Source organism: Flavobacterium anhuiense (assembly GCF_050990855.1).
GTDB lineage: Bacteria > Bacteroidota > Bacteroidia > Flavobacteriales > Flavobacteriaceae > Flavobacterium > Flavobacterium anhuiense_C.
On the sequence record NZ_CP158861.1, the window covers coordinates 1,174,557 to 1,232,227 of the forward strand.

A 57,671-nucleotide genomic window follows, 5' to 3' on the forward strand; every position below is an offset into this window, starting at 1 on the left:
TGATAAAAACGGAGTTTCTTTAAAAAGCGGCGGAGGTACAACGGTTCTCGCTTCTCAGGGAGATTATATTGGTCCAGGACATTTGTCCAGAATCACGGGAACACAAAAAGGAGCCGTTCATTATTATAACAAGGCCGACAACGGAAATCCTAAACTCGAAATCGTATACTTTACATGGTCATCTGGATGGCCAACACTTTCTTATTAAAAAACTAAAATTCAGAGGAAAGTCTTCGGGCTTTCCTCTACAAACAAAAAACCACTATGAAAAAAGCACTTTTAATCTCATTTCTTATTACGTTTTGTAGTCAATTGAATTTCGCGCAGACGACCATAACCATTAAAAATTCTGCTGATGCGCCGACGATTGACAAAAATATTTACGGTCATTTTGCAGAGCATTTAGGCCGTTGTATTTACGGAGGATTTTTTGTGGGAGACACTTCTAAAATTCCAAATACAAAAGGAGTAAGAAATGATATTATTGCTGCTTTAAAAGATTTAAAAATTCCAAATTTAAGATGGCCAGGAGGCTGCTTTGCTGATACGTACCATTGGAAAGACGGAATCGGACCACAGGAACAGCGACCAACTATTGTAAACAAATGGTGGGGCGGAGTTACAGAAGATAACAGTTTTGGAACACACGATTTCTTGAATATGTGCGAGCTTCTAGGGGCAGAACCGTATTTATCTGGAAACGTAGGAAGCGGAACAGTTCAGGAATTGGCAGATTGGGTTCAGTACACGAATTTCAGCGGTAAAAGTCCGATGAGTGATTTGCGTGCAAAAAATGGAAGAAAAGAACCTTGGAAAGTAAAATACTGGGGAATTGGAAATGAAGCTTGGGGATGCGGAGGAAATATGACTGCAGAATACTATGCAGGAGAATACCGTAAATATGCGACTTTTATGTCGGATTGGGAAAATACTGGCGGAATTACAAGAATCGCTTCGGGATCAAACAGTGCAGATTACAATTGGACAGAAGTTTTAATGAAAGGTATTCCGTTGAATATGTTAGGTGGGGTTGGAGTTCACCATTATGCTGTGATTGATTGGGGTAAAAAAGGAAGCGATAGAGAATTTACAGAAGAAGGCTATTTCAAAACCATGAAATCGGCTTTAAAAATGGAAGAATTGGTGACCAAACATTCGGCTATTATGGATAAATACGATCCTGAGAAAAAAGTAGCGATGATTGTTGACGAATGGGGAGGCTGGTACGAAGTAGAAAAAGGAACCAATCCAGGTTTTTTATACCAACAGAATACAATGCGTGACGCCGTTTTGGCTGGAGCAACATTGAACATTTTCAATAACCATTCTGATCGTGTACGCATGGCAAACTTAGCGCAATGTGTGAATGTTCTGCAAGCTGTAATCCTTACAGATAAAGCTAAAATGATCGTAACGCCAACCTATTATGTAATGAAAATGTACGCTGTACACCAAGATGCAAAATTATTGCCAGTAAGTTTCGAATCACCATCATACACTTATGATGGAGAAAAACTTCCAGCAGTTTCAGCGTCGGCTTCAAAAGATAAAAATGGTGCGATTCATATTTCATTAGTGAATGTAGATGCAAAAAACAAAAATAAAATCGAAATTGATGTAAAAGATTTAGGAGTGAAAAACTTCACAGGAACAGTTATTACATCAGCTAAACTACAAGATTACAATTCATTCGAAAATCCAAATAAAATTGCTCCAATAGCTTTTAAAGGTTTCGAAAATAAAAAAGGAAAACTTGAAATCATTATTCCTCCTTTCTCAGTAGTTGTTTTAGAAGGAAAATAAAATAGAAGCAGATGAAAAAAGAAAACTTCATTTATAAAACCATTTCTCTTATTGGATTTTTTGTGGCAGCGATTTTAATGGCTAGCTGTTCAAAAGATGATCCGGCATTAGAACCAGAACCTCCTGTAGTGGTTGATCCACCGGTAGTTACGCCTACATTTAACGGACCAACTTATGCTGACAATTATACTCCATTTGCAAGCTGGTCAAATCGATCACAATGGAATTTGGCCAATGTACACGATCCGTCAGTAGAAAAATCGGGAGAATACTATTATATGTATCAAACCGATGCTTCGTACGGAAACGCGCATGATGGCAACGGACATTTTTTCTACAGAAGATCAAAAGATTTAATCAACTGGGAATTTATGGGTTCTTCAATGGCTCAGGCTCCTGCTTGGGTAAAAGATTCTTTAAATAGTAAAAGAGCCAGAATGAATCCAGCACTTCCTCCGATAGAAAATCCAAATTATGGGTTTTGGGCGCCATGTGTTCGAAAAGTAGGGAATGTTTTCAGAATGTATTACAGCATTGTGGTGACAAATCCAATTGTTGGAACAGATACCAATACTTCTTGGTCAGAACGCGCTTTTATTGGTTTGGCAGAAACTACAGATTTGGCTTCTAATAATTGGGTTGACAAAGGAATGGTCGTTTGCTCTGAACCTGATGGCGTAAAGAGTTATGTTAGAAATGGAGGGAATGATTGGGATGCTTATTTTAAATTCAATGCAATCGATCCGAGTTTTATTCAAACTCCCGAAGGCGAACAATATTTAATTTACGGTTCTTGGCATTCTGGAATCGCGGCTTTAAAACTAAATCCAACAACAGGAAAACCAGATAAATTAAAAACAATTGATGATTATGGAGTTCGAATTGCGGGTCGCGGGAACGTAAATACAAACCGTTGGCAAGCACTTGAAGGGCCAGAGATTATCTACAATCCTGATACACAATATTATTATTTGTTTTTGGCTTATGACGAATTATCGGTGGCTTACAATACTCGTGTAGCACGTTCGAAAAACATTCTTGGGCCTTATGTAACCAACACAGGAATGAGTATTACAAATGGAGCAGAATGTTTTCCTTTAGTAACGCATCCCTATCAATTTAAAAATCATACCGGTTGGGTTGGATTTGCGCATTGTGCTGTTTTTCAAAATCCAGATACCAAACAATGGTTTTATGCTTCGCAGGCGCGTTTGCCAGAAGGAGTTGGCGGAATTGCCGTTTCTAATGCCGTCATGATGGGACACGTTCACGGAATACAATGGACAGAAGATGGTTGGCCTGTTATAGAACCAGAACGTTATGCCGGAGTGCCAACAACGACTTTTGCAGAAGGAAATTTGGTAGGCACTTGGGAACAAATCACCTTGAATTACCAATACAAAACCATGCAGAAAGCAGTTACGATTTTTCTAACAGCCGATAAAAAAGTAAGCGGTGATATAACAGGAACGTGGTCGTACGACCCTGCTAAAAAAATAGCAACCATAAACGGAGTTAAGTGTAATGTTGTTGATGCTTGGGATTGGGAATCATCAACCAGAAAAGTGACTTTAACTTACACAGGAATCAATAGTGCTGGAATATCGGTTTGGGGTAAAAAAATAAATTAGAGAAAATGCCACAGATTACAAGATTAAAAAGGATTTTTTAAATCTGCTAGAAAATAAAAATTCAAACACATAGAAACATAGATTTTTTTGATCGGTAAAAGAGTAAAAAACAAATCTAGATTTGAACACATAGATAGGCTATGTGAATTCAAACAAATGAAATGCCTTTTTGAGAAAAAGTAATGCTATGATTCTATATGGCAAAAAATAAAGCCAAAGATTATAAAAATAAATCCTTTTAATCTGTGGCAAAAAGCAAATCAATTAAAAATGAAAAATCTATTTACAAACCTGTCTATTTTTCTTTTATCGATTGCAGCAACTGCACAATCGGTAAAATTCAACAATCCAATTATTACAGATAAATATACTGGAGATCCTGCCGCATTGGTTTACAAAGACAAAGTGTATTTGTATGCTGGTCACGACGAAGCGCCAAATGATTTTAATTTTTATAAAATGAATGAGTGGGTGGTGTATTCTTCTTCTGATATGAAAAAATGGGAATCGCATCCAGTACCCTTAAAGGTAACCGATTTTAAATGGGCAAAAAGTGATGCATGGGCTTCGCAGGTAATAGAAAAAAATGGAAAATTTTATTGGTATGTAACGGTTGAACACGGTACAATTCCAGGAAAATCAATAGGAGTTGCTGTAGCCGATAATCCACTTGGACCTTTTAAAGATGCGTTAGGAAAAGCATTAATTACCAATGATATGACCAAATTTAGCGATATAAGCTGGGACGATATCGATCCGACAGTTTTTATCGATACTGACGGACAAGCCTATTTATTTTGGGGAAATACCGCTTGCCATTATGCCAAATTAAAAGAAAACATGACGGAAATTGATGGAGAAATTCATCACATAAAACTGCCAAATTTCACTGAAGCACCGTGGATTCACAAACATAACGGCTGGTATTATTTGTCATACGCTTACGAATTTCCAGAGAAAATAGCTTACGCAATGAGTAAATCTATTACAGGACCTTGGGAGTTTAAAGGAATTTTGAATGAATTAGCAGGAAACAGTAACACAAACCATCAATCAATAATTGATTTTAAAGGACAATCGTATTTCATTTACCACAACGGAGCATCAAAACCAAATGGAGGAAGTTTTAGAAGATCAGTTTGTGTCGATAAATTATTTTACAACAAAGACGGAACAATGAAACGTGTTGTAATGACTTCTGAAGGAATACAGTAATTAGTGTTCTGTGTTCAGGTTTTAGTGTTCAGTGGCAGTCGCTCCCGATAGCTATCGGGATCATTTTGAACTGCTAATATGCCCTAAAAAAGTTTTCGTTGAGGTTTAAACTTAAATTTACTTACATCACTTATATGGTTTACAAAAACATAAAATATACAATTTCGGTTTTTCTAATGCTTGTAACTTCGATGGTTATGGCGCAGGAAATTGTTGTACACGATCCAGTTGTCATCAAACAAAAAGACACTTATTATTTGTTCTGCACCGGAAAAGGAATTAGTGTTTTCAGTTCCAAGGATTTAAAAAAATGGAATCCAGAACCACAGGTTTTCAAAGAAAAACCAGTTTGGGCAGATGGCGTTGCGGCCGATTTCAAAAACCATATTTGGGCACCAGATATTTCATTTCACAATAATATTTACTATTTGTATTATTCTGTTTCCGCTTTCGCTAAAAATACATCGGCGATTGGCGTGGCGACCAATACGACTTTAGATCCAAAAGACAAAAATTACAAATGGGTCGATCAAGGAATTGTCATTCAGTCACAACCAAATCGTGATATGTGGAATGCTATTGATCCGAATTTGGTTTTTGATGAAAACAATACGCCGTGGCTTTCATTTGGTTCTTTTTGGGAAGGATTGAAATTGGTAAAATTAAATCCTGATTTGAAATCAATAGCTCAGCCTCAAGAATGGCACACGATTTCAAAGCGCAAAAGAAGTTTCGAATTAGCCGATTCTGATCCAGGAGATGGCGCGCTTGAAGCTCCTTTTATCTTTAAGAAAAATGGTTACTATTATCAATTTCTTTCTTGGGATTTATGCTGTCGCGGAGAAAAAAGCACTTATAAAGTGGTGGTTGGAAGATCTAAAAATGTAACGGGACCTTATTTGGATAAAGAAGGAAAACAGCTCGATCAAGGCGGAGGAAGCTTAGTTGTTCAAGGCGATGAAAATTACTTTGGCGTAGGCCATAACAGCGCGTATACTTTCGACGGAAAAGATTATATGTTTTATCATGCATATGAAAAGAAAACCAACGGAATACCAAGATTAGTAGTTCGAGAAATGCAATGGGACGCTGATTTATGGCCAGTTTTAAAATAATAATAATGAAGAAATACAATTTACCAATTTTAACGATTTTCATGTCACTTCTGGTTTTGGCTTCTTGCAAAGAGACCAAAAATAATGTGGTGCAAAACAAAACATCAGTTTTAAAAGCAGGTTATGAAATCGAACCGGTTAACATTCAAAATGTAAAACTAACCGATTCTTTCTGGCTTCCAATTATCAAAAGAGTGCAGGAAGTAACGATCGAATATGCGATTAAAAAATGTGATGAAGAAGGTCGTTTTGAGAACTTTTTAATTGCCGGAAAACAAAAAACAGGAACAACAAGAGGAGATATGCCTTTTGATGATACCGACGTTTACAAAATTATCGAAGGAGCATCAAACACTTTAATCAGCGCTCCAAATCCGAAGTTAGAAAGAGTTTTGGATTCTATGATTGCAATTGTAAAAATCGGCCAAGAACCAGATGGATACATTACGACTTGGAGAACGATAAACCCAGCAAAACCGCCAGCGCCTTGGGTTCCTGTAATCGAAGGAAAACGTTGGGAATCTCTGCAAATCAGCCATGAATTGTACAATCCGGGACATTTAATTGAAGCCGCGATTGTACATTATGAAGCAACAGGAAAAACTAATTTTCTTGACATTGCTATAAAAGCAGCCGATATGTTGGTACGAACTTTTGGAGACAATCCAGGTCAGGTAAAAGGTGTTCCAGGACATCAGATTGTAGAAACAGGTTTAATAAAATTGTATCAGATTACAGGAAAAGAGGATTATCTGAAATTGGCAAAATACTATTTAGACAATCGCGGAAATCCGAACAACCATAAGTTATACGGAGAATACGCTCAAGATCACATGTCTGTGGTAGATCAAAAAGAAGCTGTTGGACATGCTGTTCGTGCCGTTTATATGTACGCAGGAATGACTGATATTGTCGCGATGACCAAAGATAAAGCCTATGAAAATGCCGTAAATACGATATGGAATAACATGGTCAATAAAAAAATGTACATCACTGGCGGAATAGGATCAAGACACGATGGTGAAGCGTTTGGAGTAAATTACGAATTGCCAAATCTAACCGCATACAACGAAACTTGTGCTGCAATTGGAGATGTATATTGGAATCACAGATTACATAATTTATACGGAAAATCACAATATTTTGATGTCATCGAAAGAACGATGTACAACGGATTAATTTCGGGTATTTCGCTTGACGGGAAACAATTTTTCTATCCAAATGCCTTAGAAGCTGATGGCGTTTACAAATCAAACAGAGGCTCTTGTACGCGTCAGGCTTGGTTTGACTGTTCTTGCTGTCCGACGAATTTGATTCGTTTTATTCCGTCAATTCCAGGATTGATTTATTCGAAAACTAAGAATGATTTATATGTGAATTTATATGCTTCAAACGACGCTTCTTTCACATTAGGAAAAACAGATTTGCAGATTTCGCAGCACACTTCTTATCCATGGAACGGAAAAGTTGGGATTTCAGTTAATCCTAAAAAAGAAGCCAATTTCACCATTAAACTTCGCGTTCCGGGTTGGGCTAGAAATGAAGTTTTGCCAGGAGATTTATATTCGTACAAAAAAGCTTCGACTCAAAAACCAACAATTTCTGTAAACGGAGAAACTTTAGCAATTCAACCTGAAAACGGTTATTTCAACGTGACTAGAAATTGGAAAAAAGGAGACAAAATCGCGCTTAATTTCCCAATGGAAGTTCAAGAAGTAGAAACAAATTCAAAAGTAGAAACGAACAAAAACAAAGTTTCTCTAGAATATGGTCCTCTGGTGTATGCAGTGGAAGAAATCGATAATAAAAACAATTTTCAGAAGATCGATATTTCAGCTTCAGATACTTTCAAAGTGAGAAAAGAAGCAAACTTATTACAAGGCGTAAATGTGATCGAAAATTCAAAATTCAAAGCCATTCCATATTATTCCTGGTCAAATCGAGGCATTGGAAAAATGAAAGTCTGGATTGATTATAAAAATTGAATTCCTTAAAAATAAACTAAATACAAACCAATATAACATGCAAATAAACGTATTAAAAAATTGGGCACTTTCAGCCGTAGTTTTTGTTAGTGTTTCTTCCTGTACGGATAAAAAAGCAGATAAAAAGCTGTCTAAAGAAGAAGTGATGACTAGCAAAACAACTTTAACGAACAAACCTATAGTATTACAAAGAGCAGATCCTTTTATCTACAAACATACAGATGGGTATTACTATTTTACAGGATCGGTACCAACCTATGATGCTGTAGAGTTAAGACGTGCAAAATCTATTGATGAACTTCAAAATGCTGAAACCTTTAGAGTATGGGAAAAACATAAAAGCGGACCAATGAGCCGTCATGTTTGGGCTCCTGAAATTCATTATTTAGATGGAAAATGGTACGTATATTTTGCGGCAAGCGAAGAAAACGATATTTGGAAATTAAGACCTTATGTTTTGCAGTGTACAGGTCAGGATCCTTTGCATGACAAGTGGATTGAATTGGGGCAAATGCAAGCCGCTGACGCAGATCCAAAAAGTTTTACCGATTTTTCTCTAGACGGGACGGTGTTTGAGCATAAAAACAAACGCTATTTCTGTTGGGCAGAAAAAACAGGCGGGCAGTTTGCCGCTTCTAATTTGTATTTAGCCGAAATGGAATCGCCCGTAAAACTAAAAACTGTTCAGTTCATGCTAACAACTCCAGATTACGATTGGGAACGCATAGGATTTTGGGTAAATGAAGGTCCTGCATTTCTTAAACACAATGGCAAAATTTACATTACTTTTTCAGCAAGTGCTACGGGTTCTTGTTACAGTATGGGAATGATGGAAGCAGATGAAAATGCGGATCTGCTGGATAGAAATTCTTGGAAAAAATCTAGATATCCAGTATTAAAAACCAATGCAGCCAAAAAAATCTATGGACCAGGGCATAACTCATTCACAGTAGATGAAAACGGAGAACCATTAGTAATTTATCATGCAAGGGATTACGAAAAAGCGGTTGGTGATCCAAAAGTGGTGCCTGCAACAGATAAAAGACCATTGAAAGAAATTATTGCAGATCCGTTATACGATCCTAATCGTCATGCGAGAATGATGAAATTAAAATTTGATAAAAACGGTACACCAGTATTCGAATTTAACTAAACTGATTAAAATTTTCAAGATTATTTTTTGACTGTTTTACAATTAAGATGAAATAATCGCAACATTATAAATGTAACATTGACATTTATTTTTTGTTTAAAGCTTAAATCTTTGTTTTGATGCATTTTTGGTAAAAATTAAAGTGCAGTATTTTATTAAGTGTTTTTTATACACTTATAAATTTTTTATAATTATATTTGTCAATATTTTAAAAATAAAATACGAATGAAAAATTATGTAATAGGATTGGACTACGGAACAGATTCTGTTCGTGCGGTGCTTATTGACACAGAAAATGGGCAGGAGCTGGCATCGAATGTTTCTCATTACAAAAGATGGAAAAACAAGCAATATTGCGACGCTTCTATAAACCAATTTCGCCAACATCCTTTGGATCATATCGAAGGATTGGAAACTACGATTCAAAATGTTGTAAAAGAAAGTAAAGTAGATCCGTCATTGGTTCGCGGAATCTGTATTGATACAACAGGATCTTCTCCAGTTCCAGTTACTGCTGACGGAACACCATTAGCATTGACAAAAGGTTTTGAAGAAAATCCAAATGCAATGATGGTTTTATGGAAAGATCATACTTCTATAAACGAAGCAAACGAAATCAACGAACTGGCAGTAAGCTGGGGCGGAGAAGACGTGACAAAATACGTGGGAGGAATTTACTCTTCTGAGTGGTTTTGGGCAAAAATTCTTCACATTGCAAGACAAGACGAAGCGGTTAGAAATGCGGCACATACTTGGATGGAGCACTGTGATTTGATGACCTATTTATTGATTGAAGATAAAGATTTAAAAACTTTCAAAAGAAGCCGTTGTGCAGCGGGTCACAAAGCGATGTGGCACGAAGACTGGAACGGATTGCCACCAGTTGAATTCTTAGAAAAATTACATCCGTATTTAGCACAACTTCGTGGTAATTTATACGATGAAACATACACATCCGATTTAGTTGCTGGAAAATTAAGCCAAGAATGGGCAGATCGTTTAGGCCTTTCTACAGAAACTGTTGTGGCTGTTGGAACTTTTGATGCGCATTCTGGTGCAGTTGGAGCTAAAATTGAAGAGAATACTTTGGTTCGTGTTATGGGAACTTCAACTTGTGATATTCTAGTTGGTTCGTATGATGAGGTAGGTACCAAAACCGTTCGCGGTATCTGTGGTCAAGTGGACGGATCTGTAATTCCTGGATTTATTGGTCTGGAAGCAGGACAATCGGCTTTTGGTGATTTATTGGCTTGGTATAAAGAATTGCTAATGTGGCCGACAGAACATTTATTAGCTTCTTCATCTCTTTTAAATGATGCTCAAAAAGAACAATTAAGAGAAGAATTCAGCGATAAATTAATTGTTGAATTAACGAAAGAAGCAGAAAAAATTCCAGTTTCAGAAAGTCTTCCAATTGCTTTAGATTGGATTAATGGTAGAAGAACTCCAGATGCGAATCAAGAAGTAAAAAGCGCGATTTCAAATTTATCATTAGGAACAAAAGCGCCACATATTTTCAAAGCTTTAGTAAACGCAATCTGTTTTGGAGCGAAGAAAATTGTAGACCGTTTTGAAGAAGAAGGTGTAAAAATCGACAGCGTTATCGGAATCGGTGGTGTGGCTCGTAAATCGCCTTTCATCATGCAGACTTTGGCAAACGTTTTAAACAAGCCAATTAAAGTAGCAGCTTCAGACCAAACTCCTGCTTTAGGTGCAGCAATTTATGCAGCCGTTGCAGCCGGAATTTATCCAAACGTAATCGAAGCAAGCCAAAAAATCGGAAGTGATTTTGATGGAGAATATTTCCCTCAATTAGATCAAGTAGCAGCTTATAACAAACTGCTTGTAGGCTACGAACAATTAAGTGCTTTTGCAGATCCAACTATTAAAATTTCTCAAAATGAGTTCTCTTTATAAAGATTTAAAACAAGAATGTTACGAAGCCAACATGCAGTTGAATGCATTGAATTTGGTGGTGTATACTTTCGGAAACGTAAGTGCTGTGGACAGAAAAAATGGTGTTTTTGCCATTAAGCCAAGCGGTGTTCCTTACGAAGATTTAAAACCCGAAGATATTGTAATTGTCGATTTTGACAACAATGTTATTGAAGGAACAATGCGTCCGTCTTCAGATACCAAAACGCATGCCTATTTATACAAAAATTGGCCAAACATTGGAGGAGTAGCGCATACACACGCAACGTACTCTGTAGCTTGGGCACAATCACAGCAGGATATTCCGATTTTCGGAACAACACATGCGGATCACTTAACGGCTGATATCCCGTGTGCGCCCCCGATGGCAGATCATTTAATTGAAGGAAACTACGAACACAATACCGGAATTCAGATTTTGGATTGCTTCAAAGAAAAAAATCTTTCTTATGAAGAAGTAGAAATGATTTTAATTGGAAATCACGGTCCGTTTGCATGGGGAAAAAATGCTGCAAAAGCGGTTTATAACAGTAAAGTTTTAGAAGTGGTAGCAGAAATGGCATACCTGACTTTGCAAATAAATCCAAACGCACCAAGATTAAAAGATTCACTAATAAAGAAACATTACAACCGTAAACACGGAAAAGATTCGTACTACGGACAATAGTGATTTTAGATTTTAGAGTGTAGATTTTAGATTTAAGATTGAAATCTGGAACATCACAAAACCAAGAATAAAATAGAAAACATAACAATTCAAGATTTTTAGATTCCAATCCCGATAGCTATCGGGATGGAACGTGAAACTTGAAACAAAAAATAACAAAATGATAGACATTTCTCAAAAAGAAGTATGGTTTGTAGTAGGAAGCCAGGAATTATATGGTGAAGAAACACTAAGAAAAGTAGCTGAGCATTCTCAGATAATGGCAAAAGGATTAGACGCTTCATCTTCAATTCCGGTAAAAGTAGTTTATAAAGATGTGGTGAAATCGCCTTCGCAAATTTTAGATGTTTGTTTGGCTGCGAATTCAGCTAAAAACTGTATCGGAATTATTGCTTGGATGCATACTTTCTCTCCAGCAAAAATGTGGATTGGAGGCTTAAATATCCTTAAAAAACCATTATGCCACTTGCATACACAATACAATGCTGAAATTCCATGGGGATCTATCGATATGGATTTCATGAACTTGAACCAATCAGCTCACGGAGATCGTGAATTTGGTTTCATGATGTCTAGATTACGTAAAAAACGTAAAGTTGTTGTTGGACACTGGGAAGACCAAAGAGTTCAAAAACAATTAGGAATCTGGTCAAGAGTTGTCTTAGGATGGGACGAACTTCAAAACTTGAAAGTAGCTCGTATTGGAGACAATATGCGTGAAGTTGCCGTTACAGAAGGTGACAAAGTGGAAGCGCAAATTCGTTTCGGAATGTCTGTAAACGGATACGATTCATCTGATGTTACGAAACATATTGAAAAAGTAACAGACCAACAATTAGCTGATTTATTAGCAGTATATGAGTCTTCTTATAACTTGACGGATTCTTTAAAAGAAGGTGGAGCGCAAAGAAGTTCATTAGTTGAAGCAGCAAAAATCGAATTAGGATTAAGAGCTTTCCTTGAAGAAGGAGGATTCGGCGCTTTCACAGATACATTTGAAAACCTTGGTGTTTGGAAACAATTACCAGGAATTGCAACACAAAGATTAATGGCCGATGGCTATGGTTTTGGTGGAGAAGGAGACTGGAAAACCGCTGCAATGGTAAGAGCTTTAAAAGTAATGTGTGTTGGTTTAGAAGGTGGGACTTCTTTCATGGAAGATTACACGTACCACTTTACACCACAAAAATCATATGTTTTAGGTTCTCACATGTTGGAAATCTGTCCATCTATTGCTGACGGAAAACCTTCTTGCGAAGTGCATCCATTAGGAATTGGAGGAAAAGAAGATCCAGCTCGTTTGGTATTCAACTCTCCTGCAGGTGACGCAATCAATGTTTCTTTGGTGGATATGGGAACTCGTTTCCGTTTGATCGTGAATGAAGTTGAAGCAGTAAAACCAATGGCAGAATTACCAAAACTTCCAGTCGCACGCGTTCTTTGGGATTGCAAACCAAATTTAGAAGTGGCCGCAACAGCTTGGATTTTAGCAGGTGGAGCACACCACACGGTTTACAGCCAATCTATCACAACAGAATATATGGAAGATTTCGCAGATATCGCAGGAATCGAATTATTGGTTATTGATGAAAAAACAACTGTAAGAGAGTTTAAGGATAAAATCAATGCTAACGAAGCATATTTCCATTTATTCCAACACGGACTTTAATTAGTCATAAAGTCGAAAGTCAAAAGTCGGAAAGTTTAGTTACTTTGAGGAAAAGACTTTACTAACTTTAGATTAGTCAAAAGTCTAATGTCATAAAGTCGGAAAGTTTTAGTTACTTTGAGGAAAAGACTTTAAGACTTTCGACTTTAAGACTTTACTAACTTAAAAAAAATATCATTTATGAATGCATTAAAACGTTGTGTTTTCGGTTTAAGCCTTTTAAGTTTGGCTGCAGTTTCAGTTCAGTGTAAAGGCGATAAAAAAGCCGATACAGAAAAAGTAGCAACTGATGAAAAAGCATTGGTTACAATCGCTAAATCAGAATACGGAACTACTGCCAAAGGCGAAAAAGTAGAGAGCTATAAATTGAAAAACCAAAATGGGATGGAAGTAGATATCATCACTTTTGGGGGAAGAATTACAGATTTGAAAGTGCCTAATAAAGCTGGAGTTTCAGAAAATGTAGTAATCGGATTCAGTAATTTGGCTCAGTACGAAAAAGAAAATCCATTTTTTGGAGCTTTAATCGGAAGGTACGGAAACAGAATTGCAAAAGGTAAATTTTCGCTTGACGAAAAAGAATATCAATTGGCAATTAACAACGCTCCAAATGCTTTACACGGTGGTCCGCAAGGATTTTTTAATGTAGTTTGGAAAGCCGATGAGGTTAAATCTGGCGAAACAGCTTCTTTAAAATTATCTTATTTAAGTAAAGATATGGAAGAAGGTTATCCAGGAAATCTAAAAGTAGTGGTAACGTATACATTGACAAATGACAATCAATTAGAAGTGCTTTACGAAGCAACTACAGACAAAAAAACAGTGGTTAACTTGACACAACATTCATACTTCAATTTATCTGGAGATTTTACAAAAACAATCTTAGATCACGAATTGACTTTAAATGCAGATAAATTAGTTCCGGTTGATGCTACTTTGATTCCGACAGGAAAATTAGATGATGTTGCCGGTACGCCTTTCGATTTCAGAACGCCAAAATTAATTGGAAAAGATATCAATGCTAAAAATGAGCAGTTGGAAAGAGGAAAAGGTTACGACCACTGCTGGGTGTTGAACAATCCTGAAAAAGGAAAAACAATCATTGCAAAAGTATACCACGCAGCAAGCGGAAGAATTATGGAAATGACAACAGACGAACCTGGAATTCAGTTCTATTCTGGAAATTTCCTTGACGGGACTCTGCCAATGCCAAATGGCGGAACTTTTGCACACAGAACAGGATTATGTCTAGAAACAGAACATTATCCAGATTCTCCAAACCAGAAAAATTTCCCAACAACGGTTCTAAACCCAGGGGAAAATTATAAAACTAAAACTACCTTCAAATTCTCGGTGAAGAAGTAGTTTTAGGATCTGTTAATTAGTTTAGTAATTCTCTAAAAACCTCGGAAGTTGTAGCTTTCGAGGTTTTTTTATTCGTGGATATTAAAATAAAATGCAATAAAAGTATTTGGTTGATTTATTCGAAACTTTCTTACATTTGATAAGTAACTATCCTAAAAAAAACTTACTTATGAAGAAACCAATTCAATTGCTAATGTTGGTATTAGCCTATTCTGTATGTGTAATAGCAAACGCTCAGGTTCAGATGAATTTTAAATTTGATACGCCTTATGGCAATAATGCCGCCGTTGGAAAATTTGTTGCAATTAATGGAGCTAAAATTTATTATGAAGAATATGGAAAAGGTGAACCTTTGTTGTTGATTCACGGAAACAGTGGAAGTATCAAATCAATGGGAAATCAGATTGATTATTTTAAAAGTAAATATAGAGTTATTGCTGTCGATAGTAGAGGGCAAGGCAAATCGGAGTTGAAAACGGATTCTCTAACTTATGTCCAAATCACAAAAGATATGGAAGCATTGGTTAATCACTTAAAGTTAGATTCGATTAGTATTATTGGTTGGAGTGACGGAGGAATCGTTGGTTTGCAAATGGGAATTTCAGGAAAGTCGAAAATAAAGAAAATTGTAACAATGGGTGCTAATTTAAGACCTGATTCTACAGCTGTTAATTCGTGGGCTATAAAAGAAGTTCTGAATATGAGAAAAGTAGTTTTTTCTAAAATTAAAGAAAAAGACACAAGTGAGAATTGGCTTCTGCTGAAACAACTTACTGGACTTGTAGTTGATCAGCCTAATATTCCAGCGAAAGATTTATCAAAAATTAAAGCAAAAGTGCTTGTGGTAGGAGGAGATAAAGACGTCATTAAAAATGAGCATACGGTTGAAATTTTTGAAAATTTATCTAAAGCACAGCTATGTATTTTGCCTGGAGAAACTCATTTCGCACCAGCTTCTAGCCCCGAAGTATTTAATGCAGTCGCAAATAAATTTTTATCAGAACCTTTTAAAAGACCAGATTCTGATTTTACAAAATGGGAAAAATAAAATTTAATAAACAGATCGTTTTTTTTTTTAGTAACGAATTTCAACTTGATATAATTCATAAGTTAAAAAAAAACGATTTTCAAACAATTGATTTTGAATCTCGCAAAGTCGCGAAGACGCCAAGTAAATAAAACTTTGCGACTCTGTGATTTTGCGAGATTCATTCCTTTACAGCTTAAAATCTTAACTTAGCAAAATGAAACATTTATTTAAAGCGCAACTAAACTGGACTTCCAAACAAAATCAAAAAGAATCGTCTAAAAGATTCTACAGTAAAAGCCATCAAATTCAAATTGAAGGAAAACCAATTATAGACGTTTCAGCTGCAAAAGCCTTCAAAGGCGACCCAGAATTATACAATCCAGAAGATCTATTGTTGAGTAGTTTGGTTTCCTGCCACATGATGTCATACTTATATGTTTGCTCCCAAAACGGAATAGAAGTAATCAATTATTCGGACAGCGCAGAAGCAACTTTAGAAGTAAATCCAGACGGAAGCGGGCGTTTTATAGAAGTTCGATTACATCCAAAAGTGACAATTACAGATTCAAGTAAAATAGAATTGGCTTTAGAACTTCATCACAAAGCAAATCAATTGTGTTTTATTGCTAATTCGTGCAATTTTCCGGTTTTGCATGAGGCGAGTTGTGAGGTTTAATGTGATTATACTTTAGAAATTTTCTTGATTTGTAGATTTCCAAAAGCAATACCTTTTATTTCGTATTTATACAATATTGAGCTGAAAAAAAATGTAATTGCTGTAACGAAAATGTATGATAAAAGAAATGTTAGATCGCTTTGTCTCTCAAATCCAGTATAAGAAAAGGCGATTGAAAATATTCTAAGAATAAAAAAATGAAGAAGATACATGCTAAAAGAGTATTTGCCAATCAAACAGAACAAATTACTTAAGCCATTGTTGAATTCGTAATTTTTAATTCCAATTATAAAAAAACAAAATGCAATTGAATACAGATAAGGAGATTGAAAAGTATAATACAGGTAATTTAATGACAAATGAATCTGGCTTAATAAAATAAAAATACAGATTGATAAGGTTAAAAATATTTTTCTGATTTCTTTTGAAAAATGTACCGAGTTAAAAATATAGAAAAGTAAAATACCACAGCAAAATACTGGTAATTGATTTGGAAGCCATTGATAAGTGTACAATCTCTTTGATAAATCATTATCAGAGATTTTTAATAAATAAACTATAGCTTGAACAATGTAATTAATGATATTTGATAATAAAATAGAAAAAAGGAGAAGATAGACGGCATGTTTGGTTGTTTTTATTTTTTTAAATAAAAAAGGAACCAAACAATAAAACAATACTTCTGTTCCAATGCTCCATCCTCCTGGTGGAATATAGTTAATAACAGGCACGAATATGCCATTTAAAAACATAACACACATTAGTATTTTCCAGTATTCGATAGTATGTATTCCTTTTAAAGCTATTTCTACTAATGTGTAAAAGAGGGCGAAAAAATAATACAATGGTGCTATTCTGAAAAATCTTCTAAGAAAAAATAATTTGATACGTTTTTCGCCATCTTTTTCATATCTCTGTTTAAAAGAATTGAATAAAGTAAATGCACTTAATATGAAAAATAATTGAACTCCCATTGCTCCTGCATTGGTAAAGTTTTTCAGAAAGTCAGAATTTGAAAAAGAGTGACTTGTATGAATCATAATTACTAATAAGACAGCAATCCCTCTTCCAAAATCGACCCAATTGTATCTTTTTAAATTTTCTGTTGAAGAGTTCATATGATTTCTGAAATTAATTTCTTATAAAAGAAAAAAACCTCTTCCGTTAAGAAGAGGTTTTTAAGTACCCGGAGCCGGAATAGAAACCCTTCAATTTTGCATTTTTTCATATGGTCAAAAAACTTTGTAAAAATAGACATAAATGTCAATAAATTCAGTGCTTAATGTCATTTATAATGGGACTAAAAAAATAGAATGAAATAGAATAAAATTTAATATAATAGTACAAATGTTTGGCAAATGTTTGGCAAACTTTGGAAACGTCCTACATATTAAATATCTTTGAATTGTTCAAACGTTCAAAGTTCAAAATATGGCATCAATAAATTTTAGATTAAGAAGTTCTGCAAATAAAAATGTTTCAATTAAAGTTTACACCTCTCTTGGACGTGGAAATATGATTGAAGTCAATACGGGTTTTTCAATCAATCCGAAAGACTGGAGCGAAACCACTGATCGTCCAAAACAAAATACTGCCGAGAACAAACTACTCTTTAACAATCTTAAAAAACTAGAATCATTTCTTTTTGATAGTATTAATGCTGATATGGCTAAAAGCGTTTTAATTGATGCTTTTTGGTTAGAATCAAAAATTAAAGAATGTTTCAATCGTGTAGAGAAAACGAATGAGGCATTAATCACAAATTACATTCAGGATTTAATTGATAATGCAGACACCCGAAAAGTAAAAGTTAAGGGAGGTTTTAAACACGGCATTTCATTAAGCAGAAAAAACAGTTTCATATCAACAAAACAGATGCTCGTTGAATACGAGAAAAAAACAAAAAAGAAAATTCATTTTATAGACATCACTCAGACGTTTATAGACGGATTTGAACGTTGGTTACTAAAAACTAAAGAGTATGCAATAAACACAGCTTCAAAACATATCGCGAATATTAAGACTGTTTGCAATGAAGCTGAAAAGAAAGGAATACAAGTTAATTCATTTGCAAAGCAAATTACTATCGTTTCAGAAAGTGACGATGATCGTTACATTCAAACATTGTCTTTTGATGAATTAGATCAAATTAGAAAAGCCGAAATAACAAGTGAAGCATATCAAAACGCACGAAAATGGCTTTTAATTGGGTGTGAGATTGGACAACGTGGCGGGGATTTACTAAACATTACCAAAGATAACATTCGTTATAAAGGAGGGAATATGTATTTAGATCTAATCCAACAGAAAACAAAGAAAGCTGTAACCATTGGCATAATCGCCCCGTACATTATTGATATACTTGAAAATAGTTTTCCTTATAAGATTTCAACTCAAAAACTAAATGACCACATTAAAAAGGTTTGCGAAATAGCCAAAATAAATACATTAACAGAGGGGAAAATATTTGATTCCGAAAGTGGACGTAAAAAATTCGATTTATACGAAAAACATAAACTAATTACTACACACAGTTTTCGCCGTTCCTTTTGTACGAATTACTATAAAAAGATACCTACGCCAGTTTTAATGGGTATTTCGGGTCACAGCAAAGAATCAATATTTCGGGTTTATATTAATGCTCCAGAGGATAAAGACGAAAACGCCGATTTGTTTATGAAATTTTATAATGATATTCATAAAGACAAACAAACTGAAATGAAAGTAATTCTTAATACTGGGACGGAATAATGGAGGATTATAATTTTGATGATTTCATGGCTAATTACGAACAAGATGCTTTAGAAATTGATTTAGCTATTGAACATCCCTTAGTTTATGATATACTGGAAAAACAGAAGTTAAAACTTCTTAGTGCAGATTTTGATGAAGTAATTGACGAAGTAATAGAGTTTTGTAAAAAAGCAGTAAAGACGACTAAGGAATCTTTAATAAATTCTTTTTCAAATAAGCATTATAAAGTTAACTACCGGAACTGTAATCCGCCATTTTTAGCTCAAATGAAAACTTATATTGAATATGGAAATCTTTATAAACAAGCGACTAACAAAAAGAACAGTGACCAACTATTTGAATTTGATAATGTATTAGAAAATAAAAAAATAAAAAATCATAATCAAAAAATGGATTACATAGATATTATATTAAGAGGATATTCAAATGAAAATGATAGAAAGTTTTTGAATAATTATTTTATACGTGAATATAGGAAAGCAGAAAAGGAACATTATAAATTTCCGGAGTTTTTTAATGGTTTAGTAAGTGGTGTGAATAAATTAAAAGATCAGTACAAAACCCGTTTTTACGAGCGTAAAAGAGAATTGTATTTTATGCTAGATGGAGCAAAAAATGGAACTCTTAAATATGGTGATTTAAAAGATGAAAGCTTAGAGCAACGACACAAGGAAACAATTAAATATTGTGACAGTGAATTATCAGAGTTAAGTTTTGAAAATTTTCCAATAAATCTATTCCTGTTTACAAATAATAGATACATAGGTTTTTTGAATTTTAGTGAAGTAGAGTTTATTGGCAATGAAATTGCACAAGCATTTAAAGAATTAGAATTAGAGTTTATTGGTAATGAAATAGCAAAAGGATTAAAAGATTTAGAAAAACCTCAGCAAAGTGAAGCCATCGACTCAACGGTTGAGGAAATGATATTTAGAAACAAATTTGACAACGTAACAGAAATCAAAGTGATTGAATATTTTACCAAAAATCTTGTCGAAAAGAGATACTTAACAAAAGAAACATTAGCTGAATATTTAAAACAAGCTTTTGAATTAAAAACTCCTCCTAAACAAAAATTCAGTTTTGAAAATTTACCAACACAAGCAAGAATTAGAAAAGTGTTTTATAATTATTTTAGCATTACTGCGGGAAAACCAAGTGGACGAAAATTGGAATATGTTAAACTTTTAGGAGAGTATTTTAATGGATTTAGCACTGACAAAATAAATACCAATTTTAGTAAATAAATTTAGTTTCATACTATTTGAATACTATTTTTACTAAAACGATACGTATGTTACTAATTGATTTTTAATATTTTATAACATAAGTACTATTGCGCAATATTAATTTTTAAGTAAAATTTTATGAGCGTAATTCAATTCGTGGCAACCTCGCCACAAGATTTAAAAAATGAAATTACTTCAGATGTAAAAGTAATTTTAGATGACTTTTTAAAACATTTTAAACCAATACAACCCGCTGAATATTTAACACGTCAACAAGTGGCGCAAATGTTCGACGTGGATTTGTCAACGGTACACAATTGGTCGAAATCAGGGAAACTTAAACCTTTAGGGATTGGTTCGAGAGTATATTTTTTAAGAGCTGATATAGAGGCGTCTTTAATTCCTCTAAATCAATAGGGCGATGGAAAGTAATAATACTAACAATCGCCCTGATAATGTTATTTTAAATAAGCAAAGCAAATATACATTGTCTTCAACACAACTCAAAACCATATTTGAGTACTTACAAAACCATACTGCTACCGCGTCAATGGTTTCAGAAGCAACGGGAATACCTCAAAAATCAATTTGTCGATATAAAAGGGATTTAGAAAAGCGTGGTTTACTTTGTGAATTACGGAAAGAATTTTGTAAGCTAACAAAATTTAGAGCATGGTATTTAACGACAAATCCTGATTTATTTCCTAAATCTAATCAAATGGAATTGTTTCCGTTATAGGAGCTTTTTATCTATACCTACACATTACTTCAAAATAATCATTCACGCTTATTAAACTTACTCAAAGAACAAAAAAAACCGAGAGTTGTTCAGGCTCTCGGTTATACCTTGTTCAAAAGTTTAGTTTCAACAGGCATCGCGGAAACCGCAGTAAAGATACTCAATTGATAGATTTTATTAAAATAATAGTTAAGAATCTGAATCCTTCAATTCTGGAAGCAAATCCTCTGTTAAATTTTTTTAATATTATTAACCTAGCTACTGGTGAAATTAAAACAATCAATAAGTATGGTAATAAAGTAACACCTTCAAAAGTTGCTTATTATCTGGGTTTGGAATTTAAAATTTATGATACCGGAACCATAACAGTTGCAGGAAGTTTGCATAAGTACTGGAATGCAGGATTACATAATTATAATGATTTCAATAATGAGGCTCTTAATGCTGTTTTAAAAGACTTAAAAGACAATTTTAATATTAATGCTGATCAATGTACTTTGAAGTGTTTAGAAATAGGAATTAATATCACACCGCCAATACCAACTAATGAGATTTTAGATAATTGTTTTTTGCATAAGACTAAACCTTTCGAATTTCAAAAAAATTCAGATGAAGGAAAATATAAACAAGTACAGCACTCTCAATACATAATCAAGATTTACAATAAGGCTCTACATTACAGATCAAAAGAAATTAAAATTGATAATGAAATACTGAGGTTTGAAATTAAATTTACAAAAATGGAAAAACTGAATAAAAAAGGAATTTACAGTTTGCAAGATTTGATTAATTATGGCTTGCATAACTTTAAAAGTGATTTATTAAATGATTGGAAAAATGTTTTGTTTTTTGATGAGACTATCCAAATTGACACTTTAGATACAAAATTAAAAAATAGAGTGCGTGAATATGCAAACCCTAATTATTGGACTGGGTTGCTCTCAAACAATCAAAAAAAGAATTTTACAAGCCATAGAGGGCAATTAGATAAAATTGTTGCAAGTCATTCTGAAGATGTGAAAAATCAGATCGCCGAAATTATGGCAAAAAAAATTGATTTTTTAAATTCTTAAGCTATCCAAATTGACAGTTTAATTATATTGTCAAAAAGGATAGTTTTGAAATCAATAATAGAGAATAAAATTTAGCAAAGTAATAAGAATGAAATACTTATTTAGACATAGGGTAATATTAGGGTAAGTCTAAGTTTAAATATTATTGCTTCATAGAAAAATTCAATAACTCTTTAGGTTCAACTTGCAAAGCATTAGCGATAATTACGATTGTTTTTAAAGTTGTGTTGATTTCTCCTCTTTCGATTCTTCCTATTTGTCTTTTAGATATATTGCAGTCATTGGCTAAATCTTGTTGAGACATATTATTTTTTTCACGCAATTGTCTAACGTGGACACCGAAATTTATAATAAAATGATCCTTTGAAATCTCCATATTCAAAAGTCACAAGATTTATTTTTTATTAGAGGACTTTAATGTCCTCGATTTCTTTATATTTGAGCGGAAATATTTTTCAATTATGGTAAACCGTATTTGAAAGGGATTTTAATAAATTAATATTGTAATTAAATGAAAAAATGGAAATGAAAAAATTACTTTTATTGTTGTGTATAATTGTCTTGTCCTCTTGTTCAAAAACGGATTGCAACGAAGAAATGTCAAAACTTGAAAAATTGCGTTCGCAAGGATGGCAAAATTGTAATGGCTCAAAAGCTTGTATTGATAAAATAGAATCTGACTATAAAAGACAAGTCGATAAATTAGATTGTAATTAATTCAATTTTGTTTTAATTGACGATTGAAATGAATTTATAAAATATCTTGTGTAGATTAATAAACTTATAAAAAATGAAACTAAAAATAATAATGATTTTGGGGTTAATTTCCTTTAAATGTTTTTCTCAATCGCTGGTTTTTGAAAAAGTCATTTATTTAGATAGTACATATTCAAAAGAAATTTTATTTGAGCGTCTAAATAGTAAGCTTATAGAGTTTTTGGGAGGTCAAGATAAATTCAATAAAAATATTATTCAATCTGATAAAAGTCTTGGAGTGATAAAATTTAAGCAAGAATTGAGTTATAATAAAGCAGAGTTTATGAATAGTGCGAACGGAATAATTAGTTATAATGCCAACGTTTATTTTAAAGATGGTAGAGCTAAAATAATTTTAAATTCTATTTTTCATAAAGGAATGGGAATATCAATGGATGAAATTACTAACGATGCCGTATATCCACATGAAGAAAAAAATTATCTAAAATATAGAAATAGGAAATGGACAGAAATAAAGGATTTTGTAAATATAGAATTGCCCAAAAACATTAGTGTTATTGAATCTATAATTAGAAGTCCATTAGAACAAGAATCAAATTGGTAATAAATAATAATTTTAATATGAAAAAAATAATAGTACTTCTGTTCCTTTCTATAAATTGTTTTGCTCAAACAGGTAAATCAAATTCAGTTATGATAAAAGCAGTAGAAACTTATGGATCATTTGCTTCGATTGAACGAAGTTTACATATTGTAAATGAAAATGGAGATTTAAAAACTATTGAGTTAGAAAAACACAATACAACTGGTATTCCTAAGAACATGATAACAATTAAAAATGTATTAGATGGGTATTTAAATAATAATTATGTAATTATAAGTTCCACAGCATTGTCTTTTGGTTGGAACGGCGTATTTACTGTTGAAAATACTTATATCTTAGAAAAAAAATAGAAAAATAAGACTTCATTATAAGCAAAAATAATTTTTTAAAAATAGTTTTAAAATTAATAAAAAAGCGTTCCATTTCGGTACGCTTTTTTTATTGGACACTAGTTAAATATAAGGCGTAACGTGGGTCATTTTATCAAAAAAAGCATTAGCTTTACGGTCTATTATTCCTTAATAATTTAGGTTATTATCTATGGGACGTTGCGCTACTTATCCAAAAACAATTGATGATTGCTTGACCATATCAATCACAAAATTAAAAGAGTGGGGTTATTTAAATTTTGTTGATACAAAATCGGGTACGATAACTTGGAGTAAGAATGGACATAAACATTCAAGTGTCGGAATTGAAATGATTAATAATGGTTTTAATGCCTTCATTGTCTTAGACTATAAATCTAATGGCGAACCAATAAACTATAAAATTAAAATTATAAGCAAGCCTTCTAATTTAAGTAAAGGAGAGATTTTTTATTTTGTTTGCCCAAAAACAAAAAAGTATTGTCGAAAGTTGTATTTACATGGATCTTATTTTTTGCATCGTGATGCTTTTAAGGGGTTAATGTATTCTAAACAATTGGAGAGTAAAAAAAATCGAGAATTACATAAATTATTTGATGCTTGCTATCTTTCTGATGAGGTTTATGAGGAACGTTATAAAAAGTACTTTAAAACGCATTATAATGGTAAAGAAACAAAACGTTATAAGAAGTTAAATGATAAAATTAAAATTGCTGATAGTTTCCCCTCAGGAACAATAGAGAGTTTATTAATGATTTAAAAAAAGGTAACCGTTCAGAAATGAGCGGTTTTTTTTATTGTTTACCCTAACCGTAATCTTACCGTTTTGAGAATCATTAATAATTTTAAATGATTGTACTCAGCTATCTGTTTTGCTTGTAAATTTGATTAATCAAGTTTTTTCAAAATATCTCCCTATCTCATCGCGTGTATGAATTACATCAAAATAAAAACAATACGCACGCGCGATTGATTGCCCAAAAATCTTGAAGTCTAAATGGGAAGTTTTGTCAATTATTTACGTGTTTTCGAAAATGTTTGGCAATGGTTTGGCAACTCGCATAAAAAAAAGCCTGTAGCCCTTGATAAACAAGTGATTACAGACTTTTTAAGTACCCGGAGCCGGAGTCGAACCGGCACGGTTTCCCACAGGTGTTTGAGACCAGCGCGTCTACCAATTCCGCCATCCGGGCGTAGCAGACGAAAAAACAATCAAAAGCGATTATTTTAACGCAATAGAATGAAGTCATAAATGATGTCATTCCTTTAACACGGTGCAAATGTAAAAAATAAAATTAAACATTCTAATAAAAATACTTAATTTTTTGCTTTCAGTCTTCAATAAATTTTATAAATTTGCAGCTCGTTAAAACGAAGCACACACAACTAACTACATCCGAGACATTTAAGCGTATTGAGCTTTACAGAAATGATAGAGTAAAATTCTATTAAATGTAACGGAATAAAACAACACATTACAATGTCGCACCTAGAACCAGAAGCTAAAATTTTTGCTTGTTCACAAAGTGTTTATCTTGCAGAAAAAATTGCAAAAGACTACGGGATTCCGTTAGGAAAAGTAACGATGTCAACGTATAGTGACGGTGAATTTCAGCCGTCTTACGAAGAGTCAATAAGAGGTTTACGAGTTTTTATCGTATGTTCAACTTTTCCAAGTGCAGATAATCTGATGGAATTGTTGTTAATGATTGATGCAGCAAAACGTGCATCAGCAAGACACATTACAGCTGTTATGCCTTATTTTGGTTGGGCAAGACAAGATAGAAAAGACAAACCAAGAGTTCCGATTGGAGCAAAGTTAGTAGCAAACCTATTAACTGCTGCAGGAGCAACAAGAATCATGACAATGGATTTGCACGCAGATCAAATTCAAGGATTCTTTGAAAAACCAGTAGATCATTTATTTGCATCTACCATCTTTTTACCATACGTAGAAAGTTTAAATTTAGAAAATCTAACCATTGCATCTCCAGATATGGGAGGTTCAAAAAGAGCATATGCTTACTCTAAGTTTTTAGAATCAGATGTAGTAATCTGTTACAAACAAAGAAAAGCAGCCAACGTTATCGATACTATGGAGCTTATTGGTGAAGTAAAAGGACGTAACGTAATCTTAGTAGACGATATGATCGATACAGGAGGAACTTTAGCGAAAGCGGCAGACCTAATGATCGAAAAAGGAGCGCTAAGCGTAAGAGCAATTTGTACACACGCTATTTTATCTGGCGGTGCGTATGAGAAAATTGAAAACTCGAAACTAACAGAATTAATCGTAACAGATTCTATTCCGTTAAAGAGAGAATCAAAGAAAATAAAAGTGGTAAGCTGCGCGCCTTTATTTGCTGAGGTAATGCAAATGGTTCACCACAACAATTCCATCAGTGGAAAATTTATAATGTAGTCATTGCGAAGAACAAAGCAATCTCACTACGCTAAAAATTAGAATATTTATATTAATAACTATATTTTTTTTACAAATGAAATCGATTACAATTAAAGGATCAGAAAGAGAAAGCGTGGGCAAAGTGTCAACTAAAGCCTTACGTAATGCTGGAGCGGTTCCTTGCGTGTTATACGGAGGAAATCAAGCAGTACACTTCTCAGCAGACGCTGCAGCGTTCAAAAACTTGGTTTACACTCCAAATGCACACACAGTTGTGATTGAGCTTGGAAAAGGAAAATCATTCAATGCAATTTTGCAAGATATCCAAGTTCACCCAGTAACTGACAAAATTTTACACATCGACTTCTTCCAATTATTTGATGATAAAGAAATCACAATGGAAGTTCCTGTGAAAATCGTTGGTACATCTAAAGGTGTTCTTGCGGGAGGTGTTTTACGTTTAAACCAACGTAAATTAAAAGTTAAAGCTTTACCAGCAAATCTTCCTGATTTCGTTGAAGCTGACATCACTCCACTTGAAATGGGTAACAAATTATACGTTACTAAAGTTGGAAAACCAGAGTACAAAATTATGCACCCAGACAACACAGTTGTTTGTCAAGTGAGAATCTCTCGTGCTGCTATGAAAGCTGCTCAAGAGGCTGCAAAAGCTGCAAAAGCTCCTGCAAAAGGAAAGAAAAAATAATTTTTTTTCACTCTATACAAAAAGCCTCAATCTTACGATTGGGGCTTTTTTTTTTGAGGTGCTAAGTGGCTAAGATGTTAAGTTTCTGAGATTCTAAGTGTTTTTTTAACGCAAAGCACGCTAAGACATTTTAATTTGGAGCGCAAGCAATATCTAAATATTAAGTTCGCAAAGCTATGTTCAAATCAAGCTTTGCGAACTTTTTTAGTGTCTACGTCTTAAACGATGACTTTTAAGATCTTTGCGTTCTCTGTGTAAAACCTTTTCTCTCGATCGCTATCGGGATTGCGGTTAAATAGCAGCCAGCAGGAAATAATCTAATTGACACATTTTCTAATTCCCTAATTAACCTTACTTTTGTCAAATGATAAAATGGATAACAAAACTGTTTTCATCAACATCAAAAGAAGAGAACATAGATAACATGAAGAAATACTTAATTGTAGGTTTAGGAAATATCGGAGCCGAATACGTAAACACCAGACATAACATCGGATTTAAAATACTTGACTTTTTAGCCAAAAAAGAAGGTCTTTCATTCGAAACCGTAAAATTAGGTTCAATGGCAGAATATAAATTTAAAGGGAGAACGTTTTTTCTTTTAAAGCCAAACACTTACATGAATCTAAGCGGAAAAGCGGTGAAATATTGGATGGATAAAGAAAATATTCCGCTAGAGAATATTTTGGTCATTACAGACGATTTAAACCTGTCATTTGGAACTATCCGAATCAAACCAAAAGGGAGTGACGGCGGACACAACGGACTTAAAAACATCAATTTGGTTTTAAATACACAAAACTATACCCGATACAGATTTGGTATCAGCGATCAATTTAAAAAAGGACAGCAGGTAGATTATGTTTTAGGAGAATGGAATGCCGAAGAGGAAGCAAAACTACCAGAACGTTTCGAAATCTCAGCAGAAATAATTAGAACTTTCGGAACAGCCGGTTTGGAAAACACAATGACGACTTTTAATGGAAAATAAAGATTTTCAGTTGTTTATGTAATAAAAACGTAAATTATCAGTTAATTAAATTCAATTATAACGAAATAGTATTTTCAATTCCAAAGTTAAATGTCTAAATTTGGAATAAATTATTATAAACCATAAAAATCATAATACCATGGCTTTTGAATTACCACAATTACCTTATGCATACGATGCATTAGAACCACATATTGATGCACGTACAATGGAAATCCACCATACAAAGCATCACAATGCGTATACTACCAATCTTAATGCAGCAATCGCTGGAACAGATTTAGAAGGAAAAACGATCGAGAATATCTTAATCAACTTAGATAAATCTAACGCAGCAGTTCGTAACAATGGTGGAGGTTTTTACAACCACAATTTATTCTGGACTGTAATGTCTCCAAACGGAGGAGGATTACCAACAGGTGATTTATTAGCTGCAATTGAGTCTTCTTTCGGATCATTCGAAGAATTTAAAGCAAAATTTGCTAAAGCTGGAGCTACACAATTCGGTTCTGGATGGGCTTGGTTAACAGTTCAAAAAGGTGGAAAATTAGAAGTTGTAGGTACACCAAATCAAGATAATCCATTAATGCCAGAAGTTGCTGGTCACGGTGGAACTCCAATCTTAGGAATGGATGTTTGGGAGCACGCTTACTACTTAAACTACCAAAACAGAAGACCTGATTATATTGAGGCTTTCTTCAGTGTAATTAACTGGACAGAAGTTGCTAGAAGATTTGCTTTAGACAAATAGTTAAGAGGAAATAGAATAAAGAGTATAGAAAAAAGACGGATAGCTTTAAGTTATCCGTCTTTTTTTGTTTTTATAAAATATCTTTTCTCTTTATTCTATCTTCTTAAAAAAAGAAAATAAAAAAGGTGGAATTGCTTCCACCTTTTTTGCCCCAAATCTACCATAAACTTAACCTACTAATGTTATGGTCTTGTAAAGGTATGGCGGATATTTTTTGAACAGAAACTTTTCGGATGAAAAGCAACAATATCCGTTTAAAGACGTATAAGGTGTGTTTTTTGCAGTTGTGAATTTATTTCAATAAAAAAGGCGGATTTTACTCCGCCTTTTTTGCCCCAAATCTACCATAAACTAACCTACTAATGTTATGGTTCAGTAAATGTATGGCAGGCATTTGTATAAATAAAATTTTTTAGATTAAACGCAATTATATCCGATAACTAGCATTTAACTAATTGATTTACAGGTATTTGTAATGTAAATAAAAAAGGTGGAATTGCTTCCACCTTTTTTGCCCCAAATCTACCATAAACTAACCTACTAATGTTATGGTCTAGTAAATGTATGATGGTTATTATTGTAAAGAAAAAAATTCAGATGAAAGGTAAGTAAATCCGATTAAGAGATATAATCGACTGTTTGTAAATTGGTTGAGTTAATTCCAATAAAAAAGGTGGAATTGCTTCCACCCTTTTTGCCCCAAATCTACCATAAACTTAACCTACTAATGTTATGGTATTCCAAAAGTATTGTAGCTTTTCAATTTCACCAAAGAAATAGGATGAACGGCAAAAAAAACCGATGAAATGCACAATTTAACCTTTTGTTAGTATTTTATTAATAAGCTCGAGCGTCTTTTCCTTCATAAAAATTCATGAAAGCACGATTCACAACTCGATTTCCACCTGGAGTTGGGTAGTCTCCTGTAAAGTACCAATCTCCTAAATTTTTAGGACAAGCTTTATGCAGATCGTCAACCGTTTGGAAGATGATTTTTACTTCAGCATTGATTTCTGGTGAGCTTAACATTTCTGCAATTTTATCTGAGATTTCCTCATCTGTAAATTGATCGTAAATTTCTGTTACATAGTTTACAACATCTTTATCCAGGAAATTTTCTTGAGCTTTACATTTAGCATAAACTTCATCTACGATATGGTATAAGTTTCTTTCTTTCAATAAAGCAAGTGCTGCTCTAAAGGCAACTAAACCTTCTAGTTTTGCCATATCAATTCCGTAACAATCTGGGTAACGAATTTGTGGTGCAGATGAAACAATCACGATGCGTTTTGGTTTTAAACGATCCATCATTTTAATGATGCTCATTTTCAATGTAGTACCACGAACAATACTATCGTCAATAATTACCAAGTTGTCTTCTGGTTTAATTACACCATAAGTAACGTCGTAAACGTGAGCTACCAAATCATCACGGCTGCTGTCTTCAGTAATAAAAGTTCTAAGTTTAGCGTCTTTAATTGCTACTTTCTCTGTACGTATTTTTACAGATAAAAGTTCTTGAAGCGTTTCTGCAGTAAGCGTATTTCTATTTTCTAGAATATAATTGTTTTTTCTCTGATTCAAGAAATCTTGAGCAGCTTCAACTAAACCATAAAATGAAGTTTCTGCTGTATTTGGGATATAAGAGAAAACAGTGTTGTCTGTATCGCTGTCAATTGCTTTAAGAACTGCTGGTAAAATTAATTTACCTAAATCTTTACGTTCTTGATAGATTTCAGCATCACTTCCTCTAGAGAAATAAATTCTTTCGAATGAACATGCTTTTTTAACGGTTGGTTCCAAGATTTGATTCATCGTAACTTTTCCGTTTTTCTTGATAATCAAAGCGTTTCCTGGGTCTATTTCTTGAACGCTTTCAAAAGGAACATTAAATACCGTTTGAATAACTGGCCTTTCAGAAGCCACAACTACCACTTCGTCATCTTGATAAAAATATGCTGGACGAATTCCTGCTGGATCTCTAAATACAAAAGCATCACCATGACCTAATAGACCAGCCATTGCGTAACCTCCATCTAAGTTTTTAGCCGAACGAGCTAAGATTTTCGCAATATCCAAGCGCTCTGCAATTACTGGAGATGCCTCTCTTTTTGAATATCCTTCAGCTTTGCAGTCTTGGTATAATTGCATAACTTCTTTATCTAAGAAGTGGCCAATTTTTTCCATTACGGTAACAGTGTCCGCCATTTCTTTTGGGTGCTGACCTAATTCAACCAAATTTTCGAAAAGTTCTTTAACATTCGTCATGTTAAAGTTTCCTGCCAAAATCAAGTTACGGTGCATCCAGTTACTTTGACGTAAAAATGGGTGAACACTTTCGATGCTGTTTTTTCCAAAAGTTCCGTAACGAACGTGACCTAAAAACAATTCTCCTACATAAGGAATGTTTGCTTTTAATTCTTTCATATCATCACCAAGTTCTGGCTGTGCTTTCAACTCTTCGCTGATGCGTTCGTTGATTTGTTTAAAAACGTCTTGTATTGGCTGTGCGTGATTAGAACGAACTCTGCTAATGTAGCGCTGTCCTGGATCAACATCCAATTTGATGCTTGCAAAACCAGCTCCGTCTTGACCGCGGTTATGCTGTTTTTCCATCATTAAATACATCTTTTGGATTCCGTAGAACGCAGTTCCGTATTTTTCTTTATAATATTCAAGCGGTTTAAGTAGTCTAACTAAAGCTATCCCACATTCGTGTTTTAAAGCGTCGCTCATTGTTTTTTTGTTATTTGTGTGTTGTTGTAAGTTGTGTGTATTAACGTAATAAAAAAGCCCCGTTTTAGCGAGGCTCTTAGGCATTATATTTCTATGTCAAACTGAGTTAACGATTTAAATTGCTGTAATCGAATCGCCACCTCGGCTTTGCTTAATGTTTCCATCCTTTCAGTTCCAAATTTCTCTACGCAGAACGAAGCTAAATTTGAACCGTAAATAATTGCGTTTTTCATGTTGCCAAACGAAATGTTTTCGCTTTGCGCAATAAATCCAGAGAAACCACCTGCGAAAGTATCTCCTGCTCCTGTTGGATCAAAAACATCTTCTAAAGGTAAAGCTGGTGCAAAGAATACTTCTCTGTTGTGGAATAAAAGTGCTCCGTGCTCTCCTTTTTTGATCACCACATATTTTGGTCCCATATCTTGGATTTTCGCAGCCGCTTTTACTAATGAATATTCACCAGAAAGTTGTCTTGCTTCTTCGTCATTGATTGTGATAACATCTACACGTTTAATAACGTCTAATAATTCTGGAAGAGCGCAGTCCATCCAAAAGTTCATGGTGTCTAAAACCACTAATTTTGGTTTTTTCTCTAATTGATCTAAAACACTGCTTTGTACTAATGGGTGTAAGTTTCCTAACATTACCACATCAGCATCTTTATAGTTTTGAGGAACTTTCGGCTGAAAATCTGCCAAAACGTTCAATTCAGTAACTAAAGTATCTCTAGAATTTAGGTCGTTGTGGTATAAACCGCTCCAGAAAAAGGTTTTTCCGCCTTTTACAATTTCGATACCAGAGATATCAATATTTTTTGAAGTCAATAAATCTAAATGTTCTTGAGGAAAATCGTCGCCAACTACAGAAACAATGGCCGATTGCAAGTTAAAAAATGACGCTGATAATCCGATGTAGGTTGCAGCACCACCTAAAATTTTATCTGTTTTTCCGAAAGGAGTTTCAATCGCGTCGAAAGCAACTGTTCCAACAATCAATAGTTTATTCATTTTATGAATTTCGAATTAGGGTGCAAAGATACTTCATAAGTTACAATCTTGCAACGGTTTAGGTTCTCAAAATTTTCTTAAAAAAATGACAACGATTTCGAAGGAAAACTATTGTAAATGAATCGGTTAAAATTTATTTTTTGTAAGGTTTAAAATATGTTTTTTAGATTTAAAGTGCAAATTTTTTGAAAAAACATTGCGATTATTTTACAGCTGATACTTCTTGTCAAAATAATTCTTCAAAAGTCCAACTTGAACTAGTATCATTACTGGAACAATTAAAATGGCATAAAAGATATTTTTAGAGAAATGAATTCCTGAAAAAGCGGTAGAAACTTTGTTAGAATATAATTTTCCGATTTTGTCAATTTCGATGTTGCTTTCTGGAACTGAAAAAAGAGAAACATAAATAACCAAGATAGCTGCAGCCATCCCGATAACAATCCAAACAGGTTTTGAAATTAAAGGTTTATATGCAATCCGTTTTTTCTCTTCTAAAATCTGAACATTTGCCATAATTTTCGAAGTAAAATCTATTGATGGTGACTGCAGTTTTTCTTCAGCCATCATTTTATCAATAAGTTGTTCTATATTTTTATCGCTCTCTTTCATACGAATATAATATTTGTTTTTTAATGGAATATGTTATCGGCACTCTTCATTTTGTTTTTGTTTTGGAATCTTGCCGATTTCATAACATTCTATTATTTCTGGTTCTAACTGCTGTCTCAAAATTACAGCTAATTTCTGTCGGCTCCTAAATAATTTCACTTTCGCATTATTGGCCGAAATATTCATGATTTTTCCAATTTCCTCTAAATTCTGATCATCAAAATAAAATAAGGTTAAAAGGAAGTTTTCGTCACTTGGTAATAAATTCAAGCATTTCTGAATGGTTTGTTTTCGCTCATTTTCTTCTAATGCGCTCAATGCATTGTCCATTGTTTTAACTAAATGAGACGAAAATTCATCAATAGAAATATTTAAATCTTCTTTTTTGTTTTTCTTTAATCTGTCCAGACAAGTATTATAGGCAATTTTATAAATCCAAGTCGAAAATTTAGATTCTCCTTTAAATTTTGTGAGCGAACTATAAATCTTTATAAATGTGTCTTGTGCAACTTCTTCAGCTTCTTCTCGGTTTTTAACCATTTTTAGAGCTAAAGTAAAGATCATATCCTTATAACGATCCACAAGAACAGCAAACGCATTGGTGTCGCCCTGCAGAATTTTATCGATATAATGTTGATCATGTATTGCACTCATATTATATAGGACGACAAGGTGTTGGTTTAGGTTACAAAAATTTGAAAAATAAATTAATAATTAGAAAATTAGAAAATTAGAAAATTAGAAAATTAGAAAATACTGAGTTTAAAATTCCTTTATGATTCAAATCCAATTTTCTCCCTTTGATCGAAATAATATATCGTAAAGAAATGGGGATTCAACTTTAGCAAAGTTTTAAACTTTGTCAAAGCTAGCGAGTATGAAAAAAGATATGTTTAAAATTAATTGATTATCAGTGGTTTTTTGATCTCCTAATTGGCAAATTTTCTAATTTTCTAATTTTTTTCACCATAATCTGTAACCTCAATTTATAAAGTGTCGTCCTATGGAATATATCAATCAATTAAAAACATAAAATATCATGGACGAAAAAATTTTAATTCCAATTAGCCTTTTCTTAATGATCTTCGGGATCTTTTATTTAATTTATTCAACACGAAACAGAGAGCGTCTGGCGCTTATTGAAAAAGGAGTAGATGCGAGTATATTTATTCAAGGAAAAGGGAAAGGAGCTCCGGCATGGAAAATCTTTGTTGTAAATATTGCCTTTTTATTAATAGGAAGTGGTTTAGGAATTTTCATTGCTTTATTAATTACCACTTATACATCGTTGAATGATGGAGCGGTTTATCCTTCAATCATTTTCATAATGGCGGGAGTAGGATTGTTAATCGGATTTGGAACAGCTAAGGATCTAGATAAGGCAGAGGAAGAAAAGTAAGAAAGTAAAAACAGAAAACGCATCAATTAGTTATTTGATGCGTTTTTTTTTATTCTTTTGAACCGATAGTTTCGTAATAAACATCTACAGAAAGTTTCGGCTGCATGGATGCCATAACGGCCAATTGATCGCAGCGTTCGTTTTGTGGATGGTTGTTGTGGCCTTTAATCCATTTAAAATCGACTTGGTGTTTGCGGTAGGCTATTAAAAAGCGTTTCCATAAGTCAGGATTTTTTTTATCCTTATATCCTTTTTTCTCCCAGCCAAAAACCCATTTTTTTTCTACAGAATCGACCACGTATTTAGAATCTGAAACCACAAGAACTCTCATGTTAGGCTTTTTCAGTTTTTCTAGACCTACAATTACAGCCAAAAGCTCCATTCTATTGTTAGTAGTCAAACGAAAACCTTCGTAAAATTCTTTTTTATGTGGCGTTCCAACCAATTCCATTACGACTCCATAGCCGCCATTTCCTGGATTTCCTTTTGCGGCGCCGTCTGTATATATATGTACTTCGTGAGACATTTAATTATTTTAGATAGTAGATTTCAGATTTTAGTCCCGATAGCTATCGGGGGCGGGAATTAATTATTTAGAATTTGCATCTAATAATCTGTGAATAATTTCCGGAAAATGTTTTTGTTCCAATTCATGAATCTTCTCTGCAACTGTTTCTGGAGTGTCTTCATCAGTTAGCGCCACGTTTGCTTGAAAGATAATTGCACCTTCATCATAGTTTTCGTTAACATAATGAATCGAGATTCCTGTTTCTTTCTCCTTATTATTTACAATTGCTCTGTGTATGTGCATTCCGTACATTCCTTTACCTCCATAGTTGGGCAAAAGAGCAGGATGGATGTTAATTATTTTATTCGGATATTGCTCGATTATGGTTTCTGGAAATTTGAGTAAAAAACCAGCTAAGATTATTAAATCCGGGTCGATTTCTTGTACTTTTTGTAATACATTTCTTTCTAAAAGTTCGTTTTTTGAGAAGATTTCAACGGGAATTTGATGATTTTTTGCTCTTTCAATCACTTTTGCCGAAGCATTATTTGTAAAGACCGAAACGACCCTTGCAATTTCAGTGTTCGAAAAATATTTTATAATGTTCTCTGCGTTAGTTCCTGATCCTGAGGCGAAAACGATAATTTTTTTCATAAAGCTGTGTGTTTTAAGACTGCAAAAAACGGAATAAAAATCGAAAATAAATAGCTTTAAAAGACCTTTCTTGAAATTAATTTTATAAATTAGTGTTACATTTATTAACTAAATCATGGTTTTAAAATAAAGTTTTTTATTTTTGCCAACAAATTAAATTCTAAAATTAAAGATTATGTCAGACATTGCATCAAGAGTAAAAGCGATTATCGTAGACAAATTAGGTGTTGACGAAAACGAAGTTGTAACAGAAGCAAGCTTCACTAATGATTTAGGAGCTGACTCATTAGACACTGTTGAGCTTATTATGGAATTCGAAAAAGAATTTGATATTCAAATTCCAGACGATCAAGCAGAAAACATTGCTACTGTTGGTCAAGCTATTTCTTATATCGAAGAAGCAAAAAAATAATAATACCACACCCGAATTTTAAAAATTCCAAATTTAAATGTCCAAATTCCAAATTGGGATTTGTTTTTTGAAAAATTGGAATTTTTATAAATCGGGTGTTATTATTTTTTTTTAAATTTTAAATTTCGATTGATTTTCAATCAAACAAGATATATTTTATTGTAATTCCCATGGCTCTTAAATAACAATAAGTTAAGAAAGCGTGGGTTTTATTTGTTTAAAGTACAAAATACATATTTATGGCATTAAGGCGAGTTGTTGTAACAGGATTAGGTGCACTTACTCCTATTGGGAATAATATCCAAGAATATTGGAATGCACTTGTGAATGGGGTTAGCGGAGCCGCTCCGATCACATATTATGATACCGAGAAACACAAAACGAAATTTGCCTGCGAAGTAAAAAACTTCAATATTGAAGATTATATGGATCGCAAGGAATCTCGTAGATTAGATAAATTTGCACAATATGCAATTGCTGCGAGTGATGAAGCTATTAAAGATGCCGGAATCACAAATGATAACGTAAACAAACAAAGAGTTGGTGTTATCTGGGGAGCAGGAATTGGAGGTTTAGAAACTTTCCAAGATGAAGTATTGTATTATGCAAAAGGTGATGGAACTCCAAAGTTCAATCCTTTCTTTATTCCTAAAATGATTGCCGATATCGCTCCTGCGCATATTTCGATGCGTAACGGGTATATGGGACCAAACTATACAACGGTTTCTGCTTGTGCATCTTCTGCAAATGCGTTAATCGATGCTTTCAATTACATCCGTTTAGGAATGTGCGACGTTATTGTTTCTGGTGGTTCTGAAGCTGCTGTTACAATTGCTGGTATGGGAGGATTTAGCTCAATGCACGCATTGTCTACAAGAAATGAAAGTCCAGAAACAGCTTCAAGACCTTTTGATGCAACCAGAGATGGTTTCGTTTTAGGAGAAGGAGCAGGAGCTTTAGTTCTTGAAGAATACGAGCATGCTAAAGCTAGAGGAGCAAAAATTTATTGCGAAATCGGCGGTGGCGGTATGTCGTCTGATGCCTACCATTTAACTGCACCACATCCAGAAGGAATTGGGGTTATTGCAGTAATGGAAAACACATTAAGAGATGCTGGAATGAGCCCTGATCAAGTGGATCATATCAATACGCATGGAACATCTACTCCATTAGGGGATGTTGCTGAGTTAAAAGCAATTAGTGCTGTTTTTGGCGATCATGCTAAAAACATCAACATCAACTCTACAAAATCGATGACAGGACACTTACTTGGTGCTGCTGGAGCTATTGAAGCTATTGCTTCTATCTTGGCAATGCAACACGGAATTGTGCCTCCAACGATTAACCATACTGTTGTTGACGAAAACATTGATCCATCTTTGAACCTTACTCTAAACACACCTCAAAAAAGAGAAGTAAATGTTGCTATGAGTAATACATTTGGTTTTGGTGGACACAATGCTTGTGTATTGTTTAAAAAACTAGCTGATTAATTTTCTGTATATGAATATTATCAAAAAAATATTTTCTAAATCCCGTTCTCTAGAAGACGGGATTTTTTTTGACACTATTCAGAAAATTCTTGGTTTTCCGCCTACAAATGTTGATTTTTATCGAAGAGCTTTCACACATCGTTCTTCAAATAAACTAGATCAGAATGGGCATCCTATTAATTATGAACGCTTAGAATTTTTAGGAGATGCTATGTTAAGTGCCGTTATTGCTGCACATTTGTTTAATAAAGCTCCAAATGGCGACGAAGGTTATTTGACCAAAATGCGTTCAAAAATTGTGAGCCGTGAACATTTGAATGAGTTAGGAAAGGATTTAAATTTAGTGCAGTTTGTAGAAAGTAAAGTGCCAATTCAGCACTTTGGAGAAAACATTCACGGTAATATTTTTGAATCTCTAATTGGAGCAATTTATTTAGATAAAGGCTATTCTTTTTGCGAGAAATTCATCCAGAAAAGAGTAGTTACTCCTTATGTCGATATTGCTCGACTAGAAGGAAAAGTGATAAGTTATAAAAGTCTTGTTATCGAATGGTGTCAGAAAGAAAAAAGAGTTTTTCATTATGACATTTTTGAGGATAATGGTATAGATGGCCAGCGTTTATTTGGTGTCAAATTGAGTATTGATGATAAAGTTGTCGCAAGAGCGCGTGCAACCTCAAAAAAGAAAGCAGAAGAAAAAGCATCGCAAAGAGCTTATTTTGCATTTCAAGAAAAAATTGACAAGAAATAGCTGCAAAAATGTTGTAACTATCACAAGGCTACAACGTTTTCGTTTATAATTTAACAAAACAAGCATGTCATAACTGTTGATGCTCCGTTTAGAAATAGTATATTTACAACTTGATTTTTCAAGACATGGCTATTCATAAATTGGATTTAGACGAATTTGACGAAATTGATTATTATTTAATGGCAATTCATACTTCATTAGAAGATTATAGATTGGCCTATTTTATCAATAAAATCCTTCCGATCAACTTAAGTAAGAGCAAAAACGAGATCCATGCTCAAACTAAGGAAGGTGAAGCAAATTTTTCAAGATTCTATTATTATGATGAAGAAAAAGCTGTTTCCTGGAATTTAATTCAGAATAAAAATGAAATCATTTCTGTGAGTACAAATGATTTCCAGAATTTGTTTTCTAATGAAACAAGTGAGGTTTCGACAACAATTCATTTACTTCCTGAATTTAAAAAAGTCGATTTTTTCCTGAAAATTGATAATAGCGAAGAGGCGCTTAATTTTTCAGAAATTCAACAAAAATTAAACACAATAGAAAGTATTGCGGCTATTTATGCCGTTGATACAGACAAAATAAAATCAAAAAACAATCTAATTTTTTAAAAAAAATGCTAACAAACAAGAAAACCAAAATTGTTGCTACACTTGGGCCCGCTTGTAGTACAAGAGAGATCATTAAAGATATGATCGATGCTGGGGTTAATGTGTTTAGAATCAATTTTTCGCATGCAGATTACGAAGGAGTAAAAGAAAAAATCGATATCATTAGAGGATTAAACGAAGAGTTTGGTTACACTACAGCAATCTTAGGAGATTTGCAAGGACCAAAACTTAGAGTTGGTGTAATGGAAGAAGGAACTGTTGTTCATGATGGGGATGAAATCACTTTTACAACTGCTGAAGATATTATTGGAACATCAAAAAGAGTGTTCATGAAATATCAAAATTTCCCAAATGATGTTAATCCAGGAGAGCGTATCTTGCTTGATGATGGTAAACTTATTTTCGAAATTGTTTCTACAGATAAAAAAACAGAAGTTGTTGCTAGAGTTATTCAAGGTGGAGAATTAAAATCTAAAAAAGGAGTTAATCTTCCAAACACTAAAATTTCTTTGCCAGCTTTAACAGAAAAAGATATTGCTGATGCGATTTTCGCAATCGAGCAAAAAGTAGACTGGATCGCACTTTCATTTGTGAAAACTCCTCGCGATTTACAAGATTTACAAGAATTAATCGCTAAACATTCTGAATATAAAATTCCAATTGTTGCTAAAATTGAAATGCCAGAAGCTCTTGAGAACATGGATAAAATTGTAGCTTATTGCGATGGTTTAATGGTGGCTCGTGGAGACCTTGGTGTTGAGCTTCCTGCTCACGAAGTTCCATTGGTACAAAAAGATTTGATCAGAAGAGCTAAAACAGCTAGAATTCCGGTTATCGTTGCGACACAAATGATGGAAACAATGATTACAAGTTTAACTCCAACAAGAGCAGAAGTAAACGACGTTGCAAACTCTGTAATGGACGGTGCCGATGCTGTAATGTTGTCTGGAGAAACTGCAACTGGAAATTACCCAGTTCAAGTAATTCAGAGAATGGCACAAATTTGTGAGGCTGTTGAGAACTCACCACTTATTCAAGTTCCTCAAAATACACCACAAATTAAAACAAAACGTTTTGTTACTAAAACAGTTTGTCACCAAGCAGCTTTATTAGCTAACGAAATTGAAGCTAAAGCAATCTGTACTTTAACAAACAGCGGTTATACAGCTTTCCAAATTTCAGCTTGGAGACCTTCAACGGCACATATTTTAGTATTTACTTCAAACAGAAGAATCTTAACACAATTGAATTTATTATGGGGAGTAAAATCTTTCTACTATGATAATGAAGAAAGTACAGATGATACTGTAACAGATGTAAATCAAATTGCAGTTAATAAAGGTTATGCACAAAAAGGAGATTATTTGATCAACCTTGCTGCAATGCCAATTAAAGATAAAGGAATGGTTAACACGATGAGAGTTTCTGAAATCGAGTAACATTTTCTTCAAATAATTTTAAAGGCCGCTTAATTTTTTTAAGCGGCTTTTTTGTTTTTAAAGCCTTTTTATAAAAATCAAATTATTTTGCTAATAGTTTTTTAGTCTTTTTAAGCGCATTTTAACGTTTACTTTTGACGATAATCTGACAATATTTTAGCGTTAAACATAGATTTTTTGGTTTCATTTAATTAAAATCTTGGCAAATAGCTACTCAAAAAAAGGAGACTTCGTACTTTACACCTCTTTTTTTGCATTTTCTGGATAAAAATTTAACTGCTTAATTTTCTGCTATTTTGGTATGTTTCATTTTGTAAAATGAAACATTTTGGTGCAAATTCTCCAATTTTCTTGTTTCATTTTATAAAATGAAACAAGCTCATGCCGAATAAATACTATTGTTCGCTCAATTATTAGTTAATTTTGAGATTACTTAATAAAAAGTTAAAAATATTCTGTTTCAATTTTTTAGATAAAATGAATTTGAAACACATCAAAAAGATGCAACCTCAATTGAAAGTATTTTTTTGAAAGCTTACCATTTTCCCATTTGTTTTTTTGGATTTTACAGACTCATATAATAAACAAGAATCATTAACGAATTTTTTTATCATGAAACAAATCAAATTAAAATGCGGATTTATAAATACCATACAGGTATTAGCGTTACTATTTTTTTCTGGAGTTTCTGTTACGGCGCAAAAAAAGCCAAATATTTTGGTGCTTTGGGGCGATGATATTGGAATCACTAATATTAGCGCTTATAGTGACGGACTTATGGGATATACTACACCCAATATTGATCGTTTAGCAAATGAAGGAATGCGATTTCTACACTATTATGGAGAACAAAGCTGTACTGCAGGACGTGCTGCATTTTTAACAGGACAGCATGGTATTCGTACAGGGCTTACAAAAGTAGGTTTTCCTGGTGCGCCAATGGGGATGAGCCAGTTAGACCCTTCAGTAGGAGGAATCATGAAAAGTTTGGGTTATGCGACAGGGCAATTTGGTAAAAATCACGTTGGTGATAGAAACGAAAGCTTGCCAACAGTAAATGGTTTTGATGAATTTTTTGGAAATCTTTATCACCTGAATGCAGAAGAAGAGCCAGAATTGCCAGATTATCCAAAAGATCCAGAATATGTAAAGAAATTTGGTCCAAGAGGAGTTTTAAAATGTACAGCAACAAATGTTGATGATCCAACTACAGATCCACGTTTTGGTAAAATTGGAAAACAAAAAATTGAAGATACAGGAGCGCTTACTAAAAAAAGAATGGAAACGGTAGATGATGAAACTTCTGCAGCAGCCATAGACTTTATTAAAAGACAAAATGCAGCAGGCAAACCATTTTTCTGCTGGTTCAACGCGACTCGTATGCACCTTCGTACGCACGTTAGAAAAGAGCATAGAGGAAGATATACTCACGGAGATAGCGAATATATTGATGGTATGATTGAGCATGATGAGACTATCGGAAGCATTTTAAAAGCGCTTGACGATTTAGGAATTGCTGATAATACAATCGTAGTATATTCTACAGATAATGGTCCTCACATGAATACATGGCCAGATGGGGCTATGACATCATTCCGTTCTGAGAAAAATACAAACTGGGAGGGGGCTTTTCGTGTTCCTTGTATTGTAAGATGGCCAGGCCACATTAAACCAGGAACTATAACTACAGAATTAATGAGCCACAACGATTGGATTCCTACTTTTGCTTCGATCGCTGGTGAGCCAGACATTATAAATAAACTTTTAAAAGGATATAGCGCAAATGGCAAAAACTATAAAGTACATTTGGATGGTTTTGACCAAACCGATATATTAAAAGGAGGAAAAAGCCATAGAGACAAATTCTTCTATTCTGATGATGATGGATTGTTAGTTGGTCTTCGCGTAGGCGATTACAAATATGTTTTTGCAGAACAACGTTTGGCAGGAACTATGGGAGTTTGGGCAGAGCCTTTTACAGAACTTCGTCTTCAAAAAATATTTAATTTGTATCAAGATCCATATGAGCGAGCTGATTTTACTTCAAACACTTATTGGGATTGGTTAATTAATCACGTAGGATCTGTTTATGGCGCAATGAACGATGTATTTGTTTTTGCAGAATCATTTAAAGAGTATCCACCTCGTTCTTTCCCACCTAGTTTTAATCCGACTACAATACTTAATCAAACATTGCAGAGTATTAAGACACAGCAGTATGTGGAGAAAAATATCTTACCTAAAGTAGAAGAAGCAGCGACAGCTTCAAAAAAGAAAAAATAAATCATAACAAAAGAGATTCAGATTGAGAGGTCTGAATCTCTTTATAAATAAAACATCATGAGAAAAAATATATACATTTTGCCTCTTGTAGTTTTGTTTTTCTTTTCCTGTAAGAAATCTGATACAGTAACTTCCCCGACAACAGAGAGTAAAAAAACAGAAACTGCAGCAGGTGGCGATCCTTTGCCAAGCTGGAATGATGGAGCTTTAAAAAGCGATATAATTGCTTATGTAGAAAAAGTGACCAAAGAAGGAAGTCCAGACTTTATTCCGGAGCAAGATAGAATTGCCACTTTTGATAACGACGGAACTTTATGGGCAGAGAAACCTTATGTACAAGAACTTTTTGCTTTTTATAAAGTGCAAAAAATGGTTGAAGCAAATCCTGAATTAGCTAAAAAACAACCTTTTAAAGCTGTAGTAGAAAAAGACAAAACTTTCTTTGAAAAAGGAGGTGATAAAGCGCTTATAGAACTCGTTGCGGCAACGCATACCGGAATGACTGAGGATGAATTTGAAACTTCGGTAGCAGACTTTTTTAAAGGCGCAAAATACCCTGGTAAAAATGTTCCGGTAAAACAGATACGCTATCAGCCACAATTGGAACTCCTGAATTATCTCCGTGCCAACGGTTTCAAAACCTTTATCGTAACAGGTGGAACAATAGAATTGGTGAGAGGAATATCTCAGGATTTTTACGGAATTCCGAAAGATCAAGTGGTGGGTACTTCTTTTAAATATAAATATGATGGAGCTAAAAACGCGGTACAGCGAGAAGCGGCTTTAGATCATTTTAATGACAAAGAAGGAAAACCTGTCGGGATCCAATTGCATATTGGCAAACGACCTGTTTTTGCTTGTGGAAACGAAGGAGGAGCAGGAGATATTGCCATGTTAACTTATTCGCAAGGCAATAAATACCCTTCTTTTCAATTGTTGGTCAATCATAACGATTCTATAAGAGAATACAGTTATCAAGAAAAAGATAATGCATCATTAAACGCCGCTGCCAAAAACAAATGGCACGTTGTGGATATGCAAAAAGACTGGAAAAAAGTTTTTTCCGATAATTAGGTTGAGTTAGTTAAAATTAAAGTGAAACAACTTTTTTGGTTGGGTTGTTTCATTTTGATTTTAAAATGGGGCATTTATAAATTTTAAAAATGAGTAATCCTATGAACTTTTATAAAATTACTAGATCACTATTTTGTGCTATTTATTTAATCTTGGGTTTTAGTGCTTATGCTCAGGAAGAAGAACATAAACCAGGAGCAAGCCCTCAAGAATTGGCAGATAAGTTGGCAAATCCAGTAGCAAATTTAATTAGTGTGCCGCTTCAGAACAATCTGAATTACGGAATCGGGCCGTACAATGGTGTGAAGTATACCATCAATGTACAACCTGTTATTCCGTTCAAACTAAGCGGCAACTTGAATTTAATAAGCCGATGGATTCTTCCAGTTGTCGATCAAAGAAACATTACAGGACTAAATACGCATGAATTTGGTTTAAGCGATGCTACTGTTACTGCATTTTTTGCTCCAAAAAGCAAAAAAATAATATATGGGGTTGGGCCTGCATTTTTGGTGCCGACGGCTACAGATAAATTATTAGGAACAGAAAAATTTGGTGTTGGTCCAAGTGTTTTGGTCATGCATCAAGGAAAAGGGCTTTCTGTTGGTTTTATTGCCAATCAGATTTGGTCGGTTGCTGGAGCAAGCGATCGTTCCGATTTCAATCAGTTTTATACGCAGATATTCCTTTCGCACAGTTATAAAAGTGGAGCAAACTGGGGAGTTAATGCCGAAATTACTCAAAATTGGGAAGGTAATACGACTTTGATTTCTTTGAATCCGATGATGGGAGGCATAACAAAATTCGGAAAACAAGTGGTTCAGTTTTCAGTGCAGCCATTAATTCCAATTGTGGGTCATCAGAATATAAAACCAGATTGGGGACTAAGAGCAGTAGTAGCTTTTGTGTTTCCTGAGTAACAAAGCACAATCTAAAGATGCCTGAAAAATCTAAAAATACAGACAAAACTAGATTTGACCCAATTGTGTCAAAGGCAGAACGTTATCAAAAAGGAGCTTCGATTAGAGAAAAAGTGCCTTTGGAAAAACATCAGGAATGGAATTCTTTTAAAAACAGAAAAGATCCTGTAGACATTTTAATTCAGACTAGCATAGGAAGAGTTGAGAGTTTGCTACCCATTCGGTACAGAAGAATGATGGAATCACCTTTTGCATTTTATAGAGGCGCGGCAGCTATTATGGCGGCAGATTTGGCTCATACGCCTGTTTCGGGAATCAATTTGCAGCTTTGCGGTGACTGCCATTTAATGAATTTTGGTGGTTTCGCAACTCCAGAACGTAAATTGGTTTTTGATATTAATGATTTTGATGAAACATTTCCAGGGCCTTGGGAATGGGATATAAAAAGATTAGCCGCAAGTTTTGCAATTGCGGGACAATGGCGAAAGTTTTCCAATAAAAACTGTAAACAATTTGCTTGGCACGTTGCCGACAGTTACAAACGGCATATGTTGGATTATAGTAAATTATCTGCTCTTCAAATTTGGTATGCCGATATTGATTTTGCAGAGCTGATCGATTTAGGTCACGATAAAGACCTTAAAGAATTTGATCAGAAGCGAATAAAAAAAGCATCAGAATACACGGCTCACGAAAAGGAGTTTGCAAAGATGACCTATTTTGATGGAGCTAGAGCACGTATAAAAGATGACCCGCCCTTGATATTTCATCCAAGCGGCGATCTTGAAAAGCAAATTGCTCAAGAAGGCGAAATCATTCATAAAAGATATGTAGAATCTCTTTCCGAAGATAAGCAGGTTTTATTAAGCAGATACATGATGCATGACATAGCCATAAAAGTGGTTGGCGTAGGAAGTGTTGGAACTCTTTGCGGTATCAGTTTATTGATGTCTGCTACTGGCGAACCTATTTTTTTGCAGTTTAAAGAAGCACGAAAAAGTGTGCTTGAAGAAAATGTAAAAATCAAAGGCAAACACACGCATCAAGGCGAACGTATCGTTATGGGACAAAAATTGATGCAATCGGCATCAGATATGTTTCTGGGCTGGACAAACGACAGTAAAAATAAGTTCTTCTATATTCGTCAGCTTAGAGATGCCAAAATAAAACCAATTCTGGAAGTGATGAAACCGAAAAATATGGCCGATTATGCCAAAGCCTGCGGATGGGCACTTGCTCGAGCTCATGCACGTTCGGGAGATCCTTCGGTTATTTCGGGTTATATTGGAGATACAGACAAATTTGCCGATGCAATTTCTGAGTTTTCCATTTTATATGCCAATCAGAATCAATTGGACTATGAGAAAATGTTAGATGCTATAAAACACGGAAAATTGCCAGTAGCAGCCGAAATATAGTGTAATTAAGTAATAGAATATTTTTGGGCTTATTATATCTTTTTTTTTAAAAATAATTGACGCGATTGAATCGCTGTCGAAAATAGATAAATAGTATAAAAAAGCAAAAATCTTGACTACAATGTGCTAGAAAAGGTTATCGTAAGATTTTATTTATTTTAATAGTGTTAATTAAATAAAATGATTTATCTTTGGGAGTGACCTAAGTAATTGTTTCGTAGTGGTTTGTGTGGTATGAGCGATTATTGACATGTGTTGCCCCCTTCGTTCAAGATTTTTACGATTTTAATACATTCGAGTTAAACTGATTTAATTATTAATTTAATAAATACCACAACATGAATATTAAAAGAACAAGTCTTCGTATAATCCCAATTTTATTTTTGGGTCTTTTTTACAGCTGCTCTCCGACTGTAAAAGTTACAACTGATTATGATCATGCTGCGAACTTCAGCGAATACAAAACCTTTGCGGTTTACGATTTAAAAGCACAGCAAGGACAAGTAAACCAGCTCAATGTTGATCGTGTTGCAAAAGCAATCAGAAACGAAATGCTGGCAAAAGGATTTACAGAATCTAGCAATCCAGATTTAAAAGTTAATGCCGTTTCTATCCTAAAAAACAAAACGCAAGTAACAGCCGATAGTAATTTTTATGGTTATGGAGGAATGTATCGTCCGTACGGATATTGGGGAGGCGGCGCCATGATGGGCGGCGGTACCACAACATTCAATAGTTACGACTATGTTGACGGATCATTAATTATAGACATCGTTTCGGCAAAAACAGATAAGCTACTTTGGCAAGGAATCGGAAATGCCGAAATCGATAGTAGACCAGATAATCCAGAACAATTCATCAACGATGCAATTAAAAAAATACTAGCTGGTTTCCCTCCGGGAGCAGTTAAAAAATAATTAAACCAATAGAGTTTTGTACTTGCCAGTTTTGGCAGGTACAGCTCTTTATGTTTACAGCCCCCTCTCGCATTCTATTTTTAAGATTTTAAGAAAATATTCTAATACCACTAATTAAGCTTAAAAAAATGATCGATATTTTACTCTCCCTTTTCTTTTTTATAGCCACAATTGCAGGTCTTGCAACCTCAATTATGGTTTTGTTTTCTAGGAAAAACTATTCAAAGAGTTTCTTCTTAGGAATGTTTTTGTTGAGTCTTGCGGTGGTAAGTGTCTACAATTTTTATTTATCGGCTAACTTATTTAAAAATTTCCCAGATCTATTTACCATCACCAAAACGTTTATATTTTTAACCGCGCCGTGCTCTTTCTTATATGTAAGAAACATTTTATCCTTAAATAAAAGTTTCAGAAAATACGATTGGCTGCATTTTGTGCCATTTGTTATTTATTTCTTTTTAACGCTTATTGTTTACGTTGGAAGGTATACCAATATACAAGCTGTCGATTATCTTGCTGGACTAATCAAAAATCCATTTTCTGTTTTAACATTGACGATTTGGCTTTTCTATGTCTTTTTTCAAACCATGTTGATTTTAAACTATGATCTGAAAAAATTTAAAGGAAATCAATTTCATCGCACTAAAGTAATTAACTGGATTAGAGTATACAATTTGATGATTCTGTTCTTGTTTTCGGCACTTTTTGTTCATCATTTTTTATTGCAAAAAATAGATGCAACCGATCTTTCTTGCTACGTGTTAATTTCCTCAGTATTATTTTTTACTGTGGGATGGCTTTATTTTAAACCGCAGATTTTTCATGATGAAGAAGAAACATTCGATTTTGTTGTAGACAATACAGTAGTTGTAAAAACAAAGGAAATAAAGGCGACAGTTTCAATAGCAAACGAACTAACGCTTGAAAAAAGAGAAGAATACCTTTTAAAACTGGATCATGTTTTAAATACAAAAAATCTATTCTTAAAAAAAGACTTTGTAATTAGAGATTTGGCCGAAGAAACAGGAATATCTGTACACCATTTGTCTAATCTAATTAATTCTGAATTTGGACTCCACTTTCAGGATTATGTTAATCTAAAAAGGATTGAATATTTTAAAGATAAAATAAACGATCCAGAATGGAAAGATTTGTCATTAGAAGGTATGGCATGGGGATCTGGTTTTAAATCTCGAACTACTTGTTTTAGAGCATTTATAAAACACACAGGAAAATCTCCTTCTGAATATTTTAAAACGATTCGAATAAATCCGGAGCATTCACAAGCTTATTCTTTTAAATAAAGCTCTTTAAGGGCTATTATGAAGCCTTTACTCATTCAAAATATTCTACCATGAAAGCAAAAATAATAGCACAATCGTTTGTAACAGCAACACTGCTTTTGATTTCTTTCTCTAGTAGTGCCCAACTAAAAGGGGGACATATTTTGGGTTCCATGGGACTTCAATCGGGAACTCAAGCTCCAGAAAATACTTTAAGTGTGTATGTTCCAGGGTATATTTATAGTGCATCTTCTTTACGAGACTCCCATGGAGACAAAGTTGGAAACCCAGATATTACCATGTTTATTACAGGTGTAGGAGCATCTTATGTAAGCGATTTTAAAATTTTGGGAGCCAATTATGGAGCTGCGATGTTATTAGCGGGAGCTTCTAATACGATTCAAGGAAGCCATACTAATACTAAAAGCGATTTTGCCTTTACCGATATGTACATCGTACCCCTTCAATTAGGCTGGCATAATAAAAGAGCCGATTTTGTATTTAGCTACCAGATGTATCTTCCAACAGGGAAATATGAACTTGGAGCAAGTGATAATAGTGGTTTAGGTATGTTTATGAATGAATTCTCGGCAGGAACTACAGTCTTTTTTAACGACAAAAAAACATTTCATTTCTCGGCTTTAGCGTCCTATGAAATCAACGGAAAGAAAAAAGATACTGATATAAAAACCGGAGATATTATAAGCATTGAAGGAGGTTTAGGAAAAACTTTTTATTGTATGAATACCGAAAAAACAGCACCAAAAGGCATCTTAAATACGGGCTTGATTTATTACCTGCAATATAAAGTATCTGAAGACAAGATTCCGGTGGGAAGTATTGTACTAGAACCAGACAAAGATAAAGTGGCAGGGCTTGGTGCTGAGGTTAATTACTTGCACATAAAAAGTATGACAACAGCAGGTTTTAGATGGATTGGAGAAGTAAATGCAGAAAATAGATTCCAAGGAAATACCTTTTTTATTACGCTGGCACATACTTTCAGTTTCAAGAAAAAATGATTTCGACAAATTGCAGATTTCAGAGATGAGGTAAAATTTCAAGTATAAAACGATAAAAATCTTATATGAAAAACAAAAAACCGATACAAAAAAACATCCTGTTTTTGCTTTTGATACTCTTATCGTTTAATACTTTAAGCGCGCAGAAACATCATGTGGTTTTTAAAGATTCTTTGGATGGAGCTTTTGATTTAAGCGATTTCTTAATCTACGCCAACGGATTCTTGGTAGTGCCAACCATTGTTACAGAACCTGCGCTTGGTGGATTTGGAGCTGCCGTGGCGCCAATTTTCCTAAAAAAACGTCCGCCGGTAATTGAAGCAGATGGAACCAAACGTCTTGTAAATCCAGATATAACGGGAGGTTTAGGAATGTATACGGCAAACAAAAGCTGGATGGCAGGAGCTTTCCGTTCGGCCACCTTGGTAAAATCTAAAATCTTATATCGTGGTTTTGCTGCTTATGGCGATATGAATTTGTCATTTTATGCTAATAATAGACCCAATTTGGCCGATCAGGAATTCAAACTCAATTTTAAATCGACCATATTTTACACGCAGTGGCTCAAACAATTTAACAATGCAAAATGGAGTGCAGGACCGCAATATCTATTTTTAAATTCTAAAATAAATCTACCCGATTTTAATCTTCCGCCACCATTCGTTGATCCCAAAGATATTAAAAGCACCATAAGCCAGTTGGGGGCTGCGCTGCAGTTTGACGGGCGAGACAATATATTTACACCAGATAAAGGAATACGGATTCAGTCCGATTTTTTCTGGTCAGATAAAGCACTTGGAAGCGATTACCAAGCTTGGCGAATAAATTTATCGGCAATTGGGTACTATCCGTTGGCGAAAACCTTAATTGGCGGACTAAGGATTGAAGGGGAGCAGGCGTTGGGGAGTCCGCCTTTTTATTTAAGACCAGGAATTAACATGCGAGGTATTCCGGCCGCGAGATATATGGGAAACACCAGTATTGTAAGCGAGTTAGAATTTCGATGGGATCTCTACAGAAGATGGAGTTTAATGGGGTACGGTGGTCTTGCAAGCGCTTTTGACGATTGGGACAAAGCTTTTGCCAAACCCGTTGTTTACAGTTACGGAACGGGTTTTAGATATCTTATTGCCAGAAAATTTAAACTTCGTATGGGTGTAGACGTTGCCAAAGGACCAGAAGAATGGGCATATTATATTGTTTTTGGTAGCAATTGGTTACGATAAATTTTTCAGTCTCAGTCTTTAATAGCATTGAGAACTTTGTCAAAGTTTTAAACTTTGACAAAGTTGGATTGCCGTAGATTGTGCACCTTTTTATTTCTTCCAATATGGTTTTATAATTTTATTTTGTTTAGCGTTTAAAACTAATAAAATAACAGTTGCGATTAAACAAATTATAATAGCCTGAATACTGCCTTCGGGGCCAAATTCACCACCAGTTATAAACTCAGGGCCTTGTATTTTTGCTTCTAGCAAACTGCTTGTTTTTTCGTTTCCAGAGGTAATGGCTCCGAAAATTCCAGATTGAGTAAAATTCCATGCAAAGTGCAAAGCGATCGGAAACCATAAATTACGGCTGTAGATAAAAACGGCACCAAATAGAAAACCAGCCATTGTAATGCATAAGCTAGAAAGAATCGTACTGTGGGCATTGGCAAGATGTAAAATCCCAAACAAAAGACCAGAAATAAGAAGTGCAATGTAGCTTCCTAGTTTTTCTTCAATGATTCTAAAAATAATCCCGCGAACTAATATTTCTTCAATAATAGCTACCGTAAACATAATGGCAAATGGCATTAGGATAAACGAAACGGGGTTTACAGCCACGACACTATAACTTCCGTTGAGGTAAATGACTAAAATCGTTAGCGATTGTAATGTAAAACCAAGTAAAGCGCCAATGGCAACATTTTTTAAAAATCCTTTTGAAGCAAACTCGGTAATGCTTCGTTTTTCAAATTTTTGAAAGAAAAAAATGTAGCTTAAAATACACGCAGACGAAACAAAAAGTCCTTTTAGCAAACTTCTGAAATTTTTATCTAGCGGAGTCAGAGCCAATAATTTTGAAGCAATCTGTTGGCCAATTATAACAACTGCCATAAAAATAAGTAAAGCCAAAAGAGCCTTAATTATGGAGGAATTGGATATTTTTTGTTTTAAGGTAAGCGTTTCCATTTGAATTTGGTTTAAGAATTAATTTGAAGCAAATGTAGATTGCCCAGAAACCAAAAAATAGAATGAAATTTGCCTCGCTTATAATTTTTGAAATTGTTTCGGAAGAAATCCCGTCTGATTTTTAAATGTTCTTATAAAATGGCTTTGATCTGAAAATCCGCAGTGAAGCGCTATTTCGGTTAGGTTGTCTGAGCTGGATTGTATTAGCGAAAGCGAACGGTCAATTTTAATTCTACGCATATATTCGCCCAAAGTGCAGCCAAAATATTTCGGAAAATGTTTAGAAATCGTAATTGGATTTAACTGTAAAACCTGCGCCAAATCATTCAGATTAGGATTTTCGTTCCAACAGTCATTCAGCAATTCGTTCAGGCTTTTAACCCAAAACGGACTCTTGTCAAATCGTTCTAAATGAGCTGTAGAATTGGAAAGCTGCGAAAATAACATTCGAATAGTATCGCTAGAAAAAGAATCGGAAGATTGCGTTTCTTTAAAAATCTTTAGAATCAAAAACTTGGTTAAGACATTGTTTTGAACCGATTTTTCTATAATAGCTTCATTTACTTCGAGTTCTTTCAGCAAATTTGCTTCAATTTCGATATTAATATTCCTTGACGGAAAAAGCGTATTTTGGTTCAAATGCAACTCATCGCTATGATAAAAAAGTAAAGAACCTGGCCCGACCGTTTCGCTAAAGTTTTTGCGTTTTTCGGTTGTGCCTCCATTCAGAAAAAGCGTAATATGCGCATTATTGTGCGAATGCCAGCCCTCGTAAACCTTATTTTTATATTCGGTTTCTACGACTGCAAGACCTTCTGTATTGAAGATGTTTTTGATATTGCCCAGATATTTTTCTTTTTCTAGTTCGTACATTTTCAATTTCTTGCGTGGCTTTTACTGACAACCAAAATACTACATATTTGAAAATTATGACTTGCAATTTGAATTTGATTCAGATTGTCCTTTAACTTTTACATATTTTGTAATCTTTTACATCTCAAAAGAAAGATTGTGAAAAAATTAACCGCTAGAAAGCAATAAATTACAAAAAATTTAATTGTTTTGTAACAAATTAGAAACAATGGAGACTAATTTTGTTAAATCTTAAACATAAATTATGAATACATTTTCATTCAAATCAGTGTTTGCAGCTTCAGTTTTCTTGGCTGGAACAGCAGGCTGTTTTGCGCAAGACGTATTAGTAAATTCACTTAAACTAAACGCTAGCGACAAAAGTAAAGAGCACTTCAAATTTACAGAAGTAATTAACCTAGGAACAACATCAGTAAAATCTCAAGGATCTTCTGGAACTTGCTGGAGCTACTCAACAAACTCATTCTTAGAGTCAGAAATGATTCGTTTAGGAAAACAGCCAGTGGAGCTATCTCAAATTTATTCGGCAAGAAACGTATATGTTGAAAAAGGAGTAAACTATGTTCGTATGCACGGAGCAATTACGCTTGGAGACGGGGGAGCTTTGCACGATGTAATTAATATGTATAAAAAATACGGAACTGTACCAAGAGAAGTTTATACAGGATTAAACTACGGAACAGACAAAAACAAATTTGCTGAAATGGGCGCTCTTATCGAAGGAGTTTTGGCAGCAGTGGTGAAAAACCCGAACGGAGAATTAACTCCAAACTGGCAAAAAGCATACGCAGCAGTTATTGATTCTTACTTAGGAAAAGTGCCAGATAACTTTACTTACAAAGGAAAAAGCTATACGCCACAATCTTTTGCTAAAGAAGTAGTAGGAATTAACCCAGATGAGTACGTAGAAATGTCTTCTTTCACAAATACTCCATATTACCAAAAAACAACGATGATGGTGCCAGACAACTGGTCATTGGATCAAGTTTACAATGTAAAATTGAACGACATGACAGATGTTATCGACAATGCGCTTAAAAAAGGATACACTGTAGCGTGGGCAACAGATGTTAGCGAGAAAAGCTTTAGCTGGAAAAATGGTGTTGCTTACGTACCAAACAAAAAATTCGACGATATGACTGCAGAAGAAAAAGCAGACATGTTTAACGGACCAAAAGCAGAACCAGAAATTACTCCAGAAATGCGTCAAGCAGCGTTTGATAACTACACTACAACAGACGACCACGGAATGCACATTATTGGACTTGCAAAAGACCAAACTGGAAAAGAATACTATATCGTAAAAAATTCTTGGGGAGAAACAAACGACTACAAAGGTTTCTTGTTTGTAACTAAGAACTTCGTAAAATATAAAACTACTGCATTGCTAGTAAACAAAGGAGGAATTCCTACTGAAATTGCTAAGAAATTAGGGGTTTAATTGGCCTGAGAGTTTTAGGAAATAGAAAAGCGCCGTAATCTTTTGGATTGCGGCGCTTTTTTATTATATATCTAAACAGTACTGTATGATTTTATTAAGTCGGGTGTTAAAGCATATATATTTTCATCCTTTAATATAAAATGATTTATTATAAAGATTAAATTGTTTATGTTAACAGGAAGAGATAAATCAGATTTGGCAATTTTTAATAATAAATCACCTCTATCTAATTTAATTATTCTTTTCGCTAAATTATTATTGTTATTGAATACACGCACAAGCTCAGGTTTAATAGGAGTGAGCTGAAATTTTAGTCTGAATTTAGTACGTATTAATGCTTCCCAATTTTTATTTTTGAAATGTTGATATGCAAGTTCATTAAACAAACTCTTTAAAGCAATATCATTCGTTTCTAAATTTGCATATATTCCATTCAATAGACGCTCCTTCTCATTATGTGATTCCCAATCAGGCTTGCATTTATACCTGAGACTATGGTCTATTTCATGCCATCCTTCCGAAAGCATTGTTCTTAATTGTAACTCAAATGTATTATCTACCAACAATAAGCTTTCATTTTGAGATGAGGACTGTGTTTCTAAAAATATGCGTGTTTGCTCAGAATTGAATGAATATACTATATTTGTCCTTTTTGGTTTAAATACAGTTAAATCGAACTCGTCAATTTCTTCATTCTGAAAAATAAATTTGTCATTAAGAATTTTCTTTACCAAACTAATGTCGTCTTGAAAATAAGTGACAATTCGGATACCAATTAAATCTTGAATTTTTTTTCCATTAATTTCATAAGGTTTACCATCTTGAATTTTTCGATTAATCTTTTCTTTGATTGATTTTTCGTCTTTAGTTCTACTAAATAATCGATGTAATAGACCGATTTTATCTAATTCATCAGATATTTTTTCACTTATATTTTTTTCAATCATTTGTAATCCTGCAATCATTTTATTTTATATGAATTAAGTGATTAATAGCTTCTCTGGTAATAAATCCAACATCATCTTTAAAATGTAAAAAATCTTTTCTTTTCAAATTATCAATAACTTTACTAACTTCTCTATCGGTATACCCGACTAAATTTTTTTTAATATAAGAGAATTTTCGAGCTCTTGGTTTTATGCCATCTATGTGAAAAAAATGTTTCAAGACTTCCTCTTCCGTTAACTTAGAAATTAGGGTATTCTCTTCTTCAATTAAAACTTTATTTTCTATTTCTTCAAGAAATGAATTGTTAGTACTGCAAGCATATATGGCGAAATCTATAAAATTGATTTTATCGGCATTTAATATTTTACAATTATAAAACCCACAGTTTTGAAATGATGTTTTTTTGAATGCTGAAGTGTCAAAAATGCAATTTTCAAAATTTACACTAGAAAAGTTAGACTCAGAAAACATACTAAATGAATTAAAAGTTATATTCTTAATAGTTTTATCGATAATAAATAAATTATAATATTTTCGATTAAATTCTTTAACTAAACTATAATCTAATTCAAAATAAAAATTAGTGTCATATTTAAAGTCATTTTCATTATAAATTGTCCAAAGTAATTTTTTGTTATGATCATTTTGGATTTTAAACGATTCGAGTGACTTTAATGCAAAATCTTGGGGAATAACTTCTGTAAAATTTTTATAATGTTTCTGAAATTTTTCTAGTATTAAATTTTCACCAATAAAATTTCCAAAAATGTAATCATTCACAAAACCAACATCTCCATTGTTTTTTCGATCTAAAAAAACGTGATTTGATAATGTGTCAACTAAATCTTCAATTGTTGGCCTCTCTTCCGCAATGTATTCTTTTAAACTTTCCTGTAAAGATTTAAGATTATAATCTTTAATTAATTCTTTAATAGTTTCTTTGCTCTCTGCAGTAATATTAAATTCAGACATGAATCGATTAAGTTTTCTAAAAATTCTTAATTGACTTTCGTTATTTAATTTTAAATTTTGTCTTAATTGTTCTCTTTGTAATAAATAATCAAAATATTTATTTATTAGAGTACCATCAGAATTAACGACATATTCGGATAATTTTTCAATTGAAATATTCCTTAAATAAGATAATAGTACTGGATTTGCTATTTGCTCTAAAGGGAAAGAAGCGTTTTTAATAACTTCAATTTTATCGTTGTTTAACCAATTTTCAATAGTTGGTTCTTTTATTTCAAACCTGGCTAAAGAAAAATTATTTTGAGATTCATATATAGTGTTTAAAAATTCATCACTATTAAAAATTGCAGTCTTTCTTGAAGTAATTACTATTTTAGCTTGACCTTTTAATAAATCAATAATAGTGGTCAGCATGCTTTCGACTTCATCTTTATTGCTTTCTTTTGATATTAATTCATCAAATCCATCAATTATTAGTGGAATTCTTCCTTTAAAAATTTGTTCTAATACTATATTTTGTTTTATTCCATTTGGAAATTGTTCATCTATTTCATTTAATAAAATATGTTTAAAAACTCGGGCTTCTCTATTTCTTGATAGTTCAGTGAAAAAAGGTAATTTTTTACAATCTTTAACCGAAAAAGTATTTAGTATTTCATTTGCTGTGCAGGTTTTTCCAAAACCAGCAGGGGCCTCTATGATAACAAATAAAGCTCCTGTAGTTTCATTTAGATATGTATTAATCTTATCAATTAACGAAGTGTCAGAAGTTCCATCGTAATACGCATTTTCTAAGATATTTCCATTTTCATTTTGATAAATTAATTCATATGAGCTTTTAATATATTGATAATCGCTTCCCTCAGGCAAATTGTGAAGTTGTTTGTTTACGAAGTGCTTATATCTATTTCTTAATTCATTGCCTAATGGAGTTTTTATAAAAAAACCATTAAAAAGATATTCTTCAATAGACTCTTCTGAATCGAGAATCTTTACATCAGTTGCATAACCCAATTCAGAGTATTCATGTTTGTATTTTGTTACATCATAATTTTTGTCAAATGAAATTATTTCTGCAGCATGGTACATGCCATAACGTAAAGTATATATTCGTACTTTATTATTTGAATTTTCAGCAACATTGTAATTATAAGATTTAAATAAAGTATCAATTTTATGAATTCTGTCCTCTGTCATATTATTTTTTAAATTGTTAAACTTTAATTTTTGTAAATAAAATATTTTAAACCATATCATCAGCAAGTATAAATACGTGTTTAATTTCATTGTAATTGTAAAAGTAGAGGAGGATAGCTAAGCTTTTTTACGGGTTTCCATAAATTATTATATGTTTTAAAATATCAAATAGCAAAAAGCGAAGAATATATAAATTTAAAAAATCATCAAAACGAAAAAAGACTATCATAGAAATGATAGTCTTTCATTAAGTTTAAGAAAACTTATGTTTTTTAGGTGCTGAATTTCTGAAATCCTACTTCCCCTTCATCAACTTCTCCAAATACTCCGCTTTATCCTTTTCAGCCTGAACCAAACGCTCATAAAGTTCTACAATTTTATCAATTGGGTTGAAAGTGCAATTATAGTTATTGCCATTAATGAAACTACTGTCGTGTAATGTGTTTCCCATTATGTTTAAAACCGCTTCTTCGGAGAAATTCTTAATTGATTCAGCTGAAACACCCAAAACTTCCGCGATTTTAGCTAGTTTTTCATCATCAACCATTTCGCTTCCTTCAATAGAAGAAACATATTGTTGGCTTACGTCTATAGCAATAGCAAGCGCTTCTTGTTTCATTCCTCTAAGCTCTCTAATTCGGCTTATGTTTCTCCCGATATGTTTTGGTTTTGCTTCTGTAGTCATAGCTCAAAGATATCTAAAATTTCTCTAAAAAATATTAGTGTTGTTAAATACAATAAGATTAGCTGTTAAGAACAACTTTTTGTTTTTGGTAAATGTTACCTTATTGTTTAATCTCGCAGAAACAAAAATACAATTTTTCGTACAATAAAAACTAAACACCATGAAAACAGAAAACGAAAACAACGGAAGTCAAAAGAAAGTAATAGAATCGGTAGCGAGATTGGTATCGGATATTTGTTTTGACGGAGAATTTAAA

The 57,671-nt window shown here is 33.6% G+C and carries 55 protein-coding genes and 1 tRNA gene (2 of these 56 cut by a window edge); 42 read left to right on the plus strand and 14 right to left on the minus strand.

The features are described 5' to 3' along the window. The 13 genes from ABTV69_RS05360 to ABTV69_RS05420 all read left to right on the plus strand — a co-directional run. Positions 1-208 carry the 3' portion of an arabinan endo-1,5-alpha-L-arabinosidase gene (locus ABTV69_RS05360; protein WP_433834627.1) on the plus strand. The gene continues 800 nt to the left of window position 1, outside the view, so only the last 208 of its 1,008 coding nucleotides appear in the window; its start codon lies beyond the left edge, outside the window; its stop codon occupies positions 206-208. 56 nt (positions 209-264) lie between these two features. After that, positions 265-1,803 (plus strand): alpha-N-arabinofuranosidase, encoded by a 1,539-nt coding sequence (locus tag ABTV69_RS05365; protein WP_433834628.1) that lies wholly within the window; start codon positions 265-267, stop codon positions 1,801-1,803. An 11-nt stretch (positions 1,804-1,814) separates the two neighbouring features. Beyond that, positions 1,815-3,434: an arabinan endo-1,5-alpha-L-arabinosidase gene (locus ABTV69_RS05370; RefSeq protein ID WP_433834629.1), complete on the plus strand. Its 1,620-nt coding sequence runs from the start codon at positions 1,815-1,817 to the stop codon at positions 3,432-3,434. Between the two features lie 270 nt (positions 3,435-3,704). Next, complete coding sequence (locus tag ABTV69_RS05375) at positions 3,705-4,649, plus strand: glycoside hydrolase family 43 protein (protein WP_433834630.1); 945 nt, start codon at positions 3,705-3,707, stop codon at positions 4,647-4,649. Between the two features lie 98 nt (positions 4,650-4,747). Beyond that, positions 4,748-5,764 carry an arabinan endo-1,5-alpha-L-arabinosidase gene (locus tag ABTV69_RS05380; RefSeq protein WP_433834631.1) on the plus strand — a complete coding sequence of 339 codons (1,017 nt, stop codon included), beginning with the start codon at positions 4,748-4,750 and terminating at the stop codon, positions 5,762-5,764. Positions 5,765-5,769: 5 nt separating this feature from the next. Then, the gene (locus ABTV69_RS05385) at positions 5,770-7,749 is read left to right on the plus strand and encodes a glycoside hydrolase family 127 protein (RefSeq protein ID WP_433834632.1); all 1,980 of its coding nucleotides are present in this window, start codon (positions 5,770-5,772) and stop codon (positions 7,747-7,749) included. 37 nt (positions 7,750-7,786) lie between these two features. Beyond that, the gene (locus ABTV69_RS05390) at positions 7,787-8,902 is read left to right on the plus strand and encodes a glycoside hydrolase family 43 protein (RefSeq protein WP_433834633.1); all 1,116 of its coding nucleotides are present in this window, start codon (positions 7,787-7,789) and stop codon (positions 8,900-8,902) included. Positions 8,903-9,127: 225 nt separating this feature from the next. Further along, complete coding sequence (locus ABTV69_RS05395) at positions 9,128-10,819, plus strand: ribulokinase (protein WP_433834634.1); 1,692 nt, start codon at positions 9,128-9,130, stop codon at positions 10,817-10,819. Further along, positions 10,803-11,504: an L-ribulose-5-phosphate 4-epimerase gene (locus ABTV69_RS05400; protein WP_144216206.1), complete on the plus strand. Its 702-nt coding sequence runs from the start codon at positions 10,803-10,805 to the stop codon at positions 11,502-11,504. The genes ABTV69_RS05395 and ABTV69_RS05400 overlap by 17 nt, the downstream gene beginning before the upstream one ends. A 160-nt stretch (positions 11,505-11,664) precedes the next feature. Beyond that, on the plus strand, positions 11,665-13,173 hold the full coding sequence (gene araA / locus ABTV69_RS05405; RefSeq protein ID WP_433834635.1) for an L-arabinose isomerase: 1,509 nt from the start codon (positions 11,665-11,667) through the stop codon (positions 13,171-13,173). 180 nt (positions 13,174-13,353) lie between these two features. Next, on the plus strand, positions 13,354-14,538 hold the full coding sequence (locus ABTV69_RS05410) for an aldose epimerase family protein (RefSeq protein ID WP_433834636.1): 1,185 nt from the start codon (positions 13,354-13,356) through the stop codon (positions 14,536-14,538). Positions 14,539-14,707: 169 nt separating this feature from the next. Next, the gene (locus ABTV69_RS05415) at positions 14,708-15,586 is read left to right on the plus strand and encodes an alpha/beta fold hydrolase (RefSeq protein WP_433834637.1); all 879 of its coding nucleotides are present in this window, start codon (positions 14,708-14,710) and stop codon (positions 15,584-15,586) included. Positions 15,587-15,782: 196 nt separating this feature from the next. After that, a complete protein-coding gene (locus ABTV69_RS05420) occupies positions 15,783-16,244 on the plus strand; it encodes an OsmC family protein (RefSeq protein ID WP_433834638.1) in 462 nt (153 codons plus the stop codon). A gap of 5 nt (positions 16,245-16,249) precedes the next feature. Here ABTV69_RS05420 and ABTV69_RS05425 read toward each other — a convergent pair whose 3' ends face one another. Beyond that, positions 16,250-17,362 carry an acyltransferase family protein gene (locus ABTV69_RS05425; RefSeq protein WP_433834639.1) on the minus strand — a complete coding sequence of 371 codons (1,113 nt, stop codon included), beginning with the start codon at positions 17,360-17,362 and terminating at the stop codon, positions 16,250-16,252. A 313-nt stretch (positions 17,363-17,675) separates the two neighbouring features. On the opposite strand from ABTV69_RS05425, the gene ABTV69_RS05430 reads away from it, so the two are divergent. The 5 genes from ABTV69_RS05430 (at position 17,676) to ABTV69_RS05450 (ending at position 22,039) form a co-directional block, all read left to right on the plus strand. Next, complete coding sequence (locus ABTV69_RS05430) at positions 17,676-18,995, plus strand: phage integrase SAM-like domain-containing protein (protein WP_433834640.1); 1,320 nt, start codon at positions 17,676-17,678, stop codon at positions 18,993-18,995. Continuing rightward, the gene (locus ABTV69_RS05435) at positions 18,995-20,245 is read left to right on the plus strand and encodes a hypothetical protein (protein ID WP_433834641.1); all 1,251 of its coding nucleotides are present in this window, start codon (positions 18,995-18,997) and stop codon (positions 20,243-20,245) included. Before ABTV69_RS05430 ends, ABTV69_RS05435 begins: the two co-directional genes overlap by 1 nt. 120 nt (positions 20,246-20,365) lie before the next feature. Further along, positions 20,366-20,644, plus strand: coding sequence for a helix-turn-helix domain-containing protein (locus tag ABTV69_RS05440; protein WP_433834642.1), 279 nt, complete (start codon positions 20,366-20,368; stop codon positions 20,642-20,644). Positions 20,645-20,648: 4 nt separating this feature from the next. Next, positions 20,649-20,966: a hypothetical protein gene (locus tag ABTV69_RS05445; RefSeq protein ID WP_433834643.1), complete on the plus strand. Its 318-nt coding sequence runs from the start codon at positions 20,649-20,651 to the stop codon at positions 20,964-20,966. A 164-nt stretch (positions 20,967-21,130) separates the two neighbouring features. Next, positions 21,131-22,039, plus strand: coding sequence for a hypothetical protein (locus ABTV69_RS05450; protein ID WP_433834644.1), 909 nt, complete (start codon positions 21,131-21,133; stop codon positions 22,037-22,039). A 142-nt stretch (positions 22,040-22,181) separates the two neighbouring features. Here ABTV69_RS05450 and ABTV69_RS05455 read toward each other — a convergent pair whose 3' ends face one another. After that, on the minus strand, positions 22,182-22,415 hold the full coding sequence (locus tag ABTV69_RS05455) for a helix-turn-helix domain-containing protein (protein WP_433834645.1): 234 nt from the start codon (positions 22,413-22,415) through the stop codon (positions 22,182-22,184). A gap of 149 nt (positions 22,416-22,564) precedes the next feature. On the opposite strand from ABTV69_RS05455, the gene ABTV69_RS05460 reads away from it, so the two are divergent. From ABTV69_RS05460 to ABTV69_RS05475, 4 genes are all read left to right on the plus strand, one after another. Beyond that, positions 22,565-22,756 carry a hypothetical protein gene (locus ABTV69_RS05460; protein WP_433834646.1) on the plus strand — a complete coding sequence of 64 codons (192 nt, stop codon included), beginning with the start codon at positions 22,565-22,567 and terminating at the stop codon, positions 22,754-22,756. Positions 22,757-22,829: 73 nt separating this feature from the next. Next, positions 22,830-23,360: a DUF4468 domain-containing protein gene (locus ABTV69_RS05465; protein ID WP_433834647.1), complete on the plus strand. Its 531-nt coding sequence runs from the start codon at positions 22,830-22,832 to the stop codon at positions 23,358-23,360. A gap of 17 nt (positions 23,361-23,377) precedes the next feature. Then, positions 23,378-23,710: a hypothetical protein gene (locus ABTV69_RS05470; RefSeq protein ID WP_433834648.1), complete on the plus strand. Its 333-nt coding sequence runs from the start codon at positions 23,378-23,380 to the stop codon at positions 23,708-23,710. A 190-nt stretch (positions 23,711-23,900) separates the two neighbouring features. Further along, complete coding sequence (locus ABTV69_RS05475) at positions 23,901-24,488, plus strand: hypothetical protein (RefSeq protein ID WP_433834649.1); 588 nt, start codon at positions 23,901-23,903, stop codon at positions 24,486-24,488. Between the two features lie 353 nt (positions 24,489-24,841). Here ABTV69_RS05475 and ABTV69_RS05480 read toward each other — a convergent pair. Beyond that, positions 24,842-24,921 (minus strand) — tRNA-Leu (locus ABTV69_RS05480). Between the two features lie 287 nt (positions 24,922-25,208). On the opposite strand from ABTV69_RS05480, the gene ABTV69_RS05485 reads away from it, so the two are divergent. The 4 genes from ABTV69_RS05485 to ABTV69_RS05500 all read left to right on the plus strand — a co-directional run bounded on the left by ABTV69_RS05485 (position 25,209) and on the right by ABTV69_RS05500 (position 28,580). Beyond that, the gene (locus tag ABTV69_RS05485; RefSeq protein ID WP_008465976.1) at positions 25,209-26,150 is read left to right on the plus strand and encodes a ribose-phosphate pyrophosphokinase; all 942 of its coding nucleotides are present in this window, start codon (positions 25,209-25,211) and stop codon (positions 26,148-26,150) included. Between the two features lie 76 nt (positions 26,151-26,226). Further along, entirely contained in the window at positions 26,227-26,838 is a 612-nt protein-coding gene (locus ABTV69_RS05490) for a 50S ribosomal protein L25/general stress protein Ctc (RefSeq protein ID WP_026727205.1), read from the plus strand. A 364-nt stretch (positions 26,839-27,202) separates the two neighbouring features. Next, complete coding sequence (pth, locus tag ABTV69_RS05495) at positions 27,203-27,829, plus strand: aminoacyl-tRNA hydrolase (protein WP_433834650.1); 627 nt, start codon at positions 27,203-27,205, stop codon at positions 27,827-27,829. 139 nt (positions 27,830-27,968) lie between these two features. After that, complete coding sequence (locus ABTV69_RS05500) at positions 27,969-28,580, plus strand: superoxide dismutase (RefSeq protein WP_012023214.1); 612 nt, start codon at positions 27,969-27,971, stop codon at positions 28,578-28,580. An 837-nt stretch (positions 28,581-29,417) separates the two neighbouring features. Here ABTV69_RS05500 and ABTV69_RS05505 read toward each other — a convergent pair. From ABTV69_RS05505 to ABTV69_RS05520, 4 genes are all read right to left on the minus strand, one after another. Continuing rightward, on the minus strand, positions 29,418-31,316 hold the full coding sequence (locus ABTV69_RS05505) for an amidophosphoribosyltransferase (protein ID WP_433834651.1): 1,899 nt from the start codon (positions 31,314-31,316) through the stop codon (positions 29,418-29,420). 83 nt (positions 31,317-31,399) lie between these two features. Continuing rightward, complete coding sequence (locus ABTV69_RS05510; RefSeq protein ID WP_223706767.1) at positions 31,400-32,323, minus strand: PfkB family carbohydrate kinase; 924 nt, start codon at positions 32,321-32,323, stop codon at positions 31,400-31,402. A gap of 207 nt (positions 32,324-32,530) precedes the next feature. Then, positions 32,531-32,935, minus strand: coding sequence for a hypothetical protein (locus ABTV69_RS05515; RefSeq protein ID WP_433834652.1), 405 nt, complete (start codon positions 32,933-32,935; stop codon positions 32,531-32,533). Positions 32,936-32,968: 33 nt separating this feature from the next. Further along, a complete protein-coding gene (locus ABTV69_RS05520; RefSeq protein ID WP_433834653.1) occupies positions 32,969-33,589 on the minus strand; it encodes an RNA polymerase sigma factor in 621 nt (206 codons plus the stop codon). 385 nt (positions 33,590-33,974) lie between these two features. Between ABTV69_RS05520 and ABTV69_RS05525 the strand changes: the two genes are divergently transcribed. Continuing rightward, complete coding sequence (locus ABTV69_RS05525; protein ID WP_433834654.1) at positions 33,975-34,334, plus strand: DUF6249 domain-containing protein; 360 nt, start codon at positions 33,975-33,977, stop codon at positions 34,332-34,334. Positions 34,335-34,383: 49 nt separating this feature from the next. On the opposite strand, the gene rnhA is transcribed toward ABTV69_RS05525, so the two are convergent. Together rnhA and purN are read right to left on the minus strand one after the other, a co-directional pair. Next, on the minus strand, positions 34,384-34,860 hold the full coding sequence (gene rnhA / locus ABTV69_RS05530; protein ID WP_433834655.1) for a ribonuclease HI: 477 nt from the start codon (positions 34,858-34,860) through the stop codon (positions 34,384-34,386). 63 nt (positions 34,861-34,923) lie between these two features. Next, positions 34,924-35,496 (minus strand): phosphoribosylglycinamide formyltransferase, encoded by a 573-nt coding sequence (gene purN, locus ABTV69_RS05535; RefSeq protein WP_433834656.1) that lies wholly within the window; start codon positions 35,494-35,496, stop codon positions 34,924-34,926. Positions 35,497-35,671: 175 nt separating this feature from the next. On the opposite strand from purN, the gene ABTV69_RS05540 reads away from it, so the two are divergent. The 13 genes from ABTV69_RS05540 (at position 35,672) to ABTV69_RS05600 (ending at position 50,348) form a co-directional block, all read left to right on the plus strand. Continuing rightward, entirely contained in the window at positions 35,672-35,908 is a 237-nt protein-coding gene (locus ABTV69_RS05540; protein WP_007137004.1) for an acyl carrier protein, read from the plus strand. Positions 35,909-36,147: 239 nt separating this feature from the next. Further along, positions 36,148-37,401, plus strand: a complete 1,254-nt coding sequence (fabF, locus tag ABTV69_RS05545; protein WP_433834657.1) for a beta-ketoacyl-ACP synthase II — start codon at positions 36,148-36,150, stop codon at positions 37,399-37,401. 10 nt (positions 37,402-37,411) lie between these two features. Then, positions 37,412-38,152 carry a ribonuclease III gene (gene rnc, locus ABTV69_RS05550; protein WP_095930691.1) on the plus strand — a complete coding sequence of 247 codons (741 nt, stop codon included), beginning with the start codon at positions 37,412-37,414 and terminating at the stop codon, positions 38,150-38,152. 125 nt (positions 38,153-38,277) lie between these two features. Continuing rightward, positions 38,278-38,766, plus strand: a complete 489-nt coding sequence (locus ABTV69_RS05555; RefSeq protein ID WP_095930692.1) for an IPExxxVDY family protein — start codon at positions 38,278-38,280, stop codon at positions 38,764-38,766. Positions 38,767-38,771: 5 nt separating this feature from the next. Beyond that, on the plus strand, positions 38,772-40,205 hold the full coding sequence (pyk, locus tag ABTV69_RS05560; protein ID WP_433834658.1) for a pyruvate kinase: 1,434 nt from the start codon (positions 38,772-38,774) through the stop codon (positions 40,203-40,205). Positions 40,206-40,817: 612 nt separating this feature from the next. Continuing rightward, complete coding sequence (locus ABTV69_RS05565) at positions 40,818-42,488, plus strand: arylsulfatase (protein ID WP_433834659.1); 1,671 nt, start codon at positions 40,818-40,820, stop codon at positions 42,486-42,488. Between the two features lie 57 nt (positions 42,489-42,545). Beyond that, the gene (locus ABTV69_RS05570; RefSeq protein WP_433834660.1) at positions 42,546-43,562 is read left to right on the plus strand and encodes an HAD family hydrolase; all 1,017 of its coding nucleotides are present in this window, start codon (positions 42,546-42,548) and stop codon (positions 43,560-43,562) included. A gap of 101 nt (positions 43,563-43,663) precedes the next feature. Then, positions 43,664-44,482 (plus strand): hypothetical protein, encoded by an 819-nt coding sequence (locus ABTV69_RS05575; RefSeq protein WP_433834661.1) that lies wholly within the window; start codon positions 43,664-43,666, stop codon positions 44,480-44,482. A gap of 17 nt (positions 44,483-44,499) precedes the next feature. Beyond that, positions 44,500-45,900 (plus strand): DUF2252 domain-containing protein, encoded by a 1,401-nt coding sequence (locus tag ABTV69_RS05580; protein ID WP_433834662.1) that lies wholly within the window; start codon positions 44,500-44,502, stop codon positions 45,898-45,900. Positions 45,901-46,238: 338 nt separating this feature from the next. After that, positions 46,239-46,817 carry a DUF4136 domain-containing protein gene (locus ABTV69_RS05585; protein WP_433834663.1) on the plus strand — a complete coding sequence of 193 codons (579 nt, stop codon included), beginning with the start codon at positions 46,239-46,241 and terminating at the stop codon, positions 46,815-46,817. 128 nt (positions 46,818-46,945) lie between these two features. Then, positions 46,946-48,121: a helix-turn-helix domain-containing protein gene (locus tag ABTV69_RS05590; RefSeq protein WP_433834664.1), complete on the plus strand. Its 1,176-nt coding sequence runs from the start codon at positions 46,946-46,948 to the stop codon at positions 48,119-48,121. A 50-nt stretch (positions 48,122-48,171) separates the two neighbouring features. Then, the gene (locus ABTV69_RS05595; RefSeq protein WP_433834665.1) at positions 48,172-49,122 is read left to right on the plus strand and encodes a SphA family protein; all 951 of its coding nucleotides are present in this window, start codon (positions 48,172-48,174) and stop codon (positions 49,120-49,122) included. A gap of 65 nt (positions 49,123-49,187) precedes the next feature. After that, complete coding sequence (locus ABTV69_RS05600) at positions 49,188-50,348, plus strand: BamA/TamA family outer membrane protein (RefSeq protein ID WP_433834666.1); 1,161 nt, start codon at positions 49,188-49,190, stop codon at positions 50,346-50,348. Positions 50,349-50,438: 90 nt separating this feature from the next. On the opposite strand, the gene ABTV69_RS05605 is transcribed toward ABTV69_RS05600, so the two are convergent. After that, positions 50,439-51,299: a lysostaphin resistance A-like protein gene (locus ABTV69_RS05605; protein WP_433834667.1), complete on the minus strand. Its 861-nt coding sequence runs from the start codon at positions 51,297-51,299 to the stop codon at positions 50,439-50,441. A gap of 78 nt (positions 51,300-51,377) precedes the next feature. Next, entirely contained in the window at positions 51,378-52,172 is a 795-nt protein-coding gene (locus ABTV69_RS05610; RefSeq protein WP_433834668.1) for a helix-turn-helix transcriptional regulator, read from the minus strand. Between the two features lie 244 nt (positions 52,173-52,416). Between ABTV69_RS05610 and ABTV69_RS05615 the strand changes: the two genes are divergently transcribed. After that, on the plus strand, positions 52,417-53,613 hold the full coding sequence (locus tag ABTV69_RS05615) for an aminopeptidase C (protein WP_433834669.1): 1,197 nt from the start codon (positions 52,417-52,419) through the stop codon (positions 53,611-53,613). 71 nt (positions 53,614-53,684) lie between these two features. Here the strand turns inward: ABTV69_RS05615 and ABTV69_RS05620 are convergent, their stop codons facing one another. From ABTV69_RS05620 to ABTV69_RS05630, 3 genes are all read right to left on the minus strand, one after another. Beyond that, positions 53,685-54,578 (minus strand): hypothetical protein, encoded by an 894-nt coding sequence (locus ABTV69_RS05620; RefSeq protein ID WP_433834670.1) that lies wholly within the window; start codon positions 54,576-54,578, stop codon positions 53,685-53,687. A gap of 1 nt (position 54,579) precedes the next feature. Further along, complete coding sequence (locus ABTV69_RS05625; protein WP_433834671.1) at positions 54,580-56,730, minus strand: NACHT domain-containing protein; 2,151 nt, start codon at positions 56,728-56,730, stop codon at positions 54,580-54,582. 295 nt (positions 56,731-57,025) lie between these two features. Then, entirely contained in the window at positions 57,026-57,415 is a 390-nt protein-coding gene (locus ABTV69_RS05630; protein ID WP_433834672.1) for a helix-turn-helix domain-containing protein, read from the minus strand. A gap of 160 nt (positions 57,416-57,575) precedes the next feature. Here ABTV69_RS05630 and ABTV69_RS05635 point away from each other — a divergent pair, with 160 nt between their 5' ends. After that, positions 57,576-57,671: the 5' end (the start) of a hypothetical protein gene (locus tag ABTV69_RS05635; protein ID WP_433834673.1), read on the plus strand. 183 nt of this gene lie beyond the right edge of the window; only the first 96 of its 279 coding nucleotides appear in the window; the start codon lies at positions 57,576-57,578; its stop codon lies beyond the right edge, outside the window.

Excerpts from the sequence above, each read along its gene's own strand:
- ABTV69_RS05385 (WP_433834632.1), top strand. The coding sequence starts at position 5,770 with ATGAAGAAATACAATTTACCAATTTTAACGATTTTCATGTCACTTCTG.
- ABTV69_RS05525 (WP_433834654.1), top strand. The coding sequence starts at position 33,975 with ATGGACGAAAAAATTTTAATTCCAATTAGCCTTTTCTTAATGATCTTC.
- ABTV69_RS05410 (WP_433834636.1), top strand. The coding sequence starts at position 13,354 with ATGAATGCATTAAAACGTTGTGTTTTCGGTTTAAGCCTTTTAAGTTTG.
- ABTV69_RS05620 (WP_433834670.1), bottom strand. The coding sequence starts at position 54,578 with ATGATTGCAGGATTACAAATGATTGAAAAAAATATAAGTGAAAAAATA.
- ABTV69_RS05575 (WP_433834661.1), top strand. The coding sequence starts at position 43,664 with ATGAACTTTTATAAAATTACTAGATCACTATTTTGTGCTATTTATTTA.
- ABTV69_RS05365 (WP_433834628.1), top strand. The coding sequence starts at position 265 with ATGAAAAAAGCACTTTTAATCTCATTTCTTATTACGTTTTGTAGTCAA.
- ABTV69_RS05630 (WP_433834672.1), bottom strand. The coding sequence starts at position 57,415 with ATGACTACAGAAGCAAAACCAAAACATATCGGGAGAAACATAAGCCGA.
- ABTV69_RS05595 (WP_433834665.1), top strand. The coding sequence starts at position 48,172 with ATGAAAGCAAAAATAATAGCACAATCGTTTGTAACAGCAACACTGCTT.
- ABTV69_RS05400 (WP_144216206.1), top strand. The coding sequence starts at position 10,803 with ATGAGTTCTCTTTATAAAGATTTAAAACAAGAATGTTACGAAGCCAAC.
- ABTV69_RS05615 (WP_433834669.1), top strand. The coding sequence starts at position 52,417 with ATGAATACATTTTCATTCAAATCAGTGTTTGCAGCTTCAGTTTTCTTG.
- ABTV69_RS05375 (WP_433834630.1), top strand. The coding sequence starts at position 3,705 with ATGAAAAATCTATTTACAAACCTGTCTATTTTTCTTTTATCGATTGCA.
- ABTV69_RS05565 (WP_433834659.1), top strand. The coding sequence starts at position 40,818 with ATGAAACAAATCAAATTAAAATGCGGATTTATAAATACCATACAGGTA.
- ABTV69_RS05455 (WP_433834645.1), bottom strand. The coding sequence starts at position 22,415 with ATGGAGATTTCAAAGGATCATTTTATTATAAATTTCGGTGTCCACGTT.
- ABTV69_RS05490 (WP_026727205.1), top strand. The coding sequence starts at position 26,227 with ATGAAATCGATTACAATTAAAGGATCAGAAAGAGAAAGCGTGGGCAAA.
- ABTV69_RS05590 (WP_433834664.1), top strand. The coding sequence starts at position 46,946 with ATGATCGATATTTTACTCTCCCTTTTCTTTTTTATAGCCACAATTGCA.
- araA (WP_433834635.1), top strand. The coding sequence starts at position 11,665 with ATGATAGACATTTCTCAAAAAGAAGTATGGTTTGTAGTAGGAAGCCAG.
- ABTV69_RS05500 (WP_012023214.1), top strand. The coding sequence starts at position 27,969 with ATGGCTTTTGAATTACCACAATTACCTTATGCATACGATGCATTAGAA.
- ABTV69_RS05605 (WP_433834667.1), bottom strand. The coding sequence starts at position 51,299 with ATGGAAACGCTTACCTTAAAACAAAAAATATCCAATTCCTCCATAATT.
- ABTV69_RS05510 (WP_223706767.1), bottom strand. The coding sequence starts at position 32,323 with ATGAATAAACTATTGATTGTTGGAACAGTTGCTTTCGACGCGATTGAA.
- ABTV69_RS05520 (WP_433834653.1), bottom strand. The coding sequence starts at position 33,589 with ATGAGTGCAATACATGATCAACATTATATCGATAAAATTCTGCAGGGC.
- ABTV69_RS05445 (WP_433834643.1), top strand. The coding sequence starts at position 20,649 with ATGGAAAGTAATAATACTAACAATCGCCCTGATAATGTTATTTTAAAT.
- ABTV69_RS05430 (WP_433834640.1), top strand. The coding sequence starts at position 17,676 with ATGGCATCAATAAATTTTAGATTAAGAAGTTCTGCAAATAAAAATGTT.
- ABTV69_RS05425 (WP_433834639.1), bottom strand. The coding sequence starts at position 17,362 with ATGAACTCTTCAACAGAAAATTTAAAAAGATACAATTGGGTCGATTTT.
- ABTV69_RS05600 (WP_433834666.1), top strand. The coding sequence starts at position 49,188 with ATGAAAAACAAAAAACCGATACAAAAAAACATCCTGTTTTTGCTTTTG.
- ABTV69_RS05555 (WP_095930692.1), top strand. The coding sequence starts at position 38,278 with ATGGCTATTCATAAATTGGATTTAGACGAATTTGACGAAATTGATTAT.
- ABTV69_RS05395 (WP_433834634.1), top strand. The coding sequence starts at position 9,128 with ATGAAAAATTATGTAATAGGATTGGACTACGGAACAGATTCTGTTCGT.
- ABTV69_RS05435 (WP_433834641.1), top strand. The coding sequence starts at position 18,995 with ATGGAGGATTATAATTTTGATGATTTCATGGCTAATTACGAACAAGAT.
- ABTV69_RS05580 (WP_433834662.1), top strand. The coding sequence starts at position 44,500 with ATGCCTGAAAAATCTAAAAATACAGACAAAACTAGATTTGACCCAATT.
- pyk (WP_433834658.1), top strand. The coding sequence starts at position 38,772 with ATGCTAACAAACAAGAAAACCAAAATTGTTGCTACACTTGGGCCCGCT.
- ABTV69_RS05625 (WP_433834671.1), bottom strand. The coding sequence starts at position 56,730 with ATGACAGAGGACAGAATTCATAAAATTGATACTTTATTTAAATCTTAT.
- ABTV69_RS05465 (WP_433834647.1), top strand. The coding sequence starts at position 22,830 with ATGAAACTAAAAATAATAATGATTTTGGGGTTAATTTCCTTTAAATGT.
- ABTV69_RS05370 (WP_433834629.1), top strand. The coding sequence starts at position 1,815 with ATGAAAAAAGAAAACTTCATTTATAAAACCATTTCTCTTATTGGATTT.
- ABTV69_RS05390 (WP_433834633.1), top strand. The coding sequence starts at position 7,787 with ATGCAAATAAACGTATTAAAAAATTGGGCACTTTCAGCCGTAGTTTTT.
- ABTV69_RS05460 (WP_433834646.1), top strand. The coding sequence starts at position 22,565 with ATGAAAAAATTACTTTTATTGTTGTGTATAATTGTCTTGTCCTCTTGT.
- fabF (WP_433834657.1), top strand. The coding sequence starts at position 36,148 with ATGGCATTAAGGCGAGTTGTTGTAACAGGATTAGGTGCACTTACTCCT.
- ABTV69_RS05420 (WP_433834638.1), top strand. The coding sequence starts at position 15,783 with ATGAAACATTTATTTAAAGCGCAACTAAACTGGACTTCCAAACAAAAT.
- ABTV69_RS05470 (WP_433834648.1), top strand. The coding sequence starts at position 23,378 with ATGAAAAAAATAATAGTACTTCTGTTCCTTTCTATAAATTGTTTTGCT.
- ABTV69_RS05585 (WP_433834663.1), top strand. The coding sequence starts at position 46,239 with ATGAATATTAAAAGAACAAGTCTTCGTATAATCCCAATTTTATTTTTG.
- ABTV69_RS05440 (WP_433834642.1), top strand. The coding sequence starts at position 20,366 with ATGAGCGTAATTCAATTCGTGGCAACCTCGCCACAAGATTTAAAAAAT.
- ABTV69_RS05540 (WP_007137004.1), top strand. The coding sequence starts at position 35,672 with ATGTCAGACATTGCATCAAGAGTAAAAGCGATTATCGTAGACAAATTA.
- ABTV69_RS05415 (WP_433834637.1), top strand. The coding sequence starts at position 14,708 with ATGAAGAAACCAATTCAATTGCTAATGTTGGTATTAGCCTATTCTGTA.
- ABTV69_RS05485 (WP_008465976.1), top strand. The coding sequence starts at position 25,209 with ATGTCGCACCTAGAACCAGAAGCTAAAATTTTTGCTTGTTCACAAAGT.
- rnc (WP_095930691.1), top strand. The coding sequence starts at position 37,412 with ATGAATATTATCAAAAAAATATTTTCTAAATCCCGTTCTCTAGAAGAC.
- ABTV69_RS05570 (WP_433834660.1), top strand. The coding sequence starts at position 42,546 with ATGAGAAAAAATATATACATTTTGCCTCTTGTAGTTTTGTTTTTCTTT.
- rnhA (WP_433834655.1), bottom strand. The coding sequence starts at position 34,860 with ATGTCTCACGAAGTACATATATATACAGACGGCGCCGCAAAAGGAAAT.
- ABTV69_RS05515 (WP_433834652.1), bottom strand. The coding sequence starts at position 32,935 with ATGAAAGAGAGCGATAAAAATATAGAACAACTTATTGATAAAATGATG.
- purN (WP_433834656.1), bottom strand. The coding sequence starts at position 35,496 with ATGAAAAAAATTATCGTTTTCGCCTCAGGATCAGGAACTAACGCAGAG.
- pth (WP_433834650.1), top strand. The coding sequence starts at position 27,203 with ATGATAAAATGGATAACAAAACTGTTTTCATCAACATCAAAAGAAGAG.
- ABTV69_RS05505 (WP_433834651.1), bottom strand. The coding sequence starts at position 31,316 with ATGAGCGACGCTTTAAAACACGAATGTGGGATAGCTTTAGTTAGACTA.
- ABTV69_RS05610 (WP_433834668.1), bottom strand. The coding sequence starts at position 52,172 with ATGTACGAACTAGAAAAAGAAAAATATCTGGGCAATATCAAAAACATC.
- ABTV69_RS05475 (WP_433834649.1), top strand. The coding sequence starts at position 23,901 with ATGGGACGTTGCGCTACTTATCCAAAAACAATTGATGATTGCTTGACC.